The following is a 41,009-nucleotide window of genomic DNA, read 5'->3' on the forward strand; positions in this document are numbered from 1 at the left end:
CACCATTACCGCGCGGCCCGGCACGCGGCCCGCGGCCCTCCCGAACCCCCTCCCCAACCCCCCGCAATGCCGGTTTGAGTACCAGCTGATGCCGTACGGGCCAATTGGGGAGTTCCGTCCACTTTGGTCCGCACTGGAACCGAACCCCGGCGTCCGCTCCGGGCTCCGCACGACCGCCCAACGACCGCCGAACGACCGCCGTGCGCCCCTGCGGCAACCCGTTTGGCCGGGGCATTCATGTCGTATGGTCAATGAGGTGTTCCGTCGGCCATTCCAGAGCCGCGCCGGCCGGGACCGACGACCGGGAGGAGCCCCCGTGACGCAGCAGATCCCGTCGACCGAGCCCGAGCTGGCAGGGGTGCGCAACTTCCGGGACGTGGGCGGCCTGCCCACCGTCGACGGCCGGCGCGTCCGCCACGGCGTGCTGTTCCGCAGCGGCCACCTCGCGCACGCCACCGACGAGGACGCCGCGTTCCTCTCCTCGCTGGGCCTGCACACGGTCTTCGATTTCCGCAACGCGGCGGACCAGAAGCTGGAGGGCCCGGACGTCGAGCTGCCGGGCGTCCGCAATGTGAACCTGCCGCTCTCCGACCCGGCGGACGGCGCCGAGTTCTGGAAGATGGTCCGCGAGGGCGACATCGACCAGCTGCGCGAGATCCTCGGCGACGGCAAGGCGGCCGGCCGGATGATCGCCTCCTACCGCTCGATCATGAAGGAGCGCACCGGCGAGCACTCCCGCGTACTGCACTCGCTCGCCGAGGACAGCGTCCCCGCGCTGATGCACTGCGCGGCGGGCAAGGACCGCGCCGGCCTGTCCATCGCCGTGACCCTGCTCGCCCTGGGCGTGGAGCGCGACGCGATCGTGGCCGACTATCTGGAGTCCAACGCCAAGCACCGCCGCTACAAGGTGCGCCGCAGCGGCACCTCCGCCGAGGCCTACTCCCCCGAGGTCATGGAGCTGCTCGGCCCCCTCTTCGACGCCCGCGCCGAATACCTGACGGCCGCGTTCGAGACCGTCGAGGAGACCTGGGGCGGTGTCGACACCTACCTGGAGCAGGGCCTCGGCCTGACCCCCGAGACGCGTGAGCGGCTCCGCGAGCGCCTGCTCGACTGACCACCCGCGCTCCGGGACCGCCCGCTACTGCTTGGCGCCGACCTCGAACAGCAGCCACAGGAACCCGGCGAAGAGATGCCCCACGGCGATGTAGATGATCAGCCGGATCCACAGGCTGCGGGGGAACTTCTCCTCGAAGTCGGTCATGGCGTCTCTCCAGGGGTGGGGCCGAGGCACAGCGTGGCCGTCGGGCTCTGCAACAGGGTGTGGACGAACAGCAGGTCGACCCCGTCGGGGTCCTCGGCGGCGAGACGGTGCGGGGTCAGCGAGTCGAAGTGCGCGCTGTCCCCCGCCCCGAGCACGTGCGTGGTGTCCCCGAGGCGCAGCCGCAGCCGCCCCCGCAGGACGTGCAGCCACTCCTCGCCGGGATGCACGCGCACGATGTCGCCCTGCGAGCCGTACGGCACCTGCACCCGCAGGGCCTGCATGCCCCGCCCGGAGGCGCCGGCCTGCCGGTAGGTCCAGCCGCCCGCGTGGGTCGGTTCCATGCCGGCGGCGCGCACCACGGCGTCCCGGCCGGCGACCGTCTCGCCGAGCAGTTCGGAGACCGTCGTACCGTAGACGCGGGCGAGCGCGAGCAGCATCGGAAGCGAGGGCTGGCGCTGCCCGGTCTCCAGCCGGGAGAGGTGGGCCGGTGACAGCCCGGCGGCGCGGGCCGCGGCCTCCAGGGTGAGGGAGGCGCGCCGGCGCAGGGCGCGGAGCCGGGGAGCGACGACCCCCAGGTCGTCCACCGGTTCGGGCCCGGACTCGGAGTCGGGGTGGCTCATGTGTCCATTCAGCCCGGGTTTTGCCTCTGCGGCAAGTTTGTTGCCTCAGAGGCAAAGGAGATCGAATCCGGGCGTGCGGGCCGGGGCCGGGTAGACCTACCGGTTGGCCACCGCCTGCTTGATCAGCGTCCTGCCGAAGTCCCAGACCAGCCCGCCCCCGTTGTGCGCGTCGTCCATCACCTCGGTGAAGGCGTCCACGAACCGGTCCACCTCCGCCTCGCCCACCACCAGCGGCGGGATCAGCTTGATCACCTCCAGGTGGTCTCCTGAGACCTGTGTGAGGATGCGGTGCCGCTGGAGCAGCGGGACGACGACCATCTGCGCGAACAGGCCCTTGCGGGCCGCCTGGAGCATGGTCCAGCGGCTGCGCAGTTTCAGGGACCGGGGCTTTCCGAACTCGATGCCGATCATCAGGCCCCGGCCGCGGACGTCGGCGAGCAGCTCGTACTTGTCGATCAGCGCCGTGAGGCGGGACTTCAGCAGGTCCCCGGTCAGGCGAGCGCCCGCGACGATCTGCTCGTTCTCCATGACGGACAGCACGGCGAGCCCGGCCGCCATGGCCTGCGCGTTGGACCCGAAGCTCGCCGAGTGGACCAGCACCCGGTCCATGGACGAGTAGACCTTCTTGAAGATCCAGTCCTTGCCGAGGGTGGCGCCGACCGGCACATAGCCTCCGGAGAGCGCCTTGGCGACGCACACCAGGTCCGGTTCGACGCCGTCCTCGTGCTGGTAGGCGTAGAAGTCGCCGGTCCTGCCGAGACCGGTCTGCACCTCGTCGGCGATGAGCAGCGCCCTGTGCCGGTGCAGCAGCTCCTGGGCGGCGCGCAGATAGCCGGGCGGGGCCTCCAGCACACCCTTGCCCTGGATCGGCTCGACGATCAGGGCGGCCACATCGCCCTTCTTCAACTCCCGCGCCAGTGCGTCGAGATCGCCGAGGGGTACGGCGGTGTCGGGGAGCAGCGGCGCGAAGCCGTCCCGGAAGCCGCCCTCGCCGTTGACCGACAGGGAGCCCGTGGTGAGACCGTGGAAGGCGTGGTCGCAGTACAGGATCCTGGGTTTCCCGGTGGCGTAGCGGGCGAACTTCAGGGCTGTCTCGACGGCCTCCGTGCCACTGTTGCCGAAGAACACCCGGTCCAGGTGCGGACTGTGGGCGAGGAGTTTCTCGGCCAGCAGTCCGGGCAGCGGCTGGCAGTCGAAGCGGGTGAGGTCGGCGAGGGAGGCGTCGAGGACGTCGTGCAGCGCCTTGCGCACGACGGGGTGGTGGCGGCCCAGGCCCATCACCCCGAACCCGGCGAGCATGTCCAGGTAGTCGTTGCCGTCGGCGTCCCAGAAGTAGGCGCCCTCGCCCCGCTCGTAGACCTTGTCGAAGCCGATGGTGTGCAGCATGCGTGGCAGTTGGTGGTTGAGGTACCTGCCGTGCAGCTCGTACCGTTCGGCTCCGCGCTCGGCCAGCAGCGCGCCGAGGTCGAACTCCATGCTCATTGCGCTGTCTCCTTGCCCGGACCGCCGGTTGTCTCCGTGGCGGGACCGCGGGTGCTCTCCGTGACGCGTCCGCCGGCTGTTTCGGTCACCCGCCCGCCGCCTGTTTCCGGAACACGTCCGCCCGCTGTTTCCGGAACACGTCCGCCGCCTGTTTCCGTGGCGGTGCCGCCCGCGTCGCGGGCGGCGAGGCTCGCGCTGATCCGTCCGGCGATCTCGACGGGCGTGAGGCCGATGTCGGCGAGCACCTCGGCCCGCTTGGCGTGGGCGAGGAACTGCTCCGGGATGCCGAACCGCCGTACGGGCACGTCGACCTCGGCGTCCCCCAGGGCCAGGGCGACGGCCGAACCCACGCCCGCGGCGCGGCTGTTGTCCTCGACGACGGCCACCAGCCGGTGTGCGGCGGCGAGGCCGGGCAGGGCCGGGTCGACGGGCTTCACCCAGCGGGGGTCCACCACCGTGCAGTCGATGCTCCGGGCCTCCAGCAGTTCGGCGGCCTTCAGACAGACCGGTGCCATGACGCCGACGGCGACCAGGAGGACCTTTGGCGCCGCGCCGCGGTGCAGTACGTCCATGCCGCCGACATGGCCGACAGCCGGGATCCGCGGCCCGACCGACTCCTTCGGGAAGCGGAGCAGGGTGGGCGCGTCGTCCACGGCAACCGCTTCCCTCAGTTGTGCGCGCAGCTGGTCGGCGTCGCGCGGGGCGGCGATCCTGAGGCCGGGAACGACCTGGAGGACGGACATGTCCCACATGCCGTTGTGGGAGGCGCCGTCGACCCCGGTCACCCCGGCGCGGTCGAGGACGAACGTGACCCCGCAGCGGTGCAGGGCCACGTCCATCAGCAGTTGGTCGAAGGCCCGGTTGAGGAAGGTGGCGTAGACGGCGACGACGGGATGCAGGCCCCCGGTGGCCAGCCCGGCCGCGGAGACGGCCGCGTGCTGTTCGGCGATTCCGACGTCCCACACCCGGCCGGGGAAGCGGTCGGCGAACCCGGCGAGACCGACCGGGTGCAGCATGGCCGCGGTGATCGCCACGACGTCGTCGCGCTCCTCGCCGATCCGCACGATCTCGTCGCCGAACACGGACGTCCAGGAGGGGGCGCCGGCCGGGGCGAGCGGCGCGCAGGTCAGCGGGTCCATCACCCCGACGGTGTGGAAGTGGTCCTCCTCGTGCGCGAGAGCGGGCTCGTAGCCGCGGCCCTTCTCGGTGAGGCAGTGCACCAGCACCGGCCCGTGGAAGCGCTTGGCCCGCCGCAGCGCCGACTCGACGGCCCCGACGTCGTGGCCGTCGATGGGACCGACGTACTTCAGGCCGAGGTCCTCGAACATGCCCTGGGGGGCGAAGGCGTCCTTGAAGCCCTTCTTCGCGCCGTGCAGCGACTCGTAGACGGTGTGGCCGACGACGGGCGTGCGCAGCAGTACGTCCTTCCCCCAGGCCAGCACCTTCTCGTAACCGTCGGTGGTGCGCAGGGTGGCCAGGTGGTTGGCGAGGCCGCCGATGGTCGGGGCGTAGGAGCGTTCGTTGTCGTTGACGACGATGATCAGCGGCCGGTCCTTGGCGGCCGCGATGTTGTTGAGCGCCTCCCAGGCCATGCCGCCGGTGAGCGCGCCGTCGCCGATGACCGCGACGACGTGGCCCGTCTCGCCCCGCACCTGGTGGGCCTTGGCGAGGCCGTCGGCCCAGCCCAGGACGGTGGAGGCGTGACTGTTCTCGATGACGTCGTGCTCGGACTCCGCGCGTGAGGGGTAGCCGGACAGGCCGCCCTTGCTCCGCAGCTTGGAAAAGTCCTGACGCCCCGTCAGAAGCTTGTGCACATAACTCTGATGACCGGTGTCCCACAGGATGCGGTCGACCGGCGACTCGAAGACCCGGTGCAGGGCGACGGTCAGTTCCACCACCCCCAGATTGGGCCCCAGGTGTCCGCCGGTCGCGGCGACGGCATGCACCAGGAACTCCCGGATCTCGCCGGACAGTTCGCCGAGTTCCGCCTCGGACAGCGCCTTCAGGTCGCGCGGTTGCCGAATGCTCTCCAGGATCGTCACGCTCGGGCCCCCTCTCGGTCCCTGCTGTTCAACTCACGGTGACGGCCGGCTCCCCCGACGCGACGCCGTCCTGTTCCATCCGCTCGGCGAGCTTCATCGCCTCCTCGATGAGGGTCTCCACGATCTTCGACTCGGGGACGGTCTTGACGACCTCGCCCTTCACGAAGATCTGCCCCTTGCCGTTGCCGGAGGCGACCCCCAGGTCCGCCTCCCGTGCCTCGCCGGGGCCGTTGACCACACATCCCATGACCGCGACGCGGAGCGGGACCTCCATGCCCTCAAGGCCTGCCGTCACCTCGTCGGCCAGCTTGTAGACGTCGACCTGGGCCCGGCCGCAGGACGGGCAGGAGACGATCTCCAGCCCTCGCTGCCTGAGGTTCAGCGACTCCAGGATCTGGATGCCGACCTTGACCTCCTCCACGGGCGGCGCGCTCAGCGACACCCGGATCGTGTCCCCGATGCCCTGCGAGAGCAGGGCGCCGAAGGCCACGGCCGACTTGATCGTCCCCTGGAACGCCGGACCGGCCTCGGTCACCCCGAGATGCAGCGGGTAGTCGCTGCGGGCGGCGAGCTGACGGTAGGCCTCGACCATCACGACCGGGTCGTTGTGCTTGACGGAGATCTTGATGTCGCCGAAGCCGTGCTCCTCGAAGAGCGACGCCTCCCACAGAGCGCTCTCGACGAGCGCCTCCGGGGTGGCCTTGCCGTACTTGTGGAGCAGGCGGAGGTCCAGCGACCCGGCGTTGACCCCGATACGGATCGGGGTGCCGTGCTCCTTCGCGGCCTTCGCGATCTCCTTGACCTTGTCGTCGAACTGCTTGATGTTGCCCGGATTGACGCGGACCGCCGCGCAGCCCGCCTCGATCGCGGCGAACACGTACTTCGGCTGGAAGTGGATGTCCGCGATCACCGGGATCTGCGACTTACGGGCGATGGTCGCCAGGGCGTCCGCGTCGTCCTGCGTGGGGCAGGCGACCCGGACGATCTGGCAGCCGGAAGCCGTCAGCTCGGCGATCTGCTGGAGCGTCGCGCCGATGTCCGACGTACGGGTCGTCGTCATCGACTGCACCGACACCGGGGCGCCGCCCCCGACCGCCACCGGCCCGACCTGGATCTGCCGCGCCACGCGCCGCGCTGCGATCGGCCGGACCGGCACCTCGGGGATGCCCAGGGCAACGGCGGTCATGGCCCTACTCGCGGTTTCCGGAGACGGTCTCGCGCATGGCGCGCAGCGACTCCTTGAGCGAGCCCATGGTGGCGAGGACGGCGGTGGGCTCGTAGCCGCAGTGCGCCATGCAGTTGGCGCAGCGCGGGTCCTTGCCGCGGCCGTACTTGTCCCAGTCGGTCTCCTCGATCAGCTCCCGGTACGTCGGCACGTAGCCGTCGCTCATCAGGTAGCAGGGCCGCTGCCAGCCGAAGAGGGAGTAGTTCGGGATCGCCCAGGCCGTGCACGGGAAGTCGACCTTGCCCTCCAGGAAGTCCAGGAAGAGCGGCGAGTGGTTGAGCCGCCAACGGCGCCGGTTGCCGCCGGAGAAGGCCTTCTTGAACAGCTCGCGGGTCTGCTCCACGCCGAGGAAGTGCTCCTGGTCGGGGGCCTTCTCGTAGGCGTAGGCGGGCGAGATCATCATCTCGTCGACCTTGAGGTCGTCGTTGAGGAAGTTGAGCACCTCGATGATGGTCTGCGGGGTGTCGGTGTTGAAGAACGTCGAGTTGGTGGTGACCCGGAAGCCGCGCCGCTTGGCCTCCTTCATCGCCTCCACGGCCTCGTCGAACACCCCCTCCTTCGCCACGGACTCGTCGTGCCTCTCGCGCAGGCCGTCGATGTGCACGGCGAACGCGAAGTAGGGCGAGGGCGTGAACTTGTCCATCTTCTTGCGCATCAGCATGGCGTTGGTGCAGAGGAAGACGTACTTCTTCTTCGCCACCAACTGCCGCACGATCTCGTGGATCTGAGGGTGCATCAGCGGTTCGCCGCCGGCGATGGAGACCATCGGCGCACCGGACTCGAGCACGGCGCCCACGGCCTGGGCGACGGGCATGCGCTGCTTCAGCACACCGGCCGGGTGCTGGATCTTGCCGCAGCCCTCGCACGCCAGGTTGCAGGCGAAGAGGGGTTCCAGCTCGACGATGAGCGGGAACTTCTCCCGCTTGCGGAGCTTTTGTTCAGCCAAGTATGTAGCGACCTTGATGGACTGGCGCAGCGGCATTGCCATCTGGCTCACCTCCGGGGGAGCAGCACATTGCGGTGCCATTCGAAGAATGCAGGCAGGACGGAACGAAGGACGCGGAATGCCGATATTCCACCGCGCACCGTGCCGATCCGGACGAGTTCATGTTCAGGAGCGTCCACGACCACCCGGACGGCCGCAACCGGGCGCACGCCCGCGCGGACGGCGCTCAAAAGCGTGGCCGCCGACTCCATGTCGACCGCGATCGCGCCGGTGGCGAGCAGATCGGACCGCTCCGGCCCGCGCACCACGTGGTCGGAGCCGGTCAGCGGGCCGGTGTGGACGGTGCGCCCTGGCAGGGTGCGCACGAGTTCCTTGACGAGCAGGTCGGTGTTCACGCACGGCACGGTGCCGAGCGGGTCGCGGGTCTCCTCGGCGACGACGAGGTCGCCGGGGTGCATGCCGGGGGCCAGTCCCGCGCAGAAGCCGGTGGCGAGCACGGCCGCCCCGCCGAGCACCGGGTCGGCGAGGACCCGGGTGACGGAGCGCTCGGCCGCCTTCGGCCCCATGCCGGTGCGCAGGACGGTCACCGGCCCGCCGGCCCCGCCGCGGTCGCCCATGCGCAGCGCGAGGTGCTCGATGCCGAGCGCGCAGGCGATCAGCAGCGGGGCCGGGGCGGGCTGGACGTTCATCAGCTCCCCTCGGCCTTGACGGGATCCGGCACCTTCGCGGCGAGCGGCTCGCCGTGGACGTACCGGCCGAGCGCGGTCAGCGGGAAGACCTGCCGGTACAGGTGGTAGTTGATGGAGAAGTCCCAGGGGAACCCGGTGCCGGTGAACTGGGGCTCGTCCCAGGAACCGTCCTCGCGCTGGGTCTCGGCGAGCCAGGCGATGCCCCGCTCGACGGCCCTGGAGTCCTTCTCCCCCGCCGACAGCAGCGCCATGAGCGCCCATGCGGTCTGGGAGGCGGTGGAGGCGCCCCGGCCGCTCCAGCGCGCCGGGTCCTGGTAGGAGCGCAGGTCCTCGCCCCAGCCGCCGTCCTCGTTCTGTACGCGCTCCAGCCAGCCGACCGCCCGCCGGATCGCCGGGTGCCGGGCGGGCAGTCCGGCGGCGGTGAGCGCCGGCACCACCGAGCCGGTGCCGTAGATGTAGTTGACGCCCCAGCGCCCGAACCACGAGCCGTCCGGCTCCTGTTCGGCGAGCAGCCAGCTGACGCCGCGCCGGGTGCGCGGATCGTGGGAGAGGCCCTCGAACGCGAGCATCTCCACGACGTGCGCGGTGACGTCCGCGGACGGCGGGTCGATGACCTCGCCGAAGTCGCAGAACGGCAGCCGGTTGGGGAAGGGGCTGGTGTTGTCCACGTCGAAGGCGCCCCAGGCGCCGTTCCTGGACTGCATGCCGAGGTTCCAGCGCACCCCGCGTCCGATCGCGCTCTCCACCCGGTCCGGGTCGTGGTGGCGGACCCGGCGCAGCGCGAGGACCACCTCGGCGGTGTCGTCGATGTCGGGGTAGTTGTCGTTGTGGAACTCGAAGGCCCAGCCCCCGGGCGGGAGCTGGGGCCGCCGCACGGACCAGTCGCCGGGCCGCACGATCTGCTCGCCCAGCATCCAGTCGGCCGCCTTGACCAGTTGGGGGTGGTCGGCCGGCACCCCCGCGTCGGCCAGCGCGATGGTGGCGAGGCAGGTGTCCCACACGGGTGACTGGCAGGCCTCGACCATCCGGGCCCCGTCCTCGCGCCACACCGCGTACCGGTCCAGTGACTTCAGTCCCTCCCGCATCACGGGGTGTTCGAGGTCGTAGCCGAGCAGGTACAGGGCGATGACCGAGTACACGGCCGGCGGCTGGATGCCGCCCCAGCAGCCGTCGTTCTCCTGCCGCTCGATGATCCAGCGGGCGGCGGAGTTCAGGGCCGCCCCCCGCAGTCTGCGCACCGCGACCCTGCGGTAGCCGCGCACCACCTTGTCCAGCCGCTGGAACAGTCCGTCCCAACTGGCCAACGGGGCCGGCGGTCTGGGCGGGTTGGGATCGGCCGGGTCGGTGTGCAGTTCGTCGAGCGGGAAGGGCGCCGGACGCACCGGACGCTTCGCCGAGACGACGGTGAGCGGCACGATGGTCTGCCGGGCCCAGCAGCCGAAGTTGTAGATGCTGAGCGGGAACCACTTCGGGAAGTAGAGGAGTTCCGGCGGGAGTTCGGGCAGGTCGTCCCATTTCCACCAGCCGAACAGCGCTAGCCAGATCCGGGTGAAGACCCGGGCGGCGGCGATCCCGCCCTGGTCGCGGACCCAGGCGGAGGCCTTCGCCATGTGCGGCGCCTCGGGCGCGTCCCCGGCCAGCCGCAGGGCGACGTACGCCTCGATCGTGGCGGAGAGTTCGCCGGGGCCGCCGTGGAAGGTGGCCCAGGTGCCGTCCGCGCGCTGCTCGCCGCGGATGAAGAGAGCGGCGGCGCGGGTCGTCGACTCGTCCTGGATGCCCAGGAACTGACGGAGCAGCAGGTCCTCGGCGTCCATGCTGACGTTCGTCTCGAGGTCGCCCTTCCACCAGCCCTCGACGTCCTGCCGGGCGAGCAGGAAGTCGGCTCCGCGCTGCACCGCGCGCACGGCGGCTTCTTGTACCCCGGCCGCCGCGGGGATGTCGATACGGGTTTCGCTGGCCGCGGCAGCGCGGGGCGGGAGGGCCCCGGTGCTTCCGTCGGTCGTCGCTGTCATGGCTTCCCCTTCGTGCAGTGTGCATGGCGTTGCGTCTGCTGTGGGTCCGCCGTCGGCCGGTGCGTCTCTTCCCGCGACACCGGCCGGCGACTACGCGAGGGCTATTCGACCGATAGTGATCATCTCTTTCGTACGACGACGAAGTCGGCGAGCGCCGTGAACCGGTCCCGGACCTGCTCGGGCATGTCGACGGCGTTCAGGGCTTCGATGGCGACGGCGTGCTGACGGCGTGCCTCACCGGCGGTCCACTCGCGGCCGCCGGCTGCCTCGATGAGCGCGGCGCGGGCCGCGAACTCCTCCTCGGAGAAGTTCTCGAAGTCGCTGCGCTTGGCGTCGGCGGCGAGCATCTCCGCGAGCTGCTCGGAGGCGGGTCCGCCGGCGTCCAGCGCGGCCACGACCGGCAGGGACTTCTTGCGCTGGCGCAGATCGCTCCAGGTCTGCTTGCCGGTGGCCTCCGGGTCGCCCCAGATGCCGAGGAGATCGTCGACGGCCTGGAAGGCGAGGCCGAGGTGGTGGCCGTAGCGCTCCAGGGTGTCGGCGGTGTGCGCGTCCGCGCCGCCGAGCACCGCGCCGATCGAACTGGCGCAGGCCAGCAGGGCGCCGGTCTTGTTGCCCTCCATCTCCAGGCACTCCTCGACGCTGACGCGGTCGCGGTGCTCGTAGGAGATGTCCTGGGCCTGGCCGTCGATCAGGGCGCGGGAGGCGGTGGTCAGCCGACGGGCGGCCCGGCCCGCCTCGACCGTGCCGAGTTCGAGGAGGACCTCGCCCGCGAGGGCGAACAGGGCGTCACCGACCAGGATGGCCTGGGCGGGGCCGTGCACCTTCCAGACGGTGTCGCGGTGGCGGCGCTGCTCGTCGCCGTCCATCAGGTCGTCGTGCAGGAGCGAGAAGTTGTGGACCAGTTCGACGGCGACCGCGCCGGGCACGCCCACCTCGGGCGCGGCGCCGGTGACCTCCGCGGAGAGCACCGCGAGCGCGGGGCGTACGGCCTTGCCGCCGTCTCCGTCGGTCGGGTTGCCCGCGGCGTCGATCCAGCCGAAGTGGTAGGCGGCGACCGTGTCCATGGGAGGCGCCAGGCGGTCGACGGCGGCGCGCAGCACCGGTGTGGCCAGGGTCCGGCCGCGCTCCAGCAGTGCGGTCACGTCCACCGCGGTCCTCCTGGCGGCCTTCTCGGCCGGGGGCACAGTGGGCACAGTTTCTCCTCTTGTCGCGGTACCGGAGGGGGTGCGGGGGTGTGCCGAGCCGTGCTGATCGAACGTCACCGGGTCCCACCTCGCAGTGGAACACCGGGGTCCTCCGGTTCTTGGCCGGGGGTCCGGGGGTTGTCCCCCGGGACGATGCAGTAGGCGGCCTCCTCGACGGCGAAGAGGCGGCGGGGGCGGGGCCGGCCGAGGGCGCCGAGGGCGGCGTCCGCCGCGCTCACGCCGCTGCGGACCGCACTCTCCATGGTCGCGGGCCACCCTGTGGCGGTCCACGCTCCGGCCAGGTACAGGCCGGATGCCTTGGTGCGGGCGCCGGGCCTGAGCCGTCCGACGCCGGGTGTGGGAGCGAAGGTGGCCGTGCGCTCCCGGGTCACGAAGAAGTCCCGCACCGTGGCGCCGCGGGCGGCGGGCAGCAGCCGCTCCAGTTCGGGCAGGTAGCGCTCGCGCAGGGCGGCGACGGGTGCGTCGATGTCCTCGTGCGCGGCGGACTGCGAGACGGCCAGGTACTGCCCCTCGGTCAGCCCGGAGGCCTCGGTGCGGTCGAAGACCCATTGCAGGGGCGTGCCGAGCGCGGTGAGGAAGGGCACGTCGAGCACCTTGCGGTCGTAGACGACGTGCACGTTCAGGATCGGCGCCGTCCCGATCTCCAGGAGCCGCTCGGGGTGCTCGAGCGCCCCGGCCGGCAGCAGGTCGTACGTCTCGCGCTGCGGTACGGCGAGGACGACGGCGTCCGCGCGGAGCGTCTCGCCGGGCACCTCGACGCTCCAACCGCCGTTGTCCTCTGGGGAGATGGAGGTGACGCGGGTGCGTACCCCGGTGCGCACGCCCGCGGAGTCGAGGGCCTTGCGGGCGAGCCGGTCGTGCAGGTCGCCCAGCGGGACATGGGCCCAGCCGATGTCGGCGGCGCCCGGGTCGGACAGCAGGCCGGTCTTGAAGACCATCGCGGCGAGTGCCAGGGAGCTGTCGCCCGCGACGGCGTTGAGGGTGGCGACCCCGACCAGGTCCCACAGCGCCTCGACGGCGCGCGCCGACTGACCGTGCGCGGTCAGCCAGTCGCCGAAGTTTCGTGCGTCCAGGGCCGGGTCGGCGAGGTCGAGTCCCTTGAGCGCGAGCGCGGCCCGGCCGACCCTGGCGCGGTCGGCGAGCGAGAGATGCGGATACGTGGCGAGGCTGCGCCCCAGATGGAGGGGGACCGGCAGCGCGTCGCGCCGCAGTCTGCCGAGCCGTCGTCCCTCGGGCTTGGCGAGGTCGACGACGGGCACGTCGAGACGGTTCTGGATCGGTGCCAGCGCCGTGCCCTCGATACGGTCGAGGAACCAGCGGTAGGCGGTGCAGCAGCGCAGGTACACGTGCTGGCCGTTGTCGACGGTGAGTCCGTCGCGCCGGAAGGAGAAGGCCAGGCCGCCGAGGCGGGGCCGGCCCTCCAGTAGGGTGACGCGCACGCCCGCGTCGGCGAGCGTGAGCGCGGCGGTGATGCCGGCGAGCCCGCCGCCGATCACGACGGCGTGCCGCCCGGCGTTCTCCGCGATGTCGGAGTGCGGCTCGTCGCTCATCGTGCACCCTCCCCTGTGCGTCCACCGTGACGGTCGAACTCTGCACGGCGGACCGTCGCAGTCAGGGACGCCGCGCCGCGGCGGAGGGTTGCGTGCCGTTTTTCTCCGGCGGCATCGCCCTGTTCCCTCGCGTCGTCTCCCCGCGGGTCCATCAGATCTGCCTCCTGCCGGCCAGCCGGGACACATGGCGGGTGTCCAGACCGGAGAGGCCGCGGACGGCGACGTACGCCTTCTCCCGGCCGGGGAGGGAGACCCGGCCGCGCAGGACGGCCTCCGGGTCGCGCTCGATACGGTCGAGGAGGCGGCGGTAGATGCCGGCCATCGCGGCCACGCAGGCGCCGCTGCGCCGGTCGAGCAGGGGAAGCAGCCGGTATCCCTCGGCGAACAGGGCGCGGGCCCGTCGCACCTCGAAGTGCACGAGGCCCGCGAAGTCGGAGCCCTCCGGCGGCCGCGGCCCGTCGAACCCGGCCGAGCAGCCGAACTTGGCGAGGTCGTCGGCGGGCAGATAGGTGCGCCCGCCGACGGCGTCCTCGCGGACGTCGCGGAGGATGTTGGTCAACTGGAGGGCGAGGCCGAGGGTGTCGGCGTACTCCGGTGCCCGGTCGCCGCCGCGCGCCCCCGGTTCCGTACCGAACACGCCCAGGGAGAGCCGCCCGATGGCGCCCGCCACACAGCGGCAGTACGTCCTCAGGTCGTCCCAGGTCTCGTAGGTCTCGCCGCGGACGTCCATCAGGACGCCGTCGATCAGTTCGTCCAGGCCGCCCAGCGGGATCGGGAAGGCCTTCGCCGCGTGCGCGAGGGCGACCGCGACGGGGTCGGTGTCGTCCTCCTCGACCTCGCCCGCGCGGGCCCGGGTGAGCAGCGCGCGCGTGTCCTCCAGCCGGGCGCTCTTGACGTCGCCGTCCAGCGCGCCGTCGCCGATGTCGTCGACGCGGCGCGAGAACGCGTACAGCGCCGACATCGCACGGCGCTTCGCGGTGGGCAGCAGCCGGATGCCGTAGGCGAAGTTGCGCGCCTGCTGTCCGGTGACGGTCTCGCAGTAGCCGTAGGCGGCGAGTACCGGTGCTGACACGGGTGGCGGTGACTCCACGGTCCGGATCACCCCTTTCCTCGCAGGGTCACGCCCGCCTCGCGCAGCAGCCGGAGCCTGCCGGGCTTGGGCGGGCCGGGAAGAACGTCGTGCTGGACGGCGGCGATCGCGTGGAGCGCCGCCCTTCCGCCGGCCACGAAGCCGGCGAGCAGCAGCCTCAGCCTTCCGTGGACGCTCCCTACGAGGGGGGCGCCTTCGTCCAGGAGGTCGCGGGCGCGCTGGGCTTCGAAGGCGACCAGGGCGCGCAGCGAGGCGCCCGCGGTGGCCGCGGCGAGATCCGCCTCCTGGACATGGAATCGCTTCATGTCCGTGGCGGGAAGGTAGACGCGGTCGCGGCCGAGGTCCTCGGCCACGTCCTGGAGGTGCTCGACGATCTGCAGCGCGGTGCAGATCGCGTCGGAGCGGCGGACGCGCTCGGGGGTCGCGGTGCCGGTGACGGCGAGGACCAGCCGGCCCACGGGGTTGGCGGACAACTCGCAGTAGGCCAGCAGGTCGTCGTAGGTCTCGTACCGGGTGACGAGCTGGTCCTGGCGGTTGGCGGCGATCAGGCCGAGGAAGGGCTCGGGGGTGAGCGAGCGGCGGCGCACGGTGGGCTGGAGGCGGCGCAGCAGGGGGTGGCGGGGCGTGCCGTCGAAGACGCGCCGCAGGTCGGCCTCGAAGGCGTCGAGGAGGACCAGCCGGTCCTCGGCCTCACCGGCCGGCACGCCGAGCAGGCGGGCGTCGGCGCCGCCGGGCGCCAGGTCGCCGTCACCGATGTCGTCGACGAGGCGGGCGAAGCCGTACACGGCGACCAGGTCCTCGCGCCAGTCCCGCGGCAGGAAGAAGGGGGCCACGGGGAAGTTCTCGTCCGCGGCCTTGGCGAGGGTGCCGCGCTCCGCGTCCGCGGTGTCCGTCGCCGTCATCGTCGACTGCCCGGGGCAGGGACGGCACGGCTTGCGCTGAGCAGGGGAGTTTCCGTAGCCATTGCCGTCACATCTCCCGTTCTACACCGACAACCCGACACCCACTATTTCGGACACGCCGCCCAGCCGCCCGCGCGGCAGCCGTGGCTGGGGGTGTCGCGCATTATCGCCCCACTTGGCGCGTTTCGGGACCCGCTACAGCTTACGTTGTACAACGCGACGAGGTTCGCGCGGGTGTCCCGCAGATCACAACAACACACCGATTGGCGTCAAGCTTCCTACGGCGGGCAGGAGTTGACGCTTCCTTTGCAGACGTGGGGCCCCGCCGGACAGTTCCGGCGGGGCCCGGGCGCCGCCGGGTCACTTCGCGGAGAACTTCTCGTACTCCCGCAGGACCTCTTCGGTCGGTCCGTCCATGCGCAGCTCACCGCGCTCCAGCCACAGCACGCGGTCGCAGGTGTCGCGGATCGACTTGTTGCTGTGGCTGACCAGGAACACCGTGCCGGCCTGCCGGCGCAGTTCCCGGATGCGTTCCTCGGAGCGCCCCCGGAACTTCGCGTCGCCGGTGGCCAGCGCCTCGTCGATCATCAGGACGTCGTGGTCCTTGGCGGCGGCGATGGAGAACCGCAGCCGCGCCTGCATGCCGGAGGAGTAGGTGCGCATGGGCAGGGTGACGAAGTCGCCCTTCTCGTTGATGCCGGAGAAGTCGACGATCTCCTGGTAGCGCTCCTTGATCTGCTCCCGGGACATGCCCATGGCCAGGCCGCCGAGGACGATGTTGCGCTCGCCGGTGAGGTCGTTCATGAGGGCGGCGTTCACGCCGAGGAGAGAGGGCTGGCCGTCGGTGTAGACCTTGCCGCTCTCCGGCGGCAGCAGGCCGGCGATGGCGCGCAGCAGCGTCGACTTGCCGGAGCCGTTGGAGCCGATCAGGCCGATGGCCTCGCCGCGGTGGGCGACGAAGGAGACGCCGCGCACCGCGTGCACCTTGCGCACGCCCCGCTCCTCGCCGCTGCGCTTGACGATGCGGCTGAGGGCGGCGGTGGCGCTGCCCTTGCCCGTCCGGGCGCCGTGGACGCGGTAGACGATGTGCACGTCCTCGGCGATGACGGTGGGGACCCGGGTGCCCGGTGCCTGCTCAGCCACGGCCGTACCTCTCCTCCGCCTGCCAGAAGTAGACGAAGCCGCCGACCGCGAACAGCACCGCCCAGCCGCAGGCGACGGCCCACACGTGCTGGGGCAGGTACGCGGAGCCGTAGCCGTCGATGAGGGCGAAGCGCACCAGGTCCATGTAGATGGCGGCCGGGTTCCACTGCAGGACGCTCGCCATCCACTGCGGCCTGTCGGCGAGGAAGACGGGGATGGAGAACATGACGCCGGAGGCGTACATCCAGGTCCGCATCACGAACGGCATCAGCTGCGCCAGGTCCGGGGTCTTCGCGCCGGCCCGCGCGAACACCAGCGCCAGACCGGTGTTGAAGCAGAACTGGAGCACCAGCGCGGGGATGATCAGGAGCCAGGAGGCGTCCGGGTAGCTGCCGAAGCCGATCACGACCAGGAACAGCACGGCCATCGAGTACAGCAGCTGCTGGAGCTGCTGGAGCGCGAAGGAGATCGGCAGCGCGGCCCGCGGGAAGTGCAGGGCGCGGACCAGGCCGAGGTTGCCGGAGATCGCGCGGACACCGCTCATCACCGAGGACTGCGTGAAGGTGAAGACGAACACGCCCGTGACGAGGAACGGGATGTACACCTCCTTCTCCATGCCGCGGCCGGCGTCGAGGATCATGCCGAAGATCAAGAAGTACACGACGGCGTTCAGCAGCGGGGTGGCCACCTGCCACAGCTGCCCCAGCTTGGCCTGGCTGTACTGGGCGGTCAGCTTCGCCTGGGAGAAGGCCAGGATGAAGTGACGGCGCCCCCAGAGCCGGGCGACGTACTCCCGCAGCGAGGGCCGGGCACCGCTCACGGCCAACCCGTACTTGGCGGCCAGCTGCGCCGCCGTGAGGCCCTCGTCGGGCGAAGGCGGTGCACTCACCGCGACTGCGCCGTCATGCGTTGTCTCACTCACCAGTAGGAAACCTTCGTCTTCGGGATGCTCGGCCTGAACCGGGGCCGGCACGTGCCGGGGGGCCGCTGGACGGCCCGGGGCTCTCGGGGACGAGCTTGTCAGATGACGGGAGGCCGGCCCAGTCGGGTCAGCCGCCACACCGTACGCCACTTCATGGGCCTGCGCGGTCCGCACGATGTGGTCCACCCTTCCCGGAAACCACCGAACCACGCCTTCAGGGCCGAGCGCGAGGGGCGGCGCACCAGAGTGAGCAGCAGCCAGACCCCGAGGTAGACCGGGACCAGGGGCGCGGGGAGGTTGCGGCGGGCCAGCCAGACCCGGTTGCGGGCGACCATGCGGTGGTAGACCGCGTGCCGCGAGGGCGCGGTCGTCGGGTGGTGCAGCACCATGTCGGACCGGTAGTCGATCATCCAGCCCGCGTCGAGGGCCCGCCACGCCAGGTCGGTTTCCTCGTGGGCGTAGAAGAACGCGTCCGGGAGAGCGCCGACCTCGGCGAGGACCTGGGTGCGCACCGCGTTGGCGCCGCCGAGGAAGGTGGTGACACGGGAGGAGCGCATCGGGTCGGCGGCCCGCAGCCGGGGCACGTGGCGGCGCTGGGTGACCCCGGTCTCGGGGTCGGCGATGCGGAAGCTGATGATGCCCAGCCCGGAGTCGGCCGCGAAGGCCTCGCGGCACAGCCGGGCGGTGTCGTGCCGGGCGAGCAGCCCGTCGTCGTCGAGGAACATCAGGACGTCGACGTCACGCCCGCTGGGGCCGAAGGCCTCGATGCCGACGTTGCGGCCGCCGGGGATGCCGAGGTTCTCGGGCACCTCGACGGTGCGCACGTGCGTGGAGAACTCGGTGACGTCGGGGACCGGAGAGCCGTTGCCGACCACGACGACCTCGACCGGGTCGCCGTCCTGCTGGGCGATCGAGTCGAGCAGCGCACGCAGTTCCTCGGGGCGGTTGCCCATGGTGATGACGACCGCGCCGACCTTCATGGGCGCGCTCATCGCAGCCTGCTCGACGCGAGGATGGACACCAGGTGCAGCACGGTCTGGAGCAGCGCGATGCCGGCCAGGACGGCGACGCCGAGCCGGGAGAAGAAGAGGTCCCCGCGCGTCTGGTCCACGATCGCCAGGACCAGGATGAGCAGCGAGGCCTCCATCCCGAGGACCAGGCGGTGGAACTTCAGCGCGGCGGCGGCCCGGCGGGCCAGCGCCATGCCGGAGGAGCGCGGCTCGGACGCCGTCTCCTTGACCGGCGGCAGTCCGCTCTGGTGGCGGGCGACGCCGACGAGGTCGGTCTCCGCCTTGATCAGGATGGCGCCGAGCGCGGCCAGCGTGCCAAGGAACGCCCACAGCCAGTCGATACGGCCGCTGCCCCACAGGTCGGCGGCGCGCAGGCCGAACCCGACGAGCACGGCTGCGTCGGTCAGGTAGGCGCCGACCCGGTCGAGGTAGACGCCGCCGAGCGAGTACTGCTTCTTCCAGCGGGCGATCTCACCGTCGACGCAGTCCAGCAGCAGGTACATCTGCACGCAGACCAGGCCGAGCACGGCGCCCGTGATCCCCGGCACCAGCAGGGCCGGGGCCGCGAGCACGCCGAAGACGGTCATCAGGTACGTGAGCTGGTTGGGCGTGACCCTGGTGTTGACCAGGTAGCGGTCGACCCGCAGGGACACCTCACGCATGTAGAGGCGGCCCATCCAGTGCTCACCGCTGCGCCGGTCCTTCACCCCCGGAGGGTGGACGACCGGTCTGAGTTCAGCTACCGATGGCCTTGACATAGTCGGCGTAGGTGTCCTTGATCTGTTCGGTCTTGAGGTCGAGGTGTTCGAGGATCGTGTAGCGGCCGGGGCGGGTCTGCGGGGCGAACTCCACGACCTCGACGAACTCGTCGGTCGTGAAGCCGATCTCGTCGGGCAGCACCGGCAGTCCGTGCCGGCGCAGCACCTCGGCCATGTACGCGGACTCCTCGTGGGCTCCGCGCAGGTACATCGCGAAGGCCGCGCCCAGTCCGCACTGCTCGCCGTGGGCGGCGGCGCGCTTGGGGTACAGCAGGTCGAAGGCGTGGTTGATCTCGTGGCAGGCGCCGGAGGACGGGCGGGAGTCGCCGGACACCGACATCGCGATGCCGCTGAGGACGAGCGCCTCGGCGAGCACCTGGAGGAAGCCGGTGTCGCCGATGCCGCCGGGATGCCTGAGGACCGCCTCGCCGGCCTGCCGGGCGATGGCGGCGGCGAGGCCGTCGATCTTCTCGCCCGTGACGCGGTGGGCCAGTTCCCAGTCGGCGATCGCCGAGATGTTGGAGACGGCGTCGCCGATGCCGGCCCGCACGTAGCGCACCGGTGCCTCGCGGATGACGTCCAGGTCGATCACGACCGCGATCGGGTTCGGGACCCCGTAGGAGCCCCGGCCCGCGTCGTTGTCGAGGGTGGCGACCGGGGAGCACAGGCCGTCGTGCGCGAGGTTCGTCGGTACGGCCACGAGCGGGAGGCCCACCCGGGCCGCGGCGAACTTGGCGCAGTCGATGATCTTGCCGCCGCCCAGGCCCACGACGGCGTCGTAGTGGCCGGCCTTCATGCCACCGGCGAGCTGCACGGCGTCGTCGAGGGTCCCGCCGCCGACCTCGTACCAGGTGGCGCCGGGCAGGGAGGGGCTGAGGCGCTCGCGCAGCCGGGCACCCGAGCCGCCGCTGACGGCGATCGCGAGCTTGCCCGAGTGCGAGATGCGCTCGTCGGCGAGGACCCCCACGAGGTCGTCGAGGGCACCCGGACGGATGTCGACGACGACCGGGGAGGGGATCAGCCGGGTCAGTACTGGCACGCGATCTCCCGTCCACGGGCGAGGTCGTCGTGGTTGTCGATCTCGACCCAGCTGACGTCGCCGATCGGGGCCACGTCGATCCGGAAACCGCGGTTGACCAGTTCCTGGTAACCGTGCTCGTAGAACTGCTGCGGGTCGGTCTCCCACACCGTCTTCAGCGCGTCGGCCAGCTCGGGGGCGGCGTCGCCCTCGATGAGGGTGACGCCGATGTACTCGCCGGTGGCCTCGGCGGGGTCCATCAGCTTGGTGATCTTCGTCATGCCCTTCTCGGGGTCGACGACGACCTTCATCTCCTCGTCCGCGAGGGACTTCACGGTGTCGAGGGCGAGGATGATCTTCTTGCTGCCGTCGCGGGCGGCGAGCAGGGTCTTCTCGACGGAGACCGGGTGCACGGTGTCGCCGTTGGCGAGGATCACACCGTCCTTGAGGGCGTCCCGCCCGCACCACAGGGAGTAGGCGTTGTTCCACTCCTCGGCCTTGTCGTTGTCGATGAGGGTCAGCTTGAGGCCGTACTTCGCCTCCAGGGCCGCCCTGCGCTCGTACACGGCTTCCTTGCGGTAGCCGACGATGACCGCGACCTCGGTCAGACCGATCTCGGCGAAGTTGCCGAGGGTCAGGTCCAGCACCGTGGGCTCGCCCTCTACGCCCAGGGGTCCCACCGGCACCAGCGCCTTGGGCAGGGTGTCGGTGTAGGGGCGTAGACGGCGTCCGGCGCCGGCAGCCAGCACGAGGCCGATCATGCGGGTTCTCCTTCATCGTGTACGGACGGGGCGCCTGCCCGGTGGGCGGCGACCCAGAAGCGGACGCTCTCGGCGATCACCACGAGGGCGATGGCCACGGCGAGGACCGTGAGGGCGACCGTGAACTGCCGGGCGGTGAGCACCGCGGCCGAGGCGGCCACGAGCAGTGTCCGCCCCTCCTGTCCCCCGACCGCGCGCACCAGCCAGGCCGGCGGCGATCCGGCGTTGCCGCGGATGCGGTACACCGTGTCGTAGTGATGGTAGGCGACGGCGGCAACCAGCCCGAAAGCCGCCGGCAGCGCTCCGTTCACGTCCGCCTTCGCCGCGAGGATCAGCACCGTGCCGTACTCGGCGGCGCGGAACACGGGCGGGACGAGCCAGTCGAGGGAGCCCTTGAGCGGGTGCTCGACGGCTTCGGCGGACAGCAGGACATAGGCACCGGCCATCAGCACGACCCACCAGCTCGGGCCCCACATCCAGGCGCCGAGCGTGACGAACACGGCGCCGACGACGGCGCTGAGGGTCGCCGTGGGACGGGGCCCGCCGGGCAGGAGACGGGCCAGCGCGGCGGCCATCGGCCCGCTGTCCGCGAGGTCGGCCAGGGCCTGGGCCGCCCGGTCCGTGCGGCGCGCCTTGCGGGTCAGGGAGCGCAGGACGCGGCCCGCCGTGGTGTACGTGGCGGCGAAGGCGCAGCCGACGAGCAGGACGGAGAAGGTGACGCGCGGGGTCGTGACCGCGGTGAGGACGGCGATCATGGCCCATCGTTCGCCGATGGGCAGGACTATCATCCGGCGCACCCAGACCGTCCAGCCGACGCTGTCCAGCCTGCCGGAGAGGGCGGCGGTGGGGCTGGTGTTGGCGGCGGTGCTGTCGGCGTTCGCCTCGTTGAAGGAGAAGTCCACGACGTGCCGGCAGGTCTGCAGGACCATCGCGCCGAGGGCCAGTGCCCATACGTCGTCGCCGCCGCGGGCGGCTCCGAGGGCGAGGCCGGCGTAGTAGGCGTACTCCTTGGCCCGGTCGAAGGTGGCGTCCAGCCAGGCTCCGAGAGTGGAGTACTGCAGGGAGTAGCGGGCGAGCTGGCCGTCGGTGCAGTCCAGCACGAAGGAGAAGAGGAGCAGCAGCCCGGCGGCGACATAGCCGCCGCGGGTGCCGGTGGCCGCGCAGCCCGCCGCGATCAGCGCGGTGATCAGCGAGGCGGTGGTGACCTGGTTGGGGGTGAGTCCCCGGCCCGCGCACCAGCGGGCGAGGTAGCGCGAGTAGGGGCTGATGCAGAACGTGGTGAAGAAGCCGTCGCGGGCCTTCACGGCCGACTTCAGGCGTACGGCCTCGTCGTCGACGGCGCCGACGGCCTGCCGTGCCTCGTTGCGGGCCTGCGGGTCGGCCGGGACGACGGCGACCAGGCTGCCCAGCTCGGGCCGGTGCACCTCGCCGCCGTCCGCGTCGAGGGCGGTGACGATGCGGTCGGCGAGGCTGTCCACGGCGAGGGCGGTGCCGCCGCTCGCGGAGTTCTCGCGGGCCATGGCGCGGGTCAGGGCCTGGCGGCCGGCCGGCTGCGCGGTGACGGCGCCGGGCACCGCGGCGAGCGGGAAGCGGGGATCGGTGAGGCCGAGGCGCAGTGCGTGCCGGTGCCCCACGAAGCGGGTGTCGACGACGGCGACCCGCTGGTCACCCGGGACGGCGGCGAGGAGCGTCTCCGCGTCGGCGGCATCGGTGGCGGTCCGGATGTCGAAGCCGAGGGACCGCAGGTCTGCCTCGATCGACGAACCGGGGACCGGCTGACCGGTGAGGATGGCGGTCGACAACCGAACTCACTCCCTGGGTCCCGGCGCGTGCGCGCCGGACGTCTCGCGTGGTGGGCTCTGCATGGCGGGCGCCCGTGGCGGCACCGGTGAGGGCACCGGGCGCGGCATTCGGCAGAGGTTATCGGATGCTGGGAAGGCCGTGTTCACCGGCCGTTCAGGTCCGATCCGCACGGCCCGGACCGGCCTTCGCCGAGATCATCATGGGCGATCGGCGGCCCCGCCCACAAACCGCGCTCCCCGGCGGCAGACATCCGGGACATTGCGCACGGACCGGGGGGCTCGGCATAGGGTGGGCGGCCATGACGTGGCTGATCACCGGCGGGGCCGGATACATAGGGGCGCATGTGGCGCGGGCCATGGCCGGCGCCGGCGAGCGCGTCGTCGTCCTGGACGACCTGTCGGCCGGTGTGCCCGCGCGGCTGCCCGCGGACGTGCCGCTCGTGGCGGGCTCGGCGCTCGACGCGGGCCTGCTGAAGCGGGTGCTGGCCGAGCAGGCGGTGACCGGGGTGGTGCATCTGGCGGCGCGCAAGCAGGTCGCCGAGTCGGTGGCGTGGCCCACGCGCTACTACCGGGAGAACGTCGGCGCTCTGGCCACCCTGCTGGAGGCGGTCGCCGAGGCCGGTGTCCGCCGGTTCCTGTTCTCCTCGTCGGCGGCCGTCTACGGCAATCCGGAGGTGGACCTCATCACGGAGGACACCCCCTGCGCCCCGGTCAACCCGTACGGCGAGACCAAGCTCGCCGGGGAGTGGCTGGTGCGGGCGGCGGGCGAGGCGCACGGTATCGCGACGACGTGTCTGCGCTACTTCAACGTGGCCGGGGCGGCCGCGCCGGAGCTGGCCGACACCGGCGTCTTCAACATCGTCCCGATGGTCTTCGACCGGCTCACCCGCGACGAGGCCCCGCGGATCTTCGGCGACGACCATCCGACGCCGGACGGCACCTGCGTACGGGACTACATCCACGTCGCCGACCTGGCCGAGGCCCATCTCGCGGCGGCCCGGCGGCTCTGCGCGCCGGACGTGCGCGGCGATCTGACGGTGAACATCGGCCGCGGCGAGGGCGTCTCGGTGCGCGAGCTGGTCACGCTGATCGGCGAGGTCACCGGTGACAGCAGGCCGGCCCTGGTCGAGGGGCGCCGCCCCGGGGACGCCCCGCGCGCGGTGGCCTCGGCCGCGCTGGCCGCCCGGGAGCTGGGCTGGACCGCCTCGCGCGGGATGCGGGAGATGGTCGCGTCGGCCTGGCGGGGCTGGCAGCTGCACCACGGCGGGTGAACTGCCGCCACGCCCCCTGACCTGCGTTTCGTTTCCGCAGGTCAGGGCACATGACAACGGTGTTCAGTGCCGCGTTGCCGGATACCCCCCACCCGTAGTTCACTGGGGGCCCAGGGCGGATCACAGGAGGCTGTTTCTCATGGGGGCTGGGCACGATCATGGCCACGGTCATACGCACGCGCCGACCACGGGGACGGCCGCGGCGGCGTACCGCGGCCGGCTGCGCGCCGCACTCGCGATCACGCTCACCGTCATGGTGGTGGAGATCGTCGGCGGGGCCCTCGCCGACTCCCTCGCCCTGATCGCCGACGCGGCACACATGGCGACCGACGCGGTGGGGCTCGGCATGGCGCTGCTCGCCATCCACTTCGCGGGCCGCCCGCCGGCCGGGAACCGCACCTTCGGGTACGCCCGCGCCGAGATCCTGGCCGCCCTCGCCAACTGTCTGCTGCTGCTCGGCGTCGGCGGGTACGTCGTGTACGAGGCCGTCCAGCGGTTCTTCACGCCGGCCCCGACCGAGGGCGCGCTGATGATCGTGTTCGGTGGGATCGGTCTGCTCGCCAACATGATCTCGCTGACCCTGCTGATGCGCGGACAGGCGGACAGCATCAATGTGCGGGGCGCGTTCCTGGAGGTGGCGGCGGACGCGCTGGGCTCGGTCGCGGTGCTGCTCTCGGCGGTGGTGATCCTGACGACCGGCTGGCAGGCCGCCGACCCGGTCGCCTCGCTCGCCATCGGCCTGATGATCGTTCCGCGGACCGTGAAGCTGCTGCGCGAGACGCTGGACGTGCTGCTGGAGGCGGCCCCGAAGGGCGTCGACATGGCGGAGGTGCGCACCCACATGGTCGCCCTGGACGGCGTGGAGGACGTGCACGACCTGCACGCCTGGACGATCACCTCAGGGATGCCGGTGCTGTCGGCGCACGTGGTGGTGCGTTCGGACGTCCTGGACGCGATCGGCCACGAGAAGATGCTGCACGAGCTCCAGGGCTGCCTGGGCGATCACTTCGACGTGGCGCACTGCACCTTCCAGCTGGAGCCCAGCGGGCACGCGCAGCACGAGGCGCGGCTCTGCCACTGACCGCCTCGACGGCGCGGGAGCCGACCGGCGGGACGGCGCGGGAACCGACCGCCTGGACGGCACAGGGACCGACCGGCGGGACGGCGCGGGAACCGACCGGCGGGACGGCGCGGGGTTCGCACATTCGTTCCGGACGGTTCCGGGCGCGCGGCGCCGGGCAAGATCAACCACCGGGCCCCGTTTCCTGCGACGAAATGGCGGCGGCCGTGGTCGCGCCGGGTGGCGGGACATGCGGGCGTTCGCGTGGAAGTGCCGGGAGTGCCGTGCGGGTACGGCAGACTGGGGCGCGAGGACCGATGTTAAGGATGGGTATGCCGATCACACCTGCCACCGCGACGACCGGCTCGTCGAACGGCACCGCGGACGCGATTTTGCTGGAGCTGGTCGATGAGAACGGCGTGACGATCGGTACCGCGGAGAAGCTCGCGGCCCACCAGGCGCCGGGGCGGCTGCACCGGGCGTTCTCGGTGTTCCTCTTCGACGAGCGGGGGCGGCTGCTGCTCCAGCGGCGGGCGCTGGGCAAGTACCACTCCCCCGGCGTCTGGTCCAACACCTGCTGCGGTCATCCCTACCCGGGTGAGGCGCCCTTCGCGGCGGCCGCGCGGCGCACGTTCGAGGAGCTGGGGGTGTCCCCCTCGCTGATGGCGGAGGCGGGCACGGTCCGCTACAACCACCCCGACCCGGCCTCGGGCCTGGTGGAGCAGGAGTACAACCACCTGTTCGTCGGGATGGTGCAGTCCACGCCGCGGCCGGATCCGGAGGAGGTCGGCGACATCGTCTTCGTGACGCCCGCCGAGCTGGCGGAGCGGCATGCGAAGAACGTGTTCTCCTCCTGGTTCATGACCGTGCTGGACGCGGCCAGGCCGGCGGTACGGGAGCTGACGGGCCCCTCGGCCGGCTGGTGAAGGTGAACCGGAAGCTCTAGCGGATTCCCGCGGGTTTGAGCGGCAGGGCGGCCCAGATCACCTTGCCGCCGCCCGCGGTGTGCTCGACCTCGCACACCCCGCCGGCCTCCCGGGTGATCTCCCGTACCAGCAGCAGCCCCCGGCCGCCGGTCCGGCCGTGATCGGCCTCCAGTGCGGTCGGGCGGTAGGGGTGGTTGTCCTCGACGGACACCCGCACCCACTCGGCCCCGACGGCCACCTCCACCGCGAGCATCGGCGACAGCAGTGCCGCGTGCCGTACGGCGTTGGTCACCAGCTCGGAGACGATCAGCAGGAGGCCCTGGACCAGGTCGTCCGAGGCCGGTACCCCCTGCCGGTGCAGCAGGTCCCGTACGGCGTGTCTGGCCTGCGGGACCGAGGCGTCCTCGGCGGGCGCGGTGAACCGCCAGACGCCTTCGTACGGCAGCGGTTGCGGCTGCGGCGTCACCTGCGGCAGCGGTTGCGGCACTCTGTCGTCCGCAGGGCTGTCCGCGCTTTCGGGAGGTGCCCCCGTTTCGCCCTCGGGGCGTGGGCCGGGCCCACGCCCGTCGTTCTCCATCGTCCGGTCGCCGTCCTTGCGCTCGATTGTCACCACACGTCGAGTGTTGGTAACGCGGCGCTTCCCGCCGGATACCTGAACAGAAGTCAGCCGATATCGAGCACTCCCGACCGTTGAGGTCACCTCTCGCCGGAATTGCGACCGCTTCTGTCGTAGCCGTGCCACCTTCGCGCACTATTCGGGTTGTACGGGTTTGCCGGTGCGCTCGCCCGGTTCGTCCCCGGCGTCCGCCTCGCCGGCCATGCGGTCGGAGACCAGGCCCACGATGCGCCGTCCGCCGAAGCCGGTGGCGAGCAGCCCGAGGCCGTCGAAGAGGAGGGCGAGGGAGAAGAAGCAGCCGATGACGTACTGGCTGCTGCTCGGCCAGTCGATCAGCACCAGGATGCCCAGCAGCAGGTCGAAGGCGCCCAGCAGGAGCGTCCAGCCGAACTGCGAGCCCCGTACGACCATGCTGCCGACCAGCCGGAAGAGGCCGCCGGTGAGGAAGAGCAGGGCGGCGAACATGGTGAGTGCGGCGGCGGCCTCGTCGGGTTTGCGGATGACGACGACTCCGGCGGCGATGTTCAGGGCGGCCACGATGACGCCGAGCCAGAAGAAGCCGGTACCGCGGGCCTCGATGGCGTGCAGCAGGCCCACCGCGCCGCCGATCAGCAGCAGCCAGCCGAACAGCAGCATCGAGGTCAGCGTGGCGAGGCCGGTGTAGACGAGCCCGACGAGCCCGGCCACCACGAGGATCACCCCGAGCACGGCGAGCCGGCCGAACCCCCTGCGGAGCCTGTCCGCCTCGCCCTCGGGCCGGGGGGACGTGTCCATGGGCATCTCCTCGCGTCGGTCTTCCCTTCGACCCCTCCCCCTTTAGTCCCCTTTGCCCCCGATGACGTAACGCTCACCCGGCCGCGCTTGATCACGCGCCCGGCCGGACGGTTAGCATCCGGGCCATGGAGCCCGAACTGCTGCACGGTGTCACCGACGCTGTCGCCACCGTCGTCCTGCACCATCCGGCCAAGCGCAACGCCATGACGGCCGCGATGTGGCGGGCTCTGCCGCCACTGCTGGAGAAGCTGGCCGCCGATCCCGGCGTACGGGCGCTGGTGCTGACCGGCGCGGGCGGCACCTTCTGCGCGGGGGCCGACATCTCCACGCTCCAGGGCTCGCCGGACGACGCCCAGGCACTCGCCGTGCGGGCGGAGGAGGCCCTCGCCGCATTCCCCAAGCCGACGCTGGCCGCGGTGAAGGGGCACTGCGTGGGCGGGGGCTCGCAGCTCGCGGCCGCCTGCGATCTACGGTTCGCCGAGGAGGGCGCGCTGTTCGGGGTGACACCGGCCAAGCTGGGGATCGTCTACCCGTCCTCCGCGACCCGGCGGCTGGTGGCACTGGTGGGTCCGTCCACCGCCAAGTACCTGCTGTTCTCGGGTGAGTTGATCGACACGGAGCGGGCGCTGCACACAGGCCTGGTCGACGAGGTGCTGCCGTTTGGCGAACTCGACGCCAGGGTCGAGGACTTCACGCGCGTGCTGGTGTCCCGCTCGGGGCTGACGCAGGCCGCGGCGAAGGAGTTCGCGGACGGCCGTACGGACCGCGACGCCCACTGGTCGGCGCAGGCGCGCGGCAGCGGCGACACCGCGGAGGGGGTCGCCGCCTTCCTGGAGCGCAGGGAGCCGCGCTTCACCTGGACCCCGTCGGCCTGAGCCGGCTGCCGGTGCGGAACCTCTCGACGAGGTGCGCCGGTGCCTTGTGCGGTGATCCGGCGTCGTAGGGCGGCTGCGGGTCGTACTCGGTCAGCAGCTGGACGGCCTGGGCGTGTTCGTCGCCGGCGATCCGGCCGAGCAGGGTGAGGCCCATGTCGATGCCCGCGGAGACGCCGGCCGCGGTGACGTACTTGCCGTCGGTGACGACCCGCTCCTGTGCGGGCTCGGCGCCGAAGCGCTTCAGGTGGTCCAGGGCGAGCCAGTGCGAGGTGGCCCTTCGGCCCCGCAGGAGCCCGGCGGCGGCCAGGATCAAGGAGCCGGTGCACACCGAGGTCGTCCAGGTGCTGGTGGCGTCGGCCGCGCGGAGCCAGTCCAGCAGCACGGGGTTGTCCATCTGCGGGGTCTGGCCGGGGCCGCCGGGCACGACGACGAGGTCGGGGCGGGGCACCTCGGCGAGGGTCCGGTCGGCCGTGAGGGCGAGGTTGCCGGTGTCGGTGCGCACCGGGCCGGTCGTCTCGGCGACGAAGACGGTCGTCGCGTCGGGGAGGCGGCCGAGGGTCTCGTAGGGGCCTACGGCGTCCAGGGCGGTGAAGCGGTCGAAGAGGACGATGGCGATCTGCATGGGGCTGCCTTTCGAGGGGGCCGGTGGGCGTTCAGCGGACGGGGGCGGCCGGGCGGAAGCGGCGCCGGTACTCGGCCGGTGAGGTGGCGAGAGCCTTGACGAAGGCGCGTCGCATGGCCTCGGGGGTGCCGTAGCCACTGGCGCGGGAGACCTCCTCGACGCCGTCGCCGGTGTCCTCCAGCAGCCGGCGGGCGTGTTCGAGGCGGACCAGGTCGACGTAGCGGCCGGGCGTCAGGCCGGTCTCGGCGCGGAAGGCGCGGGCGAAGTGGCGGGGCGAGAGCAGGGCGCGGGCGGCGAGGGACTCGACGCTCAGGTCGCCGTCGGGGTGCTCGGTGATCCACCGCTGGACCTCGCGCAGCGGCTCGCGGCGGGCGCTCTGCGCGCGGAGCTGGGCGCTGAACTGGGCCTGGTTGCCGGGCCTGCGCAGGAAGACGACCAGGTGGCGGGCGACACCGAGCGCCACGTCCCGGCCCAGGTCCTCCTCGACCAGGGCGAGGGCGAGGTCGATGCCGGCGGTGACGCCGGCCGAGGTGGAGACGGGTCCGTCGCGCACGTAGACGGGCTCGGCGTCGACCTCGATCGCCGGGTGGTCGCGGGCGAGGGTGTCGGCGTACGCCCAGTGGGTCGTGGCGCGGCGGCCGTCGAGCAGGCCCGCCTCGGCGAGCAGGATCGCGCCGGTGCACACGGAGACGAGGCGCTCGGCGCGCGGGCCGTGCTCACGCAGCCAGTCGGTCAGCCGGGGGTCGGGCCCGCGGGTGCCCTGCCCGCCCGGCACCAGCAGGGTGTGCGGGTCGGGCGCGTCGGCGAGGGCGGTGTCCGGTACGAGGGTGAGGCCGCTGGAGGTGCGCACCGCACCGCCGTCCAGGGAGGCGGTGCGGACGCGGTAGGTGCCCGGGACGTACTTGTCGGCCCCAGCGAAGACCTCCACGGGACCGGTGATGTCGAGGCTCTGGACGTCGTCGAAGAGGACGACGAGGACGGTGCGCTGGGCCATGCGGTCGATTCTTCGCCGCCCCTGCGACGGCCGCAACGACGAAGGCCCCACCTTTCCTGCCATCCGGCCGGCCCGGACGCGGCATGGTCCGGCGCGGTCGAGGTACCCGTCGTCCGCCGGCCGGACGGCCGGGAGACGAAGGGAGAAGTCCGTGTTCCGTGCGATCGCAGACGTACTGCGGCAGATCGGTGGGGTCGTCGCCACCGTCGTGACCCTGCCCTTCCGGGCCGTGGCCCGGCTGTTCGGCGGGGCCTCCTCCACCACGCGGCGCGGGAGGGCCTGAGGCCCGCCGGTCCGCGCCCTGGCCCCCGGGTGTCGGCGCCGCCTGCCACAATTGCCGCGCAACCTCAGTGGAGAAGGCGGTACGGGAATCGTGACGACAGAGCTGCCACCCCTCGTAGGGTCCATCGAAGGCAGGATCGCCGGGGAACTCGGTGTACGGGAGCGGCAGGTGAGGTCCGCCGTGGAGCTGCTCGACGGCGGCTCGACGGTGCCCTTCATCGCCCGTTACCGCAAGGAAGCGACCGAGATGCTCGACGATGCGCAGTTGCGCACGCTCGAGGAGCGGCTGCGTTATCTGCGGGAGCTGGAGGAGCGCCGGACGGCGATCCTGGAGTCCGTGCGCGAGCAGGGCAAGCTGAGCGACGAGCTGGAGGCGCGGATCCGGGGCGCCGAGACCAAGGCGCGGCTGGAGGACATCTACCTGCCGTTCAAGCCGAAGCGGCGGACGAAGGCGCAGATCGCCCGCGAGGCGGGCCTGGAGCCGCTCGCCGACGGGCTGCTCGGCGACCCGTCGGTGGAGCCGCTCGCCGCGGCGGCCGCCTTCGTCGACGCCGGCAGGGGCGTCGCCGATCCGCAGGCCGCGCTGGACGGCGCGCGGGCGATCCTCACCGAGCGGTTCTCGGAGGACGCCGACCTGATCGGCGAACTGCGCGAGCGCATGTGGGTGCGGGGCCGGGTGGCGGCGAAGGTCCGGGACGGCAAGGAGGAGACGGGCGCGAAGTTCGCCGACTACTTCGACTTCGCCGAACCGTTCACCGCGCTGCCCTCGCACCGGATCCTGGCGATGCTGCGCGGTGAGAAGGAGGAGGTCCTCGACCTCGCCCTGGAGCCGGAGGAGCCGACGGACGGGCCGTCCTCGTACGAGGGGATCGTGGCGCACCGGTTCGGCATCACGGACCGCGGGCGACCGGGCGACAAGTGGCTCAAGGACACGGTCCGCTGGGCCTGGCGCACCCGCCTCCTCGTGCACCTCGGCATCGATCTGCGGCTCCGGCTGCGCACGGCCGCCGAGGACGAGGCGGTGAACGTCTTCGCGGCGAACCTGCGCGATCTGCTGCTCGCCGCCCCTGCGGGCACCCGCGCGACGCTCGGTCTGGACCCCGGCTTCCGTACGGGCGTGAAGGTCGCCGTCGTCGACGCGACCGGCAAGGTCGTCGCCACCGACGTGATCTATCCGCATGTCCCGGCCAACAAGTGGGACGAGGCGATCGCGAAGCTGGCGCGGCTGGCGAAGGAGCACGCGGTCGAACTGATCGCGATCGGCAACGGCACCGCGTCCCGCGAGACCGACAAACTCGCCGGTGAACTCATCGAACGGCATCCCGAGCTGAACGTCACCAAGGTGATGGTGTCGGAGGCCGGCGCGTCCGTGTACTCGGCGTCCGCGTTCGCCTCGCAGGAGCTGCCCGGCATGGACGTGTCGCTGCGCGGCGCGGTGTCGATCGCGCGCCGGCTCCAGGACCCGCTGGCCGAGCTGGTGAAGATCGACCCGAAGTCGATCGGGGTCGGCCAGTACCAGCACGACCTGTCCGAGCTGAAGCTGTCGCGTTCGCTGGACGCGGTGGTGGAGGACTGTGTGAACGGCGTCGGTGTCGACGTGAACACCGCCTCGGCCCCTCTGCTGGCCCGGGTCTCCGGCATCACCTCCGGTCTCGCCGAGAACATCGTGGCGCACCGGGACTCCAACGGGCCGTTCACGTCCCGGCAGTCGCTGAAGAAGGTGCCCAGGCTCGGCCCGAAGGCGTACGAGCAGTGCGCGGGCTTCCTGCGGATCCGCGGCGGCGACGATCCGCTGGACGCCTCCAGCGTGCACCCCGAGGCGTACCCGGTGGTGCGGCGGATGGTGAAGTCGTCCGGGGAGGGGGTCGCGTCGCTGGTGGGCAACACGGCGGTGCTGCGTTCGCTGCGGCCGGCCGACTTCGTGGACGAGAAGTTCGGTCTGCCGACCGTCTCCGACATCCTCAAGGAGCTGGAGAAGCCCGGCCGTGACCCGCGGCCCGCCTTCAGGACGGCCACCTTCAAGGAGGGTGTGGAGAAGATCTCCGACCTGGCGTCCGGGATGGTCCTGGAGGGCGTCGTCACCAACGTGGCGGCCTTCGGGGCGTTCATCGACATCGGCGTCCACCAGGACGGGCTGGCGCATGTCTCCGCTCTCTCCAGGACGTTCGTCAAGGACCCGCGGGACGTGGTCAAGCCCGGCGACATCGTCAAGGTGAAGGTCCTCGACATCGACATCCCGCGCAAGCGGATCTCACTGACGCTCCGGCTGGACGACGAGGCGGCCCCGAAGGGCGATGCGTCGGGCGAGGGACGGCCGCAGCGCGGCGGGCGGCCGCCGCAGCAGCGGCAGCAGGGCGGCGGGCAGCGTCAGCAGGGCGGTCAGCGCGGCGGCGGCCAGCGGGCCGCCGGCGGGCGACAGGCCCCGCCGCCGGCCAACAGCGCGATGGCGGACGCCCTGCGCCGGGCCGGACTGACCGACCCCAAGGGCAAGCGGTAACGCGACGGCGACGGGCCCGGTCCCCGCACTCCGCGGGGACCGGGCCCGTCGCTGTGGTGACCGGCTAGCGTTCCGTCACCTTGCCGTCGGCCACTTCCAGGCGGCGGGTGACGTGGACCGCGTCCAGCATGCGGCGGTCGTGGGTGACCAGCAGGAGGGTGCCCTCGTAGGCGTCCAGGGCCGACTCCAGCTGCTCGATCGCGGGGAGGTCCAGGTGGTTGGTCGGCTCGTCGAGGACGAGGAGGTTCACCCCCCTGCCCTGGAGGAGCGCGAGAGCGGCGCGGGTCCGCTCGCCGGGTGACAGGGTGGCCGCCGGGCGCAGCACATGGTCCGCCTTGAGGCCGAACTTGGCCAGCAGGGTGCGTACCTCCGCCGGTTCGGTGTCGGGGACGGCCGCGCCGAACGCGTCCAGCAGCGCCTCGGTGCCGTGGAACAGCTTGCGGGCCTGGTCGACCTCGCCCACCAGGACGCCCGAGCCGAGGGTGGCGTGCCCGGCGTCCAGCGGGACCCGGCCGAGGAGCGCGCCGAGCAGGGTGGACTTGCCCGCGCCGTTGGCGCCGGTCACCGCGACCCGGTCGGCCCAGTCGATCTGGAGGGTCACCGGGCCGAGGGCGAAGCCGCCGCGCCGCACCTCGGCGTCGCGCAGCGTCGCCACGACGGCGCCGGAGCGCGGGGCCGAGGCGATCTCCATGCGCAGGTCCCACTCCTTGCGCGGTTCGTCGACCACCTCCAGGCGTTCGATCATGCGCTGGGTCTGGCGGGCCTTCGCGGCCTGCTTCTCGCTGGCCTCGCTGCGGAACTTGCGGCCGATCTTGTCGTTGTCGTTGGCCGCCTTGCGACGCGCGTTCTTCACGCCCTTGTCCATCCAGGAGCGCTGGGTCTGCGCGCGGTCCTGGAGGGCGGCCTTCTTGTCGGCGAACTCCTCGTAGTCGTCGCGGGCGTGCCGGCGGGCCACGTCCCGCTCCTCCAGGTAGGCGTCGTAGCCGCCGCCGTAGAGCCTGATCTGCTGCTGGGCGAGGTCGAGTTCGAGGACCTTGGTGACGGTGCGGGTGAGGAACTCGCGGTCGTGGCTGACCACGACGGTGCCGGCGCGCAGGCCGGTCACGAAGCGTTCGAGGCGCTCCAGGCCGTCCAGGTCCAGGTCGTTGGTCGGCTCGTCGAGGAGGAAGACGTCGTAGCGGGACAGCAGGAGGGAGGCGAGGCCCACGCGGGCCGCCTGACCGCCGGACAGGGAGGTCATCGGCTGGTCCAGGCCGACGCCGAGGCCGAGGGAGCCGGCGATCTCCTCGGCGCGCTCGTCGAGGTCGGCGCCGCCGAGGTCGAGCCAGCGCTCCAGGCTCGTCGCGTACGCGTCGTCGGAGCCCGGCGCCCCGTCGACGAGGGCCTGGGTGGCCTCGTCCATGGTCCGCTGGGCCTCGGCGACACCGGTACGGCGGGCGAGGAAGTCCCGCACGCTCTCCCCGGGGCGGCGCTCGGGCTCCTGGGGCAGGTGGCCGACGGTCGCGGTCGGCGGGGACAGGCGCAGTTCGCCCTGCTCCGGGGCGGTGAGCCCGGCGAGGAGTGTCAGCAGGGTGGACTTGCCCGCGCCGTTGGCTCCGACCAGCCCGATCACGTCCCCGGGGGCGACGACGAGGTCGAGCCCGGAGAAGAGGGAGCGGTCGCCGTGGCCGGCGGCGAGGTTCTTGGCGACGAGGGTGGCAGTCATCAGACGGTAGATCCTAGTCGGCCCCGTGGTGTCGCGGTCACGGCGGTTTCGCCCCGTCGCCCGGCGGGCGGTGAACGGCTACCGTCCGTGCGTGGACACTGAGCGCAGCGGCGATGTGATCGTGGTCGGGGGCGGGGTCGTGGGGCTGGCGACGGCGGTCGTCCTCGCCGAGCGGGGGCGGCGGGTCCGGGTGTGGACCCGTGATCCGGTGGAGCGGACGACCTCGGCGGTCGCGGGCGCCCTGTGGTGGCCGTACCACATAGAGCCGGTCGCGTCGGCGAGGACGTGGGCGCTGCGCTCCCTGGAGGTGTACGAGGAGCTGGCGGAGCGGCCGGAGACGACCGGGGTGCGGCTGGTCGAAGGGGTGATGGGCGAGACGGACCTGGACGACGTCGAGGGCTGGGCCGCCGGCCGGCTCGCGGGGCTGCGCCGGGCGACGGCGGCGGAGTACGCCGGCGGGAACGCCGTCCGGGCCCGGCTGCCGCTGATCGACATGGCGGCCCATCTGCCCTGGCTGCGCGAGCGGCTGCGACGCGCGGGCGGCACGGTCGAGGAGCGCACGGTCCGGGATCTGGCCGAGGCGGACGCGCCGGTGGTGGTCAACTGCACCGGCCTGGGCGCCCGTGACCTGGCCGCGGACCCGTCCGTACGGCCCGTGCGCGGGCAGCTGGTCGTCGTGGAGAACCCGGGTGTCCGCACCTGGCTCGTGTCGACGACGCCCGAGGGGGAGACGGCCTACCTCTTCCCGCAGCCGGGGCGGCTGCTGCTGGGCGGTACGGCCGAGGACGACGTGTGGTCCCTGGAGCCGGACCCGGCGGTGGCGGCGGCGATCGTACGGCGCTGTGCGGCGCTGCGGCCGGAGGTCGCCGGGGCCCGGGTGCTGGAGCACCGGGTGGGGCTGCGGCCGGTCCGGCCCGCGGTGCGGCTGGAGCGGGAGGTGCTGCCGGACGGGCGGGTGGTGGTGCACCACTACGGGCACGGCGGGGCGGGGGTGACCGTGGCGTGGGGATGCGCGGAGGAGGCGGCCGGGCTGGCCGCACCCTCCTGAGCCGATGCCCTGCGAGGGGCCTCGGAACGGTTCGTACGGGCCGGGCGGACGCCGACGCGTTCGGGCGCCGAGCGGGGCTCAGGCGGTGCGGCTGCCGCGGGCCGCGCGGGCGAGCAGCTCCGCCGCCCCGATGGCGTCCGCTTCTGTCGACCCCACCGTGCAGGCGTAGGCCCCCGCGATCGCCCCGTACTCGGCGCATCTGTGCGGGGGTTCGCCGGTGAGGCGGCCGTAGAGGAAGGCGGCGGCGAAGGCGTCCCCCGCGCCGTTGCTGTCCACGACCGGAGCCGGGGGCTCCGCCGGCGGTACGTGGGTCAGCGCGCCGTCGGCGAGCAGGTACGCGCCCTCGGCGCCGGCCGTGGCGACGACCACTTCGGCGCGGCCCCGTTCGGCGACGTGGCGCATGGTCCGCTCGGGGTCGGCGAGGGCGGCCGTGGAGAGGAAGACGACGTCGGCGGTGTGGGCGAAGGGCTCGTGGTAGGGGTTGTCGCCGTCCCAGTTGTGCAGATCGGTGGAGAGGCTCACGCCGGTCTCCCGCAGGGTGGGCAGGGCGTCGGCGCAGGGGTGGGTGACGGACACGTGCGCGTGCCGGCTCGCGCCGGCGAGGGTGCGCAGGGCGTCGTCGGGGAACCGGTCGTCGGGGTGGGCGCGGCTGGTGTCGTACAGGGAGAGGCGCCGGCCGTCGGGGCCGACCAGGTTGACGGCGCGTTTGGTGCCGGCGGGCTGCGGGACCGCGGTCAGGGCGATGCCCCTGTCCTGGTGCAGGGCGCGCACCAGGTCGCCCTCGGGGTCGTCGCCGAGGAAGTCGAGGTGGTGGGTGCGCAGGCCGAGGGTGCTCAGTCCGAGTGCGACGAAGTCGCCCGTCTGTCCGGCCCGGGTGCGGACCCCGCTGTCGATCAGGTAGCTGTCGGCGTAGGGGAGCGGCAGCTCCGGCACGTGCACGATGGTGTCCACACCCGCGCCGCCCAGCACGAGTACATCGATGTCCCGGCTCACTTCGCTCCCTCCCCGTGGTCGTGGACCGTGACCGCGATCCCCCGCGCCACGAGCCGCCCGAGGATCAGCGGCTCGACGCGGGACCACTTGCCGCCTGCCAGCCCGCAGCCTATGCGGGGCATGTGGACGGAGGCCCCGAGTGCGGCGGCCTCGCCCGCCAGGCGGTCCAGCGCCGCGTCGATGGCCTCGTAGCGCACGGGGACGCCCTTGCTGCCCGTGCGGACGCCGCGCTGGCCGATCATGTTGGCCACCCACACGTACGGCTCGACCTGGACGAGCTGGACGGCACCCAGCCCGAAGTCGTTCGACGCGCGCTCGCGGTGCCAGGCGCGGTAGGCCCGCTCCGGCTCTGGCCAGCGGCGCGACAGTGCCAGCACGAAGCCCTTGCCCCATCCCCCGATGTCGTTGCAGACATGGGCGATCACCTTGACGCCCTTCACCGACGGCACGGTGGCGTCACCCCGGACATAAGTGATCTCCGACATGACGCCACCGTAGGCGATGCCACTGACAGTGGCCCGGGCCCGCCGCTTCGTCACTTCCCGGGTTTCACAGCACTGGTGTGACAGCGATACTGCTGCACATGACGATCGAGACCGAGGAGCCGGCCCTCACGGTCGACGAGCTGGCCGCGCGCGCGGGGGTCACCGTGCGCACGGTGCGCTTCTACAGCACGAAGGGGCTGCTGCCGCCGCCGGTGATCGGTCCGCGCCGGGTGGGGCACTACGGCCCCGAGCACCTCGCGCGCCTCGCGCTGATCGAGGAGCTGCGGCGGCAGGGCCTGACGCTGGCGGCGATCGAGCGCTATCTGGACCGGCTGCCGCCCGGCCTGGACGCCCACGACCTCGCCGTGCACCGCGCGGTGGTGGCGTCCTGGGCGCCGGACAGCGTGGAGACGGTGACCGGGGAGGAGCTGCGGCGGCGGGCGGGGCGGGCGCTGGACGAGGCGGACGTGGAGCGGCTCGCCGCGATGGGCGTGCTGGGCGAGGGGGCCGGCGACGACTCGTACCGCGTCGACGCCGGGCTCCTCAGGCTGGGCGTCCGCCTCCTGGACGTACCACTGTCGCAGGAGGCGATCCTGGCCGCCCGCACCGTGCTGGTGGACCATGCGCGGGCCGCGGCCCACGAGTTGTCGCGGCTGCTGCGGGAGGACGTGTCGGAGCGGGACGCTCAGGCGGTGCGGTCGCTGTCGGCGCACATGCAGCCGCTGGTCGTGCAGGCGCTGCTGACGGCGTTCCAGCGCTCGCTCACCCACGAGGTGCGGGAGTGGCTCGGGGAGCCGCCGGAGTCGGACGGCTCCCCGTGACGGGCGCGGTGGCTCAGCGCGCGTCGGTGAAGGTCTCGCCCCTCTCCGCCTTCTCCACAAGGAGTGCGGGCGGGGTGAAGCGGTCGCCGTAGCGCTCGGCGAGTTCCCGCGCGCGGGCCACGAATCCGGGCAGGCCGCCGTCGTAGCCGTTGATGTACTGCAGGACTCCTCCGGTCCAGCCGGGGAAGCCGATGCCGAACAGGGAGCCGATGTTGGCGTCGGCGACGGACGTCAGGACGCCTTCCTCCAGGAGCCTGACGGTGTCGAGGGCCTCGGAGAAGAGCATGCGTTCCTGCATGTCGGGGAAGGGGATGCGTGCGTCCTCACGGGTGAAGTGCTCGCGCAGGCCCGGCCACAGGCCCACCCGCCCGCCGTCCTCGTCGTACTCGTAGAAGCCGGCGCCGCCGCTGCGGCCGGTGCGGCCGAACTCGTCGACCATGCGGTCGATGACGGCCTCGGCGGGGTGGCCGGGCCAGGTCCCGCCGGCCTCCTCGACGGCCCGCTTCGACTCGTTGCGGATCTTCCGCGGCAGGGTCAGCGTCAGTTCGTCCATCAGGGACAGGACCTTGGCCGGGTAGCCGGCCTGGGCCGCCGCCTGCTCCACGGACGCGGGTTCGATGCCCTCGCCGACCATGGCGACGCCCTCGTTGATGAAGTGGCCGATGACCCGTGAGGTGAAGAAGCCGCGCGAGTCGTTGACGACGATCGGCGTCTTCTTGATCTGCCGGACCAGGTCGAAGGCGCGGGCGAGTGCCTCGTCGCCGGTGCGTTCGCCCCTGATGATCTCGACGAGCGGCATCTTGTCGACGGGCGAGAAGAAGTGCAGGCCGACGAAGTCGCCCTGCCGCTCGACGCCCTCGGCGAGGACGGTGATCGGGAGGGTGGAGGTGTTGGAGCAGAGCAGGGCGTCCGGCTCGACGATGTGCTGGATCTCCTGGAACACCTTGTGCTTGAGGGAGGTGTCCTCGAAGACGGCCTCGATGACGGCGTCGCAGCCGGCCAGGTCCTGCGGGTCCGCGGTGGGCGTGATGCGGGCGAGCAGCGCGTCCGCCTTCTCCTGGCTGCTGCGACCGCGGGAGACGGCCTTGGCGCAGAGCTTCTCGGAGTACGCCTTGCCCTTGAGGGCCGCTTCGAGGGAGACGTCCTTGAGGACGACGTCGATGCCCGCGCGGGCGGCCGAGTAGGCGATGCCGGCGCCCATCATGCCGGCGCCGAGGACGGCCACCTTGCGGATCTGGCGGGGCGCGACGCCCTGGGGCCTGCTGACGCCGGAGTTGACGGCCTGGAGGTCGAAGAAGAAGGCCTGGATCATGTTCTTCGAGGTCTGGCCCGCGGCCAGTTCCACGAAGTAGCGGGCCTCGATGACCTGTGCGGTCTCGAAGTCGACCTGGGCGCCCTCGACGGCGGCGGCGAGGATGCTGCGGGGCGCCGGGTAGGGGGCGCCGCCCGTCTGCTTGCGCAGGGTGGCGGGGAAGGCGGGCAGGTTCGCCGCGAACTTGGGGTTCGCGGGGGTGCCGCCGGGGATGCGGTGGCCGGGCCGGTCCCAGGGCTGCTGCGACTCGGGGTGGGCGTCGACGAAGGCGCGGGCCTTGGCGAGCATCTCCTCGGGGGTGTCGGCGACCTCGTCGACCAGGCCGTTCTCCAGGGCGCGTCGCGGGCTGTACTGGGTGCCCTGGAGGAGGACCTTGAGGAGGGCGTCGGCGATGCCGAGCAGGCGGACCGTGCGGACGACGCCGCCGCCTCCGGGGAGCAGGCCGAGGGTGACCTCGGGGCAGCCGACCTTCGCGCCTGGCGCGTCCAGGGCGATCCGGTGGTGACAGGCGAGGGCGAGTTCGTAACCGCCGCCGAGGGCCGCGCCGTTGAGGGCGGCGACGACGGGCTTGCCGAGGGTCTCGATGCGGCGCAGGTTGCGCTTGATCTCCAGGCCGCCGTCGAAGAGTTCCTGGGCGGTGTCGGGGGTGACGCGGATCAGGTCGCGCAGGTCGCCGCCGGCGAAGAAGGTCTTCTTCGCGGAGGTGATGATGACGCCCCGGACGGTGTCCTTCTCGGCCTCCAGGCGGTCGGTGACCGCCGCGAGGGAGGCGCGGAAGGCCTGGTTCATGGTGTTCGCGGACTGGTCGGGGTCGTCGAGGACGAGGGTGACGAGGCCGGTGCGGTCCTGTTCCCAGCGGATGGTGGTGCTCTGTGTCATGACAGGGTCTCCGTTGAAGTCTCTTGGCTGCGCCGGGGTGGTCAGACGCGTTCGACGATCGTGGCGATGCCCATGCCGCCGCCCACGCACAGCGTGGCGAGGCCGTAGCGCTTGTCCTGGCGTTCCAGTTCGTCGACGAGCGTGCCGAGGATCATGGCGCCGGTGGCGCCGAGGGGGTGGCCGAGGGCGATCGCGCCGCCGTTGACGTTGACCTTGTCCAGGGACAGGCCCATGTCCCGCGCGAACCGCAGGACGACCGCCGCGAAGGCCTCGTTGATCTCGACGAGGTCGATGTCGTCGATGGTCAGGCCGGCCTTGGCGAGGGCCTTGCGGGTGGCGGGCGCCGGACCGGTGAGCATGATCGTGGGCTCGGAGCCGGAGACGGCCGCGGAGACGATCCGCGCGCGCGGGGTGAGGCCGTACCGCTCGCCGGTCTCCTTGGAGCCGACCGCGACGAGCGAGGCGCCGTCGACGATGCCGGAGGAGTTGCCCGCGTGGTGGACGTGGTCGATCTTCTCCACCCAGTGGTACTTCTGCAGCGCCACGGCGTCGAAGCCGCCCAGTTCGCCGATGTCGGCGAAGGAGGGCTTGAGCCTGGCGAGGGAGTCGGCGGTGGTGCCGGGGCGCGGGTGCTCGTCGCGGTCGAGGACGACGAGGCCGCTGCGGTCCCTCACCGGCACGACGGAGCGGTCGAAGCGGCCCTCCTTGACGGCGGTGGCCGCGCGCTCCTGGGAGAGCGCGGCGTACTCGTCGACGTCCCGGCGGGAGAAGCCCTCGATGGTGGCGATGAGGTCGGCGCCGATGCCCTGCGGCACGAAGTTCACGGCGAGGTTGGTCATCGGGTCGTTGAACCAGGCGCCGCCGTCGGAGGCCATCGGCACCCGGGACATCGACTCCACGCCGCCCGCCAGGACCAGGTCCTCCCAGCCCGAACGGACCTTCATGGCGGCCAGGTTGACGGCCTCCAGACCGGAGGCGCAGAAGCGGTTCTCCTGTACGCCCGCCACGGTGTCCGGAAGCCCGGCGGCGATCGCGGCGATCCTGGCGATGTCGGAGCCCTGGTCGCCGACCGGGCCGACGACGCCGAGCACGATGTCGTCGATGGCGGCCGGGTCCAGGCCGGGGAAGCGCTCGCGCAGCTCGTGGATGAGCCCGACGACGAGGTCGATGGGCTTCGTGCCGTGCAGGGCGCCGCCTGCCTTGCCGCGCCCGCGCGGGGTGCGGATCGCGTCGTAGACGTACGCTTCGGTGCTCACGGGGAGGCCTTTCGGTGAGGGTCGGGGAGCTGGTGTTCTCGGGGTCCGGCGAGCCGGGGCAGGTCCCAGTCGCGGGCCACGGCGGCGGTGTCGGCGCCGGGCCGTGCGGGCCCGCCGCGCACGGTGGTGGGCGTCGCGGAGAAGCGGGGGGCGGG

General features: G+C 72.2%; 38 protein-coding genes and 1 pseudogene. 9 read left to right on the plus strand and 30 right to left on the minus strand.

Translation table 11 applies throughout. The features are described from left to right. Positions 1-316 precede the first annotated feature (316 nt). Complete coding sequence (locus P1P75_RS13335; protein WP_319254882.1) at positions 317-1,114, plus strand: tyrosine-protein phosphatase; 798 nt, start codon at positions 317-319, stop codon at positions 1,112-1,114. A gap of 24 nt (positions 1,115-1,138) precedes the next feature. On the opposite strand, the gene P1P75_RS13340 is transcribed toward P1P75_RS13335, so the two are convergent. The 20 genes from P1P75_RS13340 to P1P75_RS13430 all read right to left on the minus strand — a co-directional run bounded on the left by P1P75_RS13340 (position 1,139) and on the right by P1P75_RS13430 (position 22,438). After that, positions 1,139-1,261 (minus strand): DUF6126 family protein, encoded by a 123-nt coding sequence (locus tag P1P75_RS13340; protein WP_086766784.1) that lies wholly within the window; start codon positions 1,259-1,261, stop codon positions 1,139-1,141. Next, positions 1,258-1,881 carry an XRE family transcriptional regulator gene (locus P1P75_RS13345; protein ID WP_319254885.1) on the minus strand — a complete coding sequence of 208 codons (624 nt, stop codon included), beginning with the start codon at positions 1,879-1,881 and terminating at the stop codon, positions 1,258-1,260. The genes P1P75_RS13340 and P1P75_RS13345 overlap by 4 nt, the downstream gene beginning before the upstream one ends. 96 nt (positions 1,882-1,977) lie before the next feature. Next, complete coding sequence (locus P1P75_RS13350; protein ID WP_319254887.1) at positions 1,978-3,363, minus strand: aspartate aminotransferase family protein; 1,386 nt, start codon at positions 3,361-3,363, stop codon at positions 1,978-1,980. Next, positions 3,360-5,405: a 1-deoxy-D-xylulose-5-phosphate synthase gene (gene dxs, locus P1P75_RS13355; protein ID WP_319254889.1), complete on the minus strand. Its 2,046-nt coding sequence runs from the start codon at positions 5,403-5,405 to the stop codon at positions 3,360-3,362. Before dxs ends, P1P75_RS13350 begins: the two co-directional genes overlap by 4 nt. Before the next feature lie 28 nt (positions 5,406-5,433). After that, positions 5,434-6,591 carry a flavodoxin-dependent (E)-4-hydroxy-3-methylbut-2-enyl-diphosphate synthase gene (gene ispG / locus P1P75_RS13360; protein WP_319254891.1) on the minus strand — a complete coding sequence of 386 codons (1,158 nt, stop codon included), beginning with the start codon at positions 6,589-6,591 and terminating at the stop codon, positions 5,434-5,436. Between the two features lie 4 nt (positions 6,592-6,595). After that, entirely contained in the window at positions 6,596-7,618 is a 1,023-nt protein-coding gene (gene hpnH / locus P1P75_RS13365; RefSeq protein ID WP_086766775.1) for an adenosyl-hopene transferase HpnH, read from the minus strand. Between the two features lie 5 nt (positions 7,619-7,623). Continuing rightward, complete coding sequence (locus tag P1P75_RS13370) at positions 7,624-8,265, minus strand: 1-hydroxy-2-methyl-2-butenyl 4-diphosphate reductase (protein ID WP_319254893.1); 642 nt, start codon at positions 8,263-8,265, stop codon at positions 7,624-7,626. Further along, positions 8,265-10,277, minus strand: a complete 2,013-nt coding sequence (gene shc / locus P1P75_RS13375; protein ID WP_319254895.1) for a squalene--hopene cyclase — start codon at positions 10,275-10,277, stop codon at positions 8,265-8,267. Before shc ends, P1P75_RS13370 begins: the two co-directional genes overlap by 1 nt. 119 nt (positions 10,278-10,396) lie before the next feature. Beyond that, complete coding sequence (locus P1P75_RS13380; RefSeq protein WP_319254947.1) at positions 10,397-11,461, minus strand: polyprenyl synthetase family protein; 1,065 nt, start codon at positions 11,459-11,461, stop codon at positions 10,397-10,399. Positions 11,462-11,535: 74 nt separating this feature from the next. Beyond that, complete coding sequence (gene hpnE / locus P1P75_RS13385) at positions 11,536-13,032, minus strand: hydroxysqualene dehydroxylase HpnE (protein ID WP_319254897.1); 1,497 nt, start codon at positions 13,030-13,032, stop codon at positions 11,536-11,538. Further along, complete coding sequence (locus P1P75_RS42015; protein WP_369076335.1) at positions 13,029-13,184, minus strand: DUF6380 family protein; 156 nt, start codon at positions 13,182-13,184, stop codon at positions 13,029-13,031. Before P1P75_RS42015 ends, hpnE begins: the two co-directional genes overlap by 4 nt. Continuing rightward, the gene (gene hpnD, locus P1P75_RS13390; protein WP_319254899.1) at positions 13,184-14,134 is read right to left on the minus strand and encodes a presqualene diphosphate synthase HpnD; all 951 of its coding nucleotides are present in this window, start codon (positions 14,132-14,134) and stop codon (positions 13,184-13,186) included. The genes P1P75_RS42015 and hpnD overlap by 1 nt, the downstream gene beginning before the upstream one ends. Further along, positions 14,131-15,024, minus strand: coding sequence for a squalene synthase HpnC (gene hpnC, locus P1P75_RS13395; RefSeq protein WP_319254901.1), 894 nt, complete (start codon positions 15,022-15,024; stop codon positions 14,131-14,133). The genes hpnD and hpnC overlap by 4 nt, the downstream gene beginning before the upstream one ends. A gap of 360 nt (positions 15,025-15,384) precedes the next feature. After that, positions 15,385-16,167 (minus strand): ABC transporter ATP-binding protein, encoded by a 783-nt coding sequence (locus tag P1P75_RS13400; protein ID WP_319254903.1) that lies wholly within the window; start codon positions 16,165-16,167, stop codon positions 15,385-15,387. After that, positions 16,160-17,089, minus strand: coding sequence for an ABC transporter permease (locus P1P75_RS13405; RefSeq protein ID WP_319254905.1), 930 nt, complete (start codon positions 17,087-17,089; stop codon positions 16,160-16,162). The genes P1P75_RS13400 and P1P75_RS13405 overlap by 8 nt, the downstream gene beginning before the upstream one ends. A 98-nt stretch (positions 17,090-17,187) precedes the next feature. Further along, the gene (locus P1P75_RS13410) at positions 17,188-18,081 is read right to left on the minus strand and encodes a glycosyltransferase family 2 protein (protein WP_319254907.1); all 894 of its coding nucleotides are present in this window, start codon (positions 18,079-18,081) and stop codon (positions 17,188-17,190) included. Beyond that, on the minus strand, positions 18,078-18,857 hold the full coding sequence (locus P1P75_RS13415) for a CDP-alcohol phosphatidyltransferase family protein (RefSeq protein ID WP_319254909.1): 780 nt from the start codon (positions 18,855-18,857) through the stop codon (positions 18,078-18,080). Before P1P75_RS13415 ends, P1P75_RS13410 begins: the two co-directional genes overlap by 4 nt. After that, positions 18,835-19,896 (minus strand): iron-containing alcohol dehydrogenase family protein, encoded by a 1,062-nt coding sequence (locus tag P1P75_RS13420; protein WP_319254911.1) that lies wholly within the window; start codon positions 19,894-19,896, stop codon positions 18,835-18,837. Before P1P75_RS13420 ends, P1P75_RS13415 begins: the two co-directional genes overlap by 23 nt. After that, complete coding sequence (locus P1P75_RS13425; RefSeq protein WP_319254913.1) at positions 19,884-20,636, minus strand: phosphocholine cytidylyltransferase family protein; 753 nt, start codon at positions 20,634-20,636, stop codon at positions 19,884-19,886. The genes P1P75_RS13420 and P1P75_RS13425 overlap by 13 nt, the downstream gene beginning before the upstream one ends. After that, positions 20,633-22,438, minus strand: coding sequence for a DUF5941 domain-containing protein (locus tag P1P75_RS13430; protein WP_319254915.1), 1,806 nt, complete (start codon positions 22,436-22,438; stop codon positions 20,633-20,635). Before P1P75_RS13430 ends, P1P75_RS13425 begins: the two co-directional genes overlap by 4 nt. 299 nt (positions 22,439-22,737) lie before the next feature. Here P1P75_RS13430 and galE point away from each other — a divergent pair, with 299 nt between their 5' ends. From galE to idi, 3 genes are all read left to right on the plus strand, one after another. Next, entirely contained in the window at positions 22,738-23,709 is a 972-nt protein-coding gene (galE, locus tag P1P75_RS13435) for a UDP-glucose 4-epimerase GalE (protein ID WP_319254917.1), read from the plus strand. Between the two features lie 139 nt (positions 23,710-23,848). Then, positions 23,849-24,790 carry a cation diffusion facilitator family transporter gene (locus tag P1P75_RS13440; protein WP_319254919.1) on the plus strand — a complete coding sequence of 314 codons (942 nt, stop codon included), beginning with the start codon at positions 23,849-23,851 and terminating at the stop codon, positions 24,788-24,790. 311 nt (positions 24,791-25,101) lie between these two features. After that, on the plus strand, positions 25,102-25,695 hold the full coding sequence (gene idi / locus P1P75_RS13445; protein ID WP_319254921.1) for an isopentenyl-diphosphate Delta-isomerase: 594 nt from the start codon (positions 25,102-25,104) through the stop codon (positions 25,693-25,695). A gap of 16 nt (positions 25,696-25,711) precedes the next feature. Here the strand turns inward: idi and P1P75_RS13450 are convergent, their stop codons facing one another. Then, a complete protein-coding gene (locus tag P1P75_RS13450) occupies positions 25,712-26,272 on the minus strand; it encodes an ATP-binding protein (RefSeq protein ID WP_319254949.1) in 561 nt (186 codons plus the stop codon). Positions 26,273-26,446: 174 nt separating this feature from the next. After that, a complete protein-coding gene (locus P1P75_RS13455) occupies positions 26,447-27,085 on the minus strand; it encodes a DUF308 domain-containing protein (RefSeq protein WP_319254923.1) in 639 nt (212 codons plus the stop codon). 125 nt (positions 27,086-27,210) lie between these two features. Between P1P75_RS13455 and P1P75_RS13460 the strand changes: the two genes are divergently transcribed. Continuing rightward, a complete protein-coding gene (locus P1P75_RS13460; protein ID WP_319254925.1) occupies positions 27,211-27,960 on the plus strand; it encodes an enoyl-CoA hydratase/isomerase family protein in 750 nt (249 codons plus the stop codon). On the opposite strand, the gene P1P75_RS13465 is transcribed toward P1P75_RS13460, so the two are convergent. Then, positions 27,938-28,582, minus strand: a complete 645-nt coding sequence (locus P1P75_RS13465; RefSeq protein WP_319254927.1) for a DJ-1/PfpI family protein — start codon at positions 28,580-28,582, stop codon at positions 27,938-27,940. The genes P1P75_RS13460 and P1P75_RS13465 overlap by 23 nt on opposite strands. Positions 28,583-28,613: 31 nt before the next feature. Beyond that, the gene (locus tag P1P75_RS13470; RefSeq protein WP_319254929.1) at positions 28,614-29,576 is read right to left on the minus strand and encodes a GlxA family transcriptional regulator; all 963 of its coding nucleotides are present in this window, start codon (positions 29,574-29,576) and stop codon (positions 28,614-28,616) included. Between the two features lie 151 nt (positions 29,577-29,727). Here P1P75_RS13470 and P1P75_RS13475 point away from each other — a divergent pair, with 151 nt between their 5' ends. Both P1P75_RS13475 and P1P75_RS13480 read left to right on the plus strand, forming a co-directional pair. Beyond that, positions 29,728-29,859 carry an LPFR motif small protein gene (locus tag P1P75_RS13475; protein ID WP_319254931.1) on the plus strand — a complete coding sequence of 44 codons (132 nt, stop codon included), beginning with the start codon at positions 29,728-29,730 and terminating at the stop codon, positions 29,857-29,859. 90 nt (positions 29,860-29,949) lie between these two features. Further along, the gene (locus P1P75_RS13480; protein WP_319254933.1) at positions 29,950-32,355 is read left to right on the plus strand and encodes a Tex family protein; all 2,406 of its coding nucleotides are present in this window, start codon (positions 29,950-29,952) and stop codon (positions 32,353-32,355) included. Between the two features lie 64 nt (positions 32,356-32,419). Here the strand turns inward: P1P75_RS13480 and P1P75_RS13485 are convergent, their stop codons facing one another. Continuing rightward, a complete protein-coding gene (locus P1P75_RS13485; protein WP_319254935.1) occupies positions 32,420-34,060 on the minus strand; it encodes an ABC-F family ATP-binding cassette domain-containing protein in 1,641 nt (546 codons plus the stop codon). A 91-nt stretch (positions 34,061-34,151) separates the two neighbouring features. Between P1P75_RS13485 and P1P75_RS13490 the strand changes: the two genes are divergently transcribed. Next, positions 34,152-35,108, plus strand: a complete 957-nt coding sequence (locus P1P75_RS13490; RefSeq protein WP_319254937.1) for an FAD-dependent oxidoreductase — start codon at positions 34,152-34,154, stop codon at positions 35,106-35,108. A 78-nt stretch (positions 35,109-35,186) separates the two neighbouring features. Here the strand turns inward: P1P75_RS13490 and P1P75_RS13495 are convergent, their stop codons facing one another. Continuing rightward, positions 35,187-36,101: a PfkB family carbohydrate kinase gene (locus P1P75_RS13495; RefSeq protein WP_319254939.1), complete on the minus strand. Its 915-nt coding sequence runs from the start codon at positions 36,099-36,101 to the stop codon at positions 35,187-35,189. Then, positions 36,098-36,586 (minus strand): macro domain-containing protein, encoded by a 489-nt coding sequence (locus tag P1P75_RS13500; protein WP_319254941.1) that lies wholly within the window; start codon positions 36,584-36,586, stop codon positions 36,098-36,100. The genes P1P75_RS13495 and P1P75_RS13500 overlap by 4 nt, the downstream gene beginning before the upstream one ends. A gap of 98 nt (positions 36,587-36,684) precedes the next feature. Here P1P75_RS13500 and P1P75_RS13505 point away from each other — a divergent pair, with 98 nt between their 5' ends. Beyond that, positions 36,685-37,407, plus strand: a complete 723-nt coding sequence (locus P1P75_RS13505) for a MerR family transcriptional regulator (RefSeq protein WP_319254943.1) — start codon at positions 36,685-36,687, stop codon at positions 37,405-37,407. Between the two features lie 13 nt (positions 37,408-37,420). Here the strand turns inward: P1P75_RS13505 and P1P75_RS13510 are convergent, their stop codons facing one another. The 3 genes and pseudogenes from P1P75_RS13510 to P1P75_RS13520 form a co-directional block, all read right to left on the minus strand. Then, complete coding sequence (locus P1P75_RS13510) at positions 37,421-39,598, minus strand: 3-hydroxyacyl-CoA dehydrogenase NAD-binding domain-containing protein (RefSeq protein ID WP_319254945.1); 2,178 nt, start codon at positions 39,596-39,598, stop codon at positions 37,421-37,423. Positions 39,599-39,639: 41 nt separating this feature from the next. After that, positions 39,640-40,854, minus strand: coding sequence for an acetyl-CoA C-acetyltransferase (locus tag P1P75_RS13515; protein ID WP_266465195.1), 1,215 nt, complete (start codon positions 40,852-40,854; stop codon positions 39,640-39,642). Beyond that, a pseudogene (locus P1P75_RS13520) lies at positions 40,851-41,009 on the minus strand (CoA transferase); the annotation flags it as partial. The gene P1P75_RS13515 and the pseudogene P1P75_RS13520, both read right to left, overlap by 4 nt.

The sequence above is a fragment of the Streptomyces sp. ID05-39B genome, assembly GCF_033794725.1.
Lineage (GTDB): Bacteria > Actinomycetota > Actinomycetes > Streptomycetales > Streptomycetaceae > Streptomyces > Streptomyces bobili.

Excerpts from the sequence above, each read along its gene's own strand:
- P1P75_RS13415 (WP_319254909.1), bottom strand. The coding sequence starts at position 18,857 with ATGTCAAGGCCATCGGTAGCTGAACTCAGACCGGTCGTCCACCCTCCG.
- P1P75_RS42015 (WP_369076335.1), bottom strand. The coding sequence starts at position 13,184 with ATGGACCCGCGGGGAGACGACGCGAGGGAACAGGGCGATGCCGCCGGA.
- galE (WP_319254917.1), top strand. The coding sequence starts at position 22,738 with ATGACGTGGCTGATCACCGGCGGGGCCGGATACATAGGGGCGCATGTG.
- P1P75_RS13440 (WP_319254919.1), top strand. The coding sequence starts at position 23,849 with ATGGGGGCTGGGCACGATCATGGCCACGGTCATACGCACGCGCCGACC.
- P1P75_RS13505 (WP_319254943.1), top strand. The coding sequence starts at position 36,685 with ATGACGATCGAGACCGAGGAGCCGGCCCTCACGGTCGACGAGCTGGCC.
- P1P75_RS13450 (WP_319254949.1), bottom strand. The coding sequence starts at position 26,272 with ATGGAGAACGACGGGCGTGGGCCCGGCCCACGCCCCGAGGGCGAAACG.
- hpnC (WP_319254901.1), bottom strand. The coding sequence starts at position 15,024 with ATGACGGCGACGGACACCGCGGACGCGGAGCGCGGCACCCTCGCCAAG.
- ispG (WP_319254891.1), bottom strand. The coding sequence starts at position 6,591 with ATGACCGCCGTTGCCCTGGGCATCCCCGAGGTGCCGGTCCGGCCGATC.
- P1P75_RS13410 (WP_319254907.1), bottom strand. The coding sequence starts at position 18,081 with ATGAGCGCGCCCATGAAGGTCGGCGCGGTCGTCATCACCATGGGCAAC.
- idi (WP_319254921.1), top strand. The coding sequence starts at position 25,102 with ATGCCGATCACACCTGCCACCGCGACGACCGGCTCGTCGAACGGCACC.
- P1P75_RS13485 (WP_319254935.1), bottom strand. The coding sequence starts at position 34,060 with ATGACTGCCACCCTCGTCGCCAAGAACCTCGCCGCCGGCCACGGCGAC.
- P1P75_RS13470 (WP_319254929.1), bottom strand. The coding sequence starts at position 29,576 with ATGGCCCAGCGCACCGTCCTCGTCGTCCTCTTCGACGACGTCCAGAGC.
- P1P75_RS13465 (WP_319254927.1), bottom strand. The coding sequence starts at position 28,582 with ATGCAGATCGCCATCGTCCTCTTCGACCGCTTCACCGCCCTGGACGCC.
- hpnH (WP_086766775.1), bottom strand. The coding sequence starts at position 7,618 with ATGGCAATGCCGCTGCGCCAGTCCATCAAGGTCGCTACATACTTGGCT.
- P1P75_RS13340 (WP_086766784.1), bottom strand. The coding sequence starts at position 1,261 with ATGACCGACTTCGAGGAGAAGTTCCCCCGCAGCCTGTGGATCCGGCTG.
- shc (WP_319254895.1), bottom strand. The coding sequence starts at position 10,277 with ATGACAGCGACGACCGACGGAAGCACCGGGGCCCTCCCGCCCCGCGCT.
- P1P75_RS13350 (WP_319254887.1), bottom strand. The coding sequence starts at position 3,363 with ATGAGCATGGAGTTCGACCTCGGCGCGCTGCTGGCCGAGCGCGGAGCC.
- P1P75_RS13345 (WP_319254885.1), bottom strand. The coding sequence starts at position 1,881 with ATGAGCCACCCCGACTCCGAGTCCGGGCCCGAACCGGTGGACGACCTG.
- P1P75_RS13510 (WP_319254945.1), bottom strand. The coding sequence starts at position 39,598 with ATGACACAGAGCACCACCATCCGCTGGGAACAGGACCGCACCGGCCTC.
- P1P75_RS13460 (WP_319254925.1), top strand. The coding sequence starts at position 27,211 with ATGGAGCCCGAACTGCTGCACGGTGTCACCGACGCTGTCGCCACCGTC.
- P1P75_RS13425 (WP_319254913.1), bottom strand. The coding sequence starts at position 20,636 with ATGATCGGCCTCGTGCTGGCTGCCGGCGCCGGACGCCGTCTACGCCCC.
- hpnE (WP_319254897.1), bottom strand. The coding sequence starts at position 13,032 with ATGAGCGACGAGCCGCACTCCGACATCGCGGAGAACGCCGGGCGGCAC.
- P1P75_RS13455 (WP_319254923.1), bottom strand. The coding sequence starts at position 27,085 with ATGGACACGTCCCCCCGGCCCGAGGGCGAGGCGGACAGGCTCCGCAGG.
- P1P75_RS13370 (WP_319254893.1), bottom strand. The coding sequence starts at position 8,265 with ATGAACGTCCAGCCCGCCCCGGCCCCGCTGCTGATCGCCTGCGCGCTC.
- P1P75_RS13500 (WP_319254941.1), bottom strand. The coding sequence starts at position 36,586 with ATGTCGGAGATCACTTATGTCCGGGGTGACGCCACCGTGCCGTCGGTG.